This window comes from Pseudomonas sp. MYb193 (assembly GCF_002966775.1).
In the GTDB taxonomy this organism is placed as follows: domain Bacteria; phylum Pseudomonadota; class Gammaproteobacteria; order Pseudomonadales; family Pseudomonadaceae; genus Aquipseudomonas; species Aquipseudomonas paracarnis.
This window is the reverse complement of sequence record NZ_CP023269.1, coordinates 3,850,769-3,908,439: the sequence shown is the minus strand read 5'-3', so window position 1 is coordinate 3,908,439 and position 57,671 is coordinate 3,850,769. Positions and strand designations below refer to the sequence as shown.

At 62.1% G+C, this 57,671-nt stretch carries 45 protein-coding genes and 1 pseudogene (1 of these 46 cut by a window edge); 14 read left to right on the top strand and 32 right to left on the bottom strand.

What is annotated here, in order from left to right; all coding sequences use genetic code 11:
- Position 1: 1 nt before the first annotated feature.
- Positions 2-2,128 carry a type II secretion system secretin GspD gene (gspD, locus tag CLM72_RS17620; RefSeq protein WP_105227299.1) on the top strand — a complete coding sequence of 709 codons (2,127 nt, stop codon included), beginning with the start codon at positions 2-4 and terminating at the stop codon, positions 2,126-2,128.
- A 59-nt stretch (positions 2,129-2,187) separates the two neighbouring features.
- Here gspD and CLM72_RS17615 read toward each other — a convergent pair whose 3' ends face one another.
- From CLM72_RS17615 to CLM72_RS17570, 10 genes are all read right to left on the bottom strand, one after another.
- On the bottom strand, positions 2,188-3,024 hold the full coding sequence (locus tag CLM72_RS17615) for a 5'-nucleotidase, lipoprotein e(P4) family (protein WP_105227298.1): 837 nt from the start codon (positions 3,022-3,024) through the stop codon (positions 2,188-2,190).
- 59 nt (positions 3,025-3,083) lie between these two features.
- Positions 3,084-5,594 carry a fimbria/pilus outer membrane usher protein gene (locus CLM72_RS17610; RefSeq protein WP_105227297.1) on the bottom strand — a complete coding sequence of 837 codons (2,511 nt, stop codon included), beginning with the start codon at positions 5,592-5,594 and terminating at the stop codon, positions 3,084-3,086.
- A gap of 85 nt (positions 5,595-5,679) precedes the next feature.
- A complete protein-coding gene (locus tag CLM72_RS17605) occupies positions 5,680-6,420 on the bottom strand; it encodes a molecular chaperone (RefSeq protein ID WP_105227296.1) in 741 nt (246 codons plus the stop codon).
- 75 nt (positions 6,421-6,495) lie between these two features.
- Entirely contained in the window at positions 6,496-7,098 is a 603-nt protein-coding gene (locus CLM72_RS17600) for a fimbrial protein (RefSeq protein ID WP_014719104.1), read from the bottom strand.
- Positions 7,099-7,296: 198 nt separating this feature from the next.
- Positions 7,297-7,944, bottom strand: coding sequence for a response regulator (locus CLM72_RS17595; RefSeq protein ID WP_054898360.1), 648 nt, complete (start codon positions 7,942-7,944; stop codon positions 7,297-7,299).
- A 23-nt stretch (positions 7,945-7,967) separates the two neighbouring features.
- Complete coding sequence (locus CLM72_RS17590) at positions 7,968-11,141, bottom strand: hybrid sensor histidine kinase/response regulator (protein ID WP_105227295.1); 3,174 nt, start codon at positions 11,139-11,141, stop codon at positions 7,968-7,970.
- 70 nt (positions 11,142-11,211) lie between these two features.
- Positions 11,212-12,405 carry an EAL domain-containing protein gene (locus CLM72_RS17585; protein ID WP_105227294.1) on the bottom strand — a complete coding sequence of 398 codons (1,194 nt, stop codon included), beginning with the start codon at positions 12,403-12,405 and terminating at the stop codon, positions 11,212-11,214.
- Complete coding sequence (locus CLM72_RS17580; protein ID WP_105227293.1) at positions 12,392-15,190, bottom strand: ATP-binding protein; 2,799 nt, start codon at positions 15,188-15,190, stop codon at positions 12,392-12,394. The genes CLM72_RS17585 and CLM72_RS17580 overlap by 14 nt, the downstream gene beginning before the upstream one ends.
- A gap of 57 nt (positions 15,191-15,247) precedes the next feature.
- Positions 15,248-16,231 carry a fimbrial protein gene (locus CLM72_RS17575; protein ID WP_105227292.1) on the bottom strand — a complete coding sequence of 328 codons (984 nt, stop codon included), beginning with the start codon at positions 16,229-16,231 and terminating at the stop codon, positions 15,248-15,250.
- Between the two features lie 23 nt (positions 16,232-16,254).
- Positions 16,255-16,944 (bottom strand): molecular chaperone, encoded by a 690-nt coding sequence (locus CLM72_RS17570; protein ID WP_105227291.1) that lies wholly within the window; start codon positions 16,942-16,944, stop codon positions 16,255-16,257.
- Between the two features lie 198 nt (positions 16,945-17,142).
- Between CLM72_RS17570 and CLM72_RS17565 the strand changes: the two genes are divergently transcribed.
- Positions 17,143-17,664 (top strand): hypothetical protein, encoded by a 522-nt coding sequence (locus CLM72_RS17565; RefSeq protein ID WP_014719098.1) that lies wholly within the window; start codon positions 17,143-17,145, stop codon positions 17,662-17,664.
- A gap of 15 nt (positions 17,665-17,679) precedes the next feature.
- On the opposite strand, the gene CLM72_RS17560 is transcribed toward CLM72_RS17565, so the two are convergent.
- Both CLM72_RS17560 and CLM72_RS17555 read right to left on the bottom strand, forming a co-directional pair.
- Entirely contained in the window at positions 17,680-18,885 is a 1,206-nt protein-coding gene (locus CLM72_RS17560) for a DUF1835 domain-containing protein (protein WP_105227290.1), read from the bottom strand.
- Between the two features lie 355 nt (positions 18,886-19,240).
- Complete coding sequence (locus CLM72_RS17555; protein ID WP_105227289.1) at positions 19,241-20,317, bottom strand: aldo/keto reductase; 1,077 nt, start codon at positions 20,315-20,317, stop codon at positions 19,241-19,243.
- 215 nt (positions 20,318-20,532) lie between these two features.
- Here CLM72_RS17555 and CLM72_RS17550 point away from each other — a divergent pair, with 215 nt between their 5' ends.
- The 4 genes from CLM72_RS17550 (at position 20,533) to CLM72_RS17535 (ending at position 24,151) form a co-directional block, all read left to right on the top strand.
- Positions 20,533-21,165, top strand: a complete 633-nt coding sequence (locus tag CLM72_RS17550; RefSeq protein WP_105227288.1) for a glutathione S-transferase family protein — start codon at positions 20,533-20,535, stop codon at positions 21,163-21,165.
- 169 nt (positions 21,166-21,334) lie between these two features.
- Positions 21,335-22,255: a LysR family transcriptional regulator gene (locus CLM72_RS17545; protein WP_105227287.1), complete on the top strand. Its 921-nt coding sequence runs from the start codon at positions 21,335-21,337 to the stop codon at positions 22,253-22,255.
- A complete protein-coding gene (locus tag CLM72_RS17540; protein ID WP_105227286.1) occupies positions 22,255-23,139 on the top strand; it encodes a LysR family transcriptional regulator in 885 nt (294 codons plus the stop codon). Before CLM72_RS17545 ends, CLM72_RS17540 begins: the two co-directional genes overlap by 1 nt.
- A gap of 79 nt (positions 23,140-23,218) precedes the next feature.
- On the top strand, positions 23,219-24,151 hold the full coding sequence (locus CLM72_RS17535) for a pyridoxamine 5'-phosphate oxidase family protein (RefSeq protein ID WP_105227285.1): 933 nt from the start codon (positions 23,219-23,221) through the stop codon (positions 24,149-24,151).
- 319 nt (positions 24,152-24,470) lie between these two features.
- Here CLM72_RS17535 and CLM72_RS17530 read toward each other — a convergent pair whose 3' ends face one another.
- Positions 24,471-25,958, bottom strand: coding sequence for an aldehyde dehydrogenase family protein (locus CLM72_RS17530; RefSeq protein WP_105227284.1), 1,488 nt, complete (start codon positions 25,956-25,958; stop codon positions 24,471-24,473).
- Positions 25,959-26,193: 235 nt separating this feature from the next.
- On the opposite strand from CLM72_RS17530, the gene CLM72_RS17525 reads away from it, so the two are divergent.
- Positions 26,194-27,363 carry a p-hydroxyphenylacetate 3-hydroxylase oxygenase component gene (locus CLM72_RS17525; RefSeq protein WP_032901980.1) on the top strand — a complete coding sequence of 390 codons (1,170 nt, stop codon included), beginning with the start codon at positions 26,194-26,196 and terminating at the stop codon, positions 27,361-27,363.
- A 56-nt stretch (positions 27,364-27,419) separates the two neighbouring features.
- Positions 27,420-27,893, top strand: a pseudogene (locus tag CLM72_RS17520) (flavin reductase family protein); the annotation flags it as partial.
- Positions 27,894-27,925: 32 nt separating this feature from the next.
- Here CLM72_RS17520 and CLM72_RS17515 read toward each other — a convergent pair.
- Positions 27,926-29,248, bottom strand: coding sequence for a hypothetical protein (locus CLM72_RS17515; RefSeq protein WP_057974997.1), 1,323 nt, complete (start codon positions 29,246-29,248; stop codon positions 27,926-27,928).
- Positions 29,249-29,465: 217 nt separating this feature from the next.
- Between CLM72_RS17515 and CLM72_RS17510 the strand changes: the two genes are divergently transcribed.
- The 3 genes from CLM72_RS17510 (at position 29,466) to feaR (ending at position 32,550) form a co-directional block, all read left to right on the top strand.
- Entirely contained in the window at positions 29,466-30,965 is a 1,500-nt protein-coding gene (locus CLM72_RS17510; RefSeq protein WP_105227283.1) for an APC family permease, read from the top strand.
- Entirely contained in the window at positions 30,928-31,494 is a 567-nt protein-coding gene (locus CLM72_RS17505) for a DUF3156 family protein (RefSeq protein ID WP_105227282.1), read from the top strand. The genes CLM72_RS17510 and CLM72_RS17505 overlap by 38 nt, the downstream gene beginning before the upstream one ends.
- A 114-nt stretch (positions 31,495-31,608) precedes the next feature.
- Positions 31,609-32,550, top strand: coding sequence for a transcriptional regulator FeaR (gene feaR / locus CLM72_RS17500; RefSeq protein ID WP_105227281.1), 942 nt, complete (start codon positions 31,609-31,611; stop codon positions 32,548-32,550).
- 173 nt (positions 32,551-32,723) lie between these two features.
- Here feaR and CLM72_RS17495 read toward each other — a convergent pair whose 3' ends face one another.
- The 5 genes from CLM72_RS17495 to CLM72_RS17475 form a co-directional block, all read right to left on the bottom strand.
- Positions 32,724-33,479, bottom strand: a complete 756-nt coding sequence (locus CLM72_RS17495; RefSeq protein ID WP_105227280.1) for an SDR family oxidoreductase — start codon at positions 33,477-33,479, stop codon at positions 32,724-32,726.
- The gene (locus CLM72_RS17490) at positions 33,469-34,272 is read right to left on the bottom strand and encodes an SDR family NAD(P)-dependent oxidoreductase (protein WP_105227279.1); all 804 of its coding nucleotides are present in this window, start codon (positions 34,270-34,272) and stop codon (positions 33,469-33,471) included. Before CLM72_RS17490 ends, CLM72_RS17495 begins: the two co-directional genes overlap by 11 nt.
- Positions 34,265-35,086: a molybdenum cofactor biosynthesis F family protein gene (locus CLM72_RS17485; RefSeq protein WP_105227278.1), complete on the bottom strand. Its 822-nt coding sequence runs from the start codon at positions 35,084-35,086 to the stop codon at positions 34,265-34,267. Before CLM72_RS17485 ends, CLM72_RS17490 begins: the two co-directional genes overlap by 8 nt.
- A 13-nt stretch (positions 35,087-35,099) precedes the next feature.
- Positions 35,100-35,465, bottom strand: a complete 366-nt coding sequence (locus CLM72_RS17480) for a cupin domain-containing protein (RefSeq protein ID WP_105227277.1) — start codon at positions 35,463-35,465, stop codon at positions 35,100-35,102.
- A 134-nt stretch (positions 35,466-35,599) separates the two neighbouring features.
- Positions 35,600-36,898, bottom strand: a complete 1,299-nt coding sequence (locus tag CLM72_RS17475; protein WP_105227276.1) for an FAD-binding oxidoreductase — start codon at positions 36,896-36,898, stop codon at positions 35,600-35,602.
- A gap of 207 nt (positions 36,899-37,105) precedes the next feature.
- Here CLM72_RS17475 and hpaR point away from each other — a divergent pair, with 207 nt between their 5' ends.
- Positions 37,106-37,528 (top strand): homoprotocatechuate degradation operon regulator HpaR, encoded by a 423-nt coding sequence (hpaR, locus tag CLM72_RS17470; RefSeq protein WP_014719078.1) that lies wholly within the window; start codon positions 37,106-37,108, stop codon positions 37,526-37,528.
- 123 nt (positions 37,529-37,651) lie between these two features.
- Here the strand turns inward: hpaR and hpaI are convergent, their stop codons facing one another.
- The 8 genes from hpaI to CLM72_RS17430 form a co-directional block, all read right to left on the bottom strand.
- Complete coding sequence (gene hpaI, locus CLM72_RS17465; protein ID WP_105227275.1) at positions 37,652-38,452, bottom strand: 4-hydroxy-2-oxoheptanedioate aldolase; 801 nt, start codon at positions 38,450-38,452, stop codon at positions 37,652-37,654.
- Between the two features lie 16 nt (positions 38,453-38,468).
- Complete coding sequence (gene hpaH, locus CLM72_RS17460) at positions 38,469-39,272, bottom strand: 2-oxo-hept-4-ene-1,7-dioate hydratase (protein WP_105227274.1); 804 nt, start codon at positions 39,270-39,272, stop codon at positions 38,469-38,471.
- A gap of 11 nt (positions 39,273-39,283) precedes the next feature.
- Positions 39,284-40,588 carry an MFS transporter gene (locus CLM72_RS17455; RefSeq protein ID WP_105227273.1) on the bottom strand — a complete coding sequence of 435 codons (1,305 nt, stop codon included), beginning with the start codon at positions 40,586-40,588 and terminating at the stop codon, positions 39,284-39,286.
- A 37-nt stretch (positions 40,589-40,625) separates the two neighbouring features.
- Positions 40,626-41,018: a 5-carboxymethyl-2-hydroxymuconate Delta-isomerase gene (locus CLM72_RS17450; RefSeq protein ID WP_105227272.1), complete on the bottom strand. Its 393-nt coding sequence runs from the start codon at positions 41,016-41,018 to the stop codon at positions 40,626-40,628.
- A gap of 15 nt (positions 41,019-41,033) precedes the next feature.
- Positions 41,034-41,891, bottom strand: a complete 858-nt coding sequence (hpaD, locus tag CLM72_RS17445; RefSeq protein ID WP_105227271.1) for a 3,4-dihydroxyphenylacetate 2,3-dioxygenase — start codon at positions 41,889-41,891, stop codon at positions 41,034-41,036.
- A 154-nt stretch (positions 41,892-42,045) separates the two neighbouring features.
- Complete coding sequence (gene hpaE / locus CLM72_RS17440) at positions 42,046-43,506, bottom strand: 5-carboxymethyl-2-hydroxymuconate semialdehyde dehydrogenase (RefSeq protein WP_105227270.1); 1,461 nt, start codon at positions 43,504-43,506, stop codon at positions 42,046-42,048.
- Positions 43,507-43,511: 5 nt separating this feature from the next.
- Positions 43,512-44,282: a fumarylacetoacetate hydrolase family protein gene (locus tag CLM72_RS17435; protein ID WP_105227269.1), complete on the bottom strand. Its 771-nt coding sequence runs from the start codon at positions 44,280-44,282 to the stop codon at positions 43,512-43,514.
- A complete protein-coding gene (locus CLM72_RS17430) occupies positions 44,279-44,944 on the bottom strand; it encodes a fumarylacetoacetate hydrolase family protein (RefSeq protein WP_105227268.1) in 666 nt (221 codons plus the stop codon). Before CLM72_RS17430 ends, CLM72_RS17435 begins: the two co-directional genes overlap by 4 nt.
- A gap of 128 nt (positions 44,945-45,072) precedes the next feature.
- On the opposite strand from CLM72_RS17430, the gene hpaA reads away from it, so the two are divergent.
- Entirely contained in the window at positions 45,073-45,933 is an 861-nt protein-coding gene (gene hpaA / locus CLM72_RS17425; RefSeq protein ID WP_089042196.1) for a 4-hydroxyphenylacetate catabolism regulatory protein HpaA, read from the top strand.
- Here the strand turns inward: hpaA and CLM72_RS17420 are convergent.
- Together CLM72_RS17420 and CLM72_RS17415 are read right to left on the bottom strand one after the other, a co-directional pair.
- Complete coding sequence (locus CLM72_RS17420) at positions 45,860-47,329, bottom strand: efflux transporter outer membrane subunit (RefSeq protein WP_146120426.1); 1,470 nt, start codon at positions 47,327-47,329, stop codon at positions 45,860-45,862. The genes hpaA and CLM72_RS17420 overlap by 74 nt on opposite strands.
- Complete coding sequence (locus tag CLM72_RS17415; RefSeq protein WP_105227266.1) at positions 47,329-48,123, bottom strand: helix-turn-helix transcriptional regulator; 795 nt, start codon at positions 48,121-48,123, stop codon at positions 47,329-47,331. Before CLM72_RS17415 ends, CLM72_RS17420 begins: the two co-directional genes overlap by 1 nt.
- A gap of 490 nt (positions 48,124-48,613) precedes the next feature.
- Here CLM72_RS17415 and CLM72_RS17410 point away from each other — a divergent pair, with 490 nt between their 5' ends.
- A complete protein-coding gene (locus tag CLM72_RS17410; protein ID WP_105227265.1) occupies positions 48,614-54,883 on the top strand; it encodes a non-ribosomal peptide synthetase in 6,270 nt (2,089 codons plus the stop codon).
- A gap of 561 nt (positions 54,884-55,444) precedes the next feature.
- Here CLM72_RS17410 and CLM72_RS29320 read toward each other — a convergent pair.
- The 3 genes in view from CLM72_RS29320 to arnT are tightly spaced (at most 28 nt apart) and all read right to left on the bottom strand, a layout consistent with a single transcriptional unit that may run on beyond the window.
- Positions 55,445-55,573, bottom strand: a complete 129-nt coding sequence (locus tag CLM72_RS29320; protein WP_254989796.1) for a hypothetical protein — start codon at positions 55,571-55,573, stop codon at positions 55,445-55,447.
- A gap of 27 nt (positions 55,574-55,600) precedes the next feature.
- Positions 55,601-57,118 carry a glycosyltransferase family 39 protein gene (locus CLM72_RS17405; RefSeq protein WP_105227264.1) on the bottom strand — a complete coding sequence of 506 codons (1,518 nt, stop codon included), beginning with the start codon at positions 57,116-57,118 and terminating at the stop codon, positions 55,601-55,603.
- Positions 57,119-57,146: 28 nt separating this feature from the next.
- Positions 57,147-57,671: the 3' end of a lipid IV(A) 4-amino-4-deoxy-L-arabinosyltransferase gene (gene arnT, locus CLM72_RS17400; RefSeq protein WP_105227263.1), read on the bottom strand. It continues 1,131 nt past the right edge of the window; 525 of the gene's 1,656 nt are visible here — the last part of the coding sequence; its start codon lies beyond the right edge, outside the window; the stop codon is at positions 57,147-57,149.

Below are 57,671 nucleotides of genomic sequence, written 5' to 3'. Positions count from 1 at the left end.
TATGCGCACTTCGCTGTTTTGCCTGGCTACCGCCGTCTCCCTGGGCGGCTGTGGATCTTTGCCCGACACCCTCGACCCGGACGACGACCTGCTGCACGAGGCCCTGCAGGGCACCGGCGCACAACGCCCGCCGCTTCAGGCGCCTGTGGCCGAAACCGCTCCACCTGCCACCCAGGCTCCGCCGCAGCGCCAGCTCATTCGTGGCAATCAAGCGTTTGTGCGCCAGCCCGCGGCACCCGTAAACGTGCCGGAGCAGGGCGGCGACATCGTGTTCAATTTCGCCGATCAGCCTATCGAGGCCGTGATCAACAGCGTGATGGGCGACCTGTTGCACGAGAACTACAGCATCGCCGAGGGCGTGAAGGGCACGGTCAGCTTCTCCACCTCCAAGCCCGTGGACAAACAGCAAGCGCTGTCGATTCTCGAAACCCTGCTGTCCTGGACCGACAACGCCATGATCACACAGGGCAACCGCTATGTGATCCTGCCGGCCAACCAGGCAGTGGCGGGCAAGCTGGTGCCGCAGATGCGCGTGGCGCAACCGGCCAGCGGCCTCTCGGCACGTCTGTTTTCACTGCGCTATATCTCGGCCACCGAGATGCAGAAACTGCTCAAACCCTTCGCCCGTGAAAACGCTTTTTTGTTGGTGGACCCGGCGCGCAATGTCCTGAGCCTGGCCGGCACGCCCGACGAACTGGCCAACTACCAGGACACCATCGACACCTTCGACGTGGACTGGCTCAAGGGCATGTCGGTGGCGGTGTTCGGCCTGCAACGCGCCTCGGTGGCCGAGCTGATGCCCGAGCTGCAAGCCGTGTTCGGCGCGGACAGTGGCACACCCCTGGCCGGCATGTTGCGGTTCTTGCCGGTCGAGCGCACCAACTCGGTGGTGGCGATTTCTTCCCAGCCCCAGTACCTCAGCGAAGTGGGCGACTGGATCCGCACCATCGACGAGGGCGGCGGTAACGAGCCGCAGATGTATGTGTACGACGTGCGCAATATGAAGGCCGCCGATCTGGCCAAGTACCTGCGGCAGATCTACGGCAATGGCGCGATCAAGGATGACGCCCCGGCGAAAGTAGCGCCGGGCTTGCGTACCACCACCTTGTCCTCATCCACCAGTGCCGGTTTGCAGGCGAGCGCCCCGGTGCCCGCAGCCGAAGAACCTGAATCCGAGCCTGCCGAAAACACCCAGGCATCGCACACCAGCGACCTCGAGGCGGGCACGCGCATCACCGCGCAAAAAAGCAGTAACCAACTGCTGGTGCGCACCCGCCCGGCGCAATGGAAAGAAATCGAAGCAGCGATCAAACGCCTCGACAACCCACCGCTGCAAGTGCAGATCGAGACCCGCATCCTGGAGGTCAAGCTCACCGGTGAACTGGACCTGGGCGTGCAGTGGTACCTGGGCCGCCTGGCCGGTAATTCCACCAGTACCACGGTGGCCAACGCCTCCGGCAGCCAAGGCGCCCTGGGCGGTGGCGGGGCAGGGCTGGGGGCGGCGGACTCGTTGTTCTACTCCTTCGTCAGCTCCAACCTGCAAGTGGCCCTGCACGCCCTGGAAACCAACGGCCGCACCCAGGTGCTGTCGGCGCCATCGCTGGTGGTGATGAACAACCAGCCGGCGCAGATCCAGGTGGGGGACAACATTCCCATCAGCCAGACCACCGTCAATACCGGGGACGCCGACACCACCTTGAGCAGTGTCGAATATGTGCAGACGGGGGTGATTCTGGATGTGGTGCCGCGCATCAATCCGGGTGGGCTGGTGTACATGGATATCCAGCAACAGGTCAGTGATGCCCAGAACCCGACGGGAAACAGTGAGACGCCGGTGAACCCGCGTATCTCCACGCGCTCGGTGTCCACCCAGGTAGCGGTGCAGAGTGGCCAGACGGTGCTGCTCGGCGGGTTGATCAAGCAAGACAACGCTGAGAGCGTCAGTGCCGTGCCTTACCTGGGGAAGATTCCGGGGTTGCGCTGGTTGTTTGGCAATACCAGCAAGTCCAAGGACCGCACGGAGCTGATTGTGCTGATTACGCCGAGGGTGATTACCAGCAGCAGCCAGGCGCGGCAGGTGACGGATGATTATCGCCAGCAGATGCAGCTGTTGCGCCCCAAGCAATGAGCGGCTCTTGATCGTTCCCACGCAGAGCGTGGCAACGATCATCACGGCAGGGCTTTACCCTATTGCTGCAACAGCAATGCCTGCTGCTTGAGCCTGCGTTTCTGCGCAAACGGCAAGCTCTCATCATCCCCATACGGCGCGCTATACCAGTTGCCGTAGCTCGGGTTGGGCAGCAGGAACCAACGCTGGCCTAGCCAGTTCACATAGGGTTCGACGGCCTTGCGTTGTGCATCCAGGGTGTTGTGTTCGGCTTGCACGAAATCTCCCAGCGAGTCACCTGCCATCAACAGCACGCGGGCATGGCTGGCGACCCACTGACGGCGGCACTGCTTGCCGTAGCCCGCGCTTTCGCAGTGGCCGGTGGGGGTGCTGGCCGCCAGGATCTGTGTGTCGCTCTCAATCGGAAAACCGCGCAAACGCAGGTTTTTGGCGGTGGCCGCGACCTGGCTGTGTTCGCGGTTGGTGAGGTAGTACACCTTGACACCTTTTTGTCTGGCCGCTTGCAGGAACGCCACGGAACCCGGCAGCGCCTGAGCCTTGGCCTGCTCGACCCAGGTATTCCAGCGATCGTAGGAATAGACCTGATTGTTGATGATGTCGCGGGCGTTGAGGGGCACGTTGTCCAACAGGGTCTCGTCGATATCCACGATCACCGCCGGCGGCAAACCGGTCAGCTTGCGGGCAGGCAAAGGCAGGGCGTCCCAGCTGGGGTCGGCCAGTGCTACATCGAGTTGGCGGGTGGCATTGGCGAAGAGCTGGCGGTAGATCAGCTCGTGTTCGATGGACGTCTGGGTCCAGAGCACTGCATCGAGTTGGTCGTTGGCCGGGGGTGTTTGCTGGCAGCCTGCCAGAGCGGTGGTCAATAGGCAGGCACTGGCGAAGAACAAGTTACGCATGAGCAAGTCTCGCAGAGGGTAGGCGCGTGGTCAGCACAGTAGCGCAATTACCCGCACAATCAAGGCGTGCACACCAGTGACTGGCGCTCATAGTTCAGCGCCTTGTTCTGCGGTGGTAACGCATAGGTGGCACGACAATGCTGCTCACCCCACTTGATGATCAGCGTGCCCTGATCCTCTTCCACCAGTGCCAGGGCATTACCATTCGGATCGGCAATCGCCAACTGCTTGCCATTGGCGTCTTCCAGTGAGGCACCAAACGACAGCGGTTGATGCTGGGCATCAAACAACTCAAACAATACGCGACGTCCGCTAGTGCCACTGTAATGCGCCACCACGATGGCGCCACGGCGCGGCACCAGTTGCTGGGTGGCGTTGGTGATTTCCACGTCGCCTCCCAGATCGCGAGTGTCCAGGCTGATCCAGTTGACCCGGTAGGGTTGCGCAGTGGGCACCACGGCATAGCCGTTGTACCCGGTCTCCACCCCGCTGTAGCTGCTGATCTTGGCACCAGAGACGCCTGGTACTTCGGCCAGGGCGAAGGTCTCGCTGACCGTCTGCCCCAGGTTGACGCCACCCGCATGAGCCACCACCGAGCCGGCGAGATTGAAGTTCTGTGAGTTGTAGCCCTGGCCCTGGCTGTAACCGAGGCTGACATCTGCCACGGCGGTGCGACTGTTGACGTTCACCGAGCCTGAGTCGCCGCTGGTGTCACTGTGGCCGGCCTGCACCGAATAGAAAGTGTCGCTGGTATCGGCCACGTAGCCATTGATGCCCGCTTGGGTGGTGGTATCGCCACGTTGGTGGCTGGTGGTGACAAACGCCCGTGGCGCGCGGGCCTGGCTGCCCAGCGGGAAAGACACCGACAGGTTCACCTGCGTGTCGCCGCTCGGCTCACCCCAGGTGACGATCTGCTTGGTGCGCGTCACGCCAAGGTTGTAGCTTAGATCGCCCCAGTTGCCGGTGTAGCCCGCGGAAAAGCTCTGGGAGCCGCCGCGATTCCAGTAGCGTTGGTCGCTGGCGTTCACATACAGGCTGCCAAATTCGCTGTTGCGCCCGAGGCTCTGGTTAATGGTCAGATCGGTGCGGGTTTTCGAGTGGCCGGTGCGCACGCGCACGTCTTCGCTGCTGTCTTCCACATGGTCGGTGAGGCTGCGATAGCCCTCGGTGGAGTAGCGATAAGCGGCCAGGGTGAAGTTGGTATCGGTGCCGGCAAAGGTCTTGGCGTACAAGGCGCGTACGCTGCTGCCCTGGGAGGTTCGCCCCTGGGCCTTGCTGGACGAATGGGTGGTATCGAGCGAGAACGCCCCGAACGAGGTGTTCCGCCCGGCACCGATCGACAGCGCGCTGTAGTCTTCACTGGCTTGCAGGCCGACAATCCCGCTGAGGTTGCTGGTCAAACCATAGGCCAGGGTGCCGCTGAGAAAACGTGGGGAGGCCAGGCCATCGGCATTGCTTTTGAACGTGCCCGCCGAGACGCTGTACTTCACCTGGCCTTCGCGCACCATGATCGGCAGGCTGGAGAACGCCTGCATCGTCACCCGCCGCGTACCGTCGGCTTCGATCACGGTGATTTGCAGGTCACCGTTGGAGCCGCTGGGGTAGATATCGTTGATTTCGAACGGGCCTGGCGCGACGTTGGCGGTGTAGAGGATGTAGTCGTTCTGGCGGATTTCCACCGTCGCGTTGGTCTGCGCCACCCCACGGATTACGGGTGCATAGCCGCGCTCGCTGTCGGCGCGCATGCCATCATCAGAGGCGAGCTTGACCCCGCGATAGCGCACGCTGTCGAACAGGTCAGTGTCGGAGAAAATCTCACCGGCGCTGAACTGGCCCTTGATCGCGGTGACGTCATGCTGCAAGTAAGTGCGGTTGCTGGTGAAGGTGTTCGAGCGATCGGTGCCGCCGCTCAGGTTCGACTCGTTGCGCAGGCGCCAGGCCCCCAGGTTGATGCCGTTGCGCAGGCCCAGGTTATTGGCAATGCGGGTTTTATAGTCGCCGGCGGTGCGGCTGCTGTTGAGCTGGTAGTTGATGAAGGCGGCGGGCACACCGTCGTCCCACAACTGTGGGTCGACATACCCGCGCAAGCCACGCTGCATCGCCACCTGCGGGATACTTGCGAGCAGGCGCAGACGGCTGCTGTCGTAGCGCACGCTGGCGTCTTCGATCATGTCGGCAAGGGCGTAGCAGTCCTGCGGCTGCTGCGGGTCAAGTTTGCCCTCGGCCTGCAAACGGTGCAGGTCGATACCCAGTTGCTTGAGCAGGTCGAGGGTCAGGCAGGCTTCTACACGACCGTTTTTCGGGTTGCGCCTGAAATCGATATCGCGTCGGCCCACCAGCATTTCGTTGCTGTACAGGTCGACGCGGTAATTGCCCGGCAGCACGCTGTTGGCCGAAAGCAATTGCTGCAAGTCCACCGGCGACTGCGAGCCTTGCAGGAAGGTGGTGTTGAAGGTTTGCGCAGCGTCATCGGCCATGGTCAGACTGGGCAAGCTGGCAGCAATCGCCAGCGACAGCGTCTTCAACTTCAATACGCCACGTGCGGGCCTGTTGCTGGAAAGAAAAGACATGCGAAGACCTATGACATCCCTGATTGACGGACAGTCGGGCACGCAAACACGCACGCGAAGTGAGCTTGTGAGTTAGCGAAAGTGCTTAGGGGTTAAGTCGCGATTCAGTCGCATACGCCGGTAGCGCGGTGCCGCTAGACAGTGGCGCGCTGTAGTGATTCTGCGCGCCGTAATCATTGATGCTGGAAAACGACAACCGCACCGGCCCGCTGGCAACTGGAGCACTGAGCGCAAACTGTTTTTGTTCGCCGGGCGCAATCATGGTGGAGTCGCTGGCCACTACCGCCTGCACTTTGATGTCGGCCATGGACACGTGGTACAGCGTCGGGTTTTTCACCTGCAACAGGGTTTGGCTGCCGTGTTTGGCCAGCGTCCATTCAAGCTGTGCAGGGGCTTGCAGCGCGCTGCCGGTAAGGCCGGCAGGGCGGTAAAAAATCTTGATGCGTTGGCGGATGGCCAACTGCAAGGTGTTCTCGGATTCGTTGGCTTTTGGGATTTCCTGCACATTGAGCCACACCACCGACTCGCGGTCCGTGGGCATGCCGGTGCCCTCATACAGAATGCGCAGCAGTTGTTGTTCCTTGGCGAATACCCGTGCCAGTGGCGGGGTGACGGCAAACGGTGCACGGCTGGCGCTGGCGTCGTTCATGTCGACCCAGGATTGAATCAATACATCCTGGTTACCGTTACGCACGGTAATGTTGGCTTCCTTGTGGTCACCGTCAAACACGATACGGGTGGCATTCAATGAAATGCTGGCGGCGGCCTGGGTAGCCATGAGCAAGCCCAGCAGCCCCAGACATGCGGCGATAGAACGAGGCGGCATGAGGGTTATCCGGTGTAATCAGAAGACAATGGCGAGGCCGCAAGGCCTCGCGCGTTCGGTGCCCGGGGCGCCGAATTATTCGTATTGCAGGATGAACGGCAGGGTGGCGTCACCGCGACCGGCGGTCGACGAACCCGCCGCTGCGGTAGTGACGTAGGCGGCCGCGAAGCTCAGGGTGGCGTCGCCGCCTTCAGTACCGGCACCGTGCATGGTGCTTTCAATGCGTGCGGTGCTTGGCGAGCTGAGGTCAATCAGACTGCCCTTGCTGTCCAGCAGGGCAATACCGACGTTTTGTGCAGTGGCCGAACCCGGGTTCAGGGCCAGTACTTTTTTGCCGGTGACCAGGCCGGAACCGCCGTTGTTGGCGTCAAAGATCATGGCGACCTTGGTGCCCTGGTTGCAGTTGACGTTCAGGTTGAAGTCTTTGGCGGTCACACGACCTGCGGTTGGGTTTTCCGCGGTGCCCATGTCCTTGATCGAAACGTTGCCCATGTCCACCGAAATGGTGCGGTCGGAGTTGGCGCCGTCCACCGAGCACGCGTCGTTGTTGATCACGCCGGTGAAGGTGATTTTGCCGCTGCCGCCCAGGGTTGGCGCTGCTGCTTCACCTTCGGCGAATGCACTGCCGGAGGCCGCGATAATGGCCGAGGCGATAACAGCCAGGGAAAACTTCTTCATGATGATGTCCGTAAGGTTTAGTTGGAAAAAAGTGCTGTTGTTGAACTGCGAGCAAAGAGTAGGCGACGAGGCGGTAGGAGCGAATAAGACGATTCTTATAAGCGCTGGGGCGGGCAGGTTATTTGCACGGTTGCAGCAGTGAAGAGCCAGAAAACAAAGGGCGAAGCCATTGTCCAGGAATGGCTTGCAAGTTACGCGTTAGTTGAAGATGTTACGTTCCAGGCAATAAGCAAGAAGGTCTTGGTCGCTGCTCACTTCAAGTTTGCGCATGGCCGATACTTTTTGTGCGCTGATGGTCTTTGAGCTTCGGTTCTGGCGGCGCGCAATATCACTCACGCTCATGCCGGAAATAAACAGGCGCAGGATCTCGAACTCTTTGGGTGACAAACTTGTAAAGCGCTCGTCAATTGCCGTGAGGGTCTCTATCACCGAGGTCTTTGGCGGCTCCAGGCTGCGATAGTCGCTGTCTTGGGCGATCGCCTTGAGTGCCAGTTGAATCTCGGTATGCAACTGGCTTTTCTGGATGATGCCGACCACGCCCAGCTCTTGCAGGCGGGTGAGAATCAGGTGATTGGAGATCATGGTCAGGATCAGGATCTGTACCTGCGGGAAGTGCCGTTTGAGGTACTCCACCAGCTTCAGGCCATCGCCATAAGGCGAGTCGCCCGGCATGTTGTAGTCGGTAATCACGATGTCAGCGCCTTGATGCTGCAACAGCTCGATCAGGCCGGCCGAACACACGGCCTCGCCGACGACTTGAAAGCGCATGTCACGCTCTACCAGTTCGCGAACGCCAAGCAACACGATCGGGTGATCGTCCGCGATTACCACGTTGAATTTTTTCATAAAGGGCCGTCCGTAGTGCCAGTTCAAGTGAGTGAAGAGTGCCCGAGCTGGAGAGTCTCCAGAACGGCCGACAGACGCTGCATCACAGTCTTCACCTTGAGCTCAAGCGTTGTGTCGAGGCTGCCGCGGTTAAGTGCGCTTTCCAGTTCGATGCAGGCCTGGGCCAGGCTGAGCGCCTGCACTGCGCCCAAAGCGCCGGCGATCGAGTGCAGCAGTTGGCCGAGGCCACGGGCATCACGCTGGACCAGGGCCGCGCCGATGCGCTGCATATCCTGCTGCACGCTGCTGATGAACAGCGGGCGCATCTTGTCCGACAGTTGCACGCGGTCGTCGAATACCTGGGCGTCAGGCTCAACCGGCGACTTGACCTTGCACAGTTTGATCAACTGATCGCGCAGGGTTTGCAGGCTCAAGGGCTTGACGATCCAGGCGTTCATGCCCACTGCCAGGCAACGTACGCCTTCCTCGCGCATTGCATTGGCGGTCACGCCGATAATCGGCAAGTGTGGATCATGCTCACGCAAGGTTCTGGCCAGTTCATAGCCATTCATCAACGGCATATTCACGTCGGTCAGCACCAGGTCGAAGGCCTTCGGTTGCCATAACTGCAACGCCTGTTCACCGTTGGCGGCCAGGCTCACCGAGCAACCGAGCGCCTCCAGCTGTTCCTTGATAATCGCCTGGTTGACCGGGTTGTCCTCGGCCACCAGGATGCGCAGCTCTAGCCGCCCGGCGCTTTGTGGCCGGGTCGCCGTGGGTTGCTCGTGCCTGCCGTGCTGCGCCAGTGATACGGTGGCGGCGATGGTGCGTATGTCGTGCATATCCACCACCCAGCCTTGCGCTGTGTGCAGCGGCGGGCTGTGCGCACCGGGCAGGCAGAGCACACGTTGGCCGGCCCATGGCTTGGGGGGCTCGCCGGGTAACAGTTCTACCAGTACCGCGTGGTGACTGTCTTTGTCCTGGGTGGTCGCGGCCAGGGCGGCGGTGATTCCCAAGCGGTTGAGCCAGTCACTCATTGCCTGCGCCAGTTCGCGTACCGGTGCCTGCACATACACCGGCGTCGAGCTGGGCTCGATCAGCGGCAGGTTGGTCAGTGCACCACAACACAGTGGCAAGCGCATTTTCAGGGTAAAGCTGCTGCCCAGCCCGGGCTCGCTGACCACGCGGATTTCGCCGTCCATCATCTGCGCCAGCCACCGGCAAATCGGCAGGCCAAGCCCGGTGCCGCCTTCGCTGGCGGTGTCCGGTGCCTGGTAGAACAGATCGAAGAGCTTGGCCTGCTGCGCCTCGGCAATGCCCACGCCGGAATCGGTGACTTGCCATTCCAGGTCGACATTATTGGCGTCGCTGCCCACCACCCTGGCACGAATCACCACGCACCCAAAGTCGGTGAACTTGATGGCGTTGCTCACCAGGTTATTGAGGACCTGGCGGATGCGCATCGGGTCGCCCATCAGGCAGTTCGGCAACTGCGGGTCGATGCAACTGTAAAGCTGCAACCCCTTGCGCCGGGCGAAGGCGGCGTAGGTGTGCAAGGTATCTTCGAGCATGTCCAGCGGGCAGAAATCCACGGCTTCTATCGCCATTTGCCCGGACTCGATCTTCGAGACATCCAACACATCACTGATCAGTTGGAACAGTGTGGCGGACGAACGCTGGATGGTGTGCAGGTAGGTTTTCTGGTGCGGGTCGAGGTCGGTCAGGCCGAGCAATTCGAGGGTGCCGAGCACGCCATACAGCGGCGTGCGGATCTCATGGCTCATGGTTGCCAGGAACAGCGTCTTGGCCTCGCTGGCCGCATCGGCGGCATGACGTGCCTCTTCCAGGGCCTGGGCGTCTTCGATGTGTCGGGTGATATCGTTGAATGCATACAGGCGTACGTCTTGAGCCTGATAACGGGTCGACACAAAGCCGATCTGCAGGTGCCGGCCTTCGATCTCCAAGTGCGTCTCACCGCTCTCGGCGCCATCGTGCTTACCGGCCATTGCCTCCACCAGGCGTGAGGTGCCCGGCCATTGCTGGGCGCGCTGGTTCTCGATCAATACCCTGCCATCGCTGCGTCGCACCACGCATAACCCAGTGGGTGCGGTGTCGATGATCACGCGGCTGAACGCCACGCTTTCGGCGATGCGTTCGTGGGCCAGTTGTGCTGGGGTGATCACCTGGCGTCGATACCATCGGCTGCCAGCCCAACCCAGTGTAATCAGGCTGAACAGCACCAACGCCATGGTGCTCAACGGCCACAATGCGGAGTGAAAGAAGTGCGAGTAGTTCAGGCCATAGACCGCGCTCCAGGGCTGGTCGCCGGCCTCGGTGACCTTGAATTCAAAGCCGTCGGCCGTGAAATGCACACCATCGCTGAGCTGCGCCTGGTTGGCTGGCCCAATCAACCGGTTACCGTCAGGGCCAATCAGGGTAAAGCGATCAAACGCCGAGTGATTCAGCGCGCGCTGTACATCGTCGACCTGCGACACGTCGAGCAGGGTGCCGATCACGGCCTGGCCCTGGGCGTCGAGTGGCAGGCCGATGTAGGCCAGCAAATGTTCGGGTTCGGGGCCGGCCTGCCAATACACCCGATTCTGCTCCAGTGGCTGCGGCGCCTGTGCAAGGATTTGCTGCACGGCGTTGACCCGGGCCACCGGGTTGTCGGTATCCTCGGGGCTTTCGCGGTGCTGATAGCCCATGGACGGAATGGTGATGGCGTAGTCGGCCTGGCGATTGAGCAGGAAGGTTTGCGGCGCCTCGTACGGCGACGAGGACCAGAAGGCGCTGTAGTAGCTGGTCAAGTGCGCACCCAGGGCAAAAATCGGCGGCCTCGCGGCGGTGCTGATCTGCTTTTCATCGAGCTTGACGCTGAAGGGCACCGAAAACGAATACTTCTGGCCTTCGTACAGCGTGCGACGGTTGTCGACCATGCGGCTTTTGAGGCTGACCTGCACGTTGGTGGCGTGCAGCAGTTCGGCCTGGATGCCGGGGTGTGTCAGGCTCTTGAGGTAGGTTTGCTGTTCTGCGAGGTTTTCCATCAGCCGCGCAAAGTGAAAGCGCATCGCGCTGTAGCGAATTTCGACGCCCCGGTGCAGAGACCAGTAATTGGTCAGCATCAGCAGCAACGCGATTCCCATCAACACCATCAAGCCTTTGTTCAGGCGCAATGAGCTGCGGGTAAAGGCTTCGAGAATCGCGTTATTGTGCTTCATCAGGGGTTTCCGCAGGCGCAGGATAAATCGGCACTGGATGGAGCTTACTCCTTATGATCGTGGCCGCCAGCTAGTGAGATGTCGCGGGGCCATCATTGTTCAGTAGTTGCTGAAATTGGTCCGAAGACACTGCGTGAGAAATCAGGAAACCCTGCACCTGATTGCAGTCGATTTTGCGCAGCAGCGCCAATTGCTGCGGGGTCTCCACGCCCTCGGCAACCACCGTCAGACCCAACTTGCGGCCCAGCGCGATAATGCTCGCCAATGCCTGGGCGATGCCTTCGTTGTCGTGGCTGCCCTGCACCAGCGCCTGGTCGATCTTCAGTTCGGTAAATGGCGTGGACACCAGATTGAGGTAGGAGCTGTAACCCTTGCCGAAATCATCCTGGGACAAACCGAACCCCTTGATCCGCAATCGGCAGGCGCCGGCGTAGAAATTGCTGATGTCCTGCGGCACCGAACATTCCATCAACTCGAAGCAGATCATGCCCGGGATACCATCGTGGTGCAGCACGAACTCCAGCAAACGGTCGGCCAGGTCATGGCTGTTGAGCAAGTGGGTCGGCAGGTTGATCGACACTGGAATTTCATAGCCGCGCTGGCGCCAGTGTTCCTGGGCGTGGATCGCTTGCTTGAGCACCAGCCACAACAGCCGCTCTTCCAGTTCGAACGCCTTGATTGCCGGCAGGAACGCGGCAGGCAGCATCACGCCTTGTTCGGGGTGCATCCAGCGCACCAGGGCTTCGGCAGCGACGATACGGCCGTTGGCCAGGGATTTTTTCGGCTGGAACCAGGCCTGGAACTGGCCGCTGCTCATGGCCTGCACCAGCGTGTGACGGTCGATGTCCATGTGCTCGGGCAGTTCGGGGGGAGGCGTGCGCACCCTGTTCCTGAGTTGGTTGACCAGGGTGCGCAAGGCCTCGGCGTTCACGGGCTTGGAAATCAGGCCAAGCACTTCCACATCGAGGTTTTTCGCCACTAGGCTGGCCGCCATCAGCATGCGCCTTGACGCCGCACTCATGATTGCCAGCGCCGGCTTGCAGCGCAGGCTGGCCAGGCACTGGATAAACTGCACGCCGTCCATGCCGGGCATCAGCAGGTCGGTCAGTACCAGGTCGAAGTCCCGCTGGCGCAGGCGCTCCAGCGCTTCTTTGCCATCCTCGGCGGTTTCGAGCAGGAAGTCTCCCAACTCGCTGAGCAAGTTCTGCAGGTAGATATGCTGCAGGGGATGGTCCTCGACAATCAGAATACTAAGGGGCTTCATGGGTGATCCGTGCATAAGGCGCCAGGGAGTTGAATAGAGCCCGCAACGCAAAGGGTTTGACCAGGCAATGGTTCATGCCGGCGGCCAGGCACAGGTCGGCCTCGCCGCGCATGGCGTTGGCGGTGGCCCCGATAATCGGCAACGTGCAGCCTTGGCGCCGCAGTTCACGCGCCAGTTCATAGCCGTTGATATGGGGCATGTTCACATCCGTCAACACCACGTCGAAGTTGCCGGCGGTGTGGAGCTGCAACGCTTGCTGACCGTCGGCCGCCAGCTCCACGGTGCAGCCGAGTTCTTCCAGTTGATCACGCAAAATCAGCTGGTTGATGATGTTGTCCTCGGCCACCAGCAGGTGCAGGTTGAGTTTGTTCAGATCCCGCCGGTGCGTTTGCTCATCGGCACGGGCCACCCATAGCCCTTGCGCCTGGCTCACGGCCTGATGAATAGCCCCCAGGTGGTTGAGGTTGACGTGCCAGGCGCCGGCGTCGGCTTCTACGCCGGGGCAGGCGTTGCTGCTCACGTGAATCACCGGCCCGGGCCACTCGGGCACCAGCAACGGGTCGACACTGCCGGGGTGCACTTGCAACAGCAGATGTGTGTCCGCCAGCGTCGGCAAGCCGGCCTGGGCCCTTGCACCCCAACGGCGCAACCAGCCGGCGACGGCGTTTGCCAGTTCCGGGATCGGCGAGGCTACGTAAATGGTCTCGGCCAGCAACGGTGTCATCGGTGGAACAGATGCTTCTTCCAACGGCAGGATCAGGCTGAAACTGCTGCCCAGGCCGAGTTCGCTGACCATGCGGATATTGCCGTTCATCAACTCCGTCAGACGCTGGCAGATAGGCAGGCCCAGTCCGGTGCCGGCGACCACATTGGTATTGCCCTCACTCTGGTAAAACGGCTCGAAGATCATCGCCTGGTCTTCCTGGGCGATACCTTTGCCGGTGTCCGAGACTTGCCACAACAGACTGGAGCGTTCTCCGTCGCGGCCCAGCACTTTGACCCGCAGCACCACGCGCCCATAGTCGGTAAATTTCACCGCGTTGTTGAGCAGGTTATTGAGAATCTGGCGGATGCGCGTTACGTCGCCGATCAGACGTTCCGGCAGCTTGGGATCAAAGCAGGCATACAACTGCAGGCCCTTGGCGTGGGCCGCTGCGGCGTAGCCCTGGATGATTTCATGCACAAGGTCCAGCGGCGAGAACTCGCCCATCTCCAGTGCCAGTTGCCCGGCCTCGATCTTCGATACGTCCAGCACATCGCAGATCAGTTGCAGCAAGGTCGACGATGAGCCTTCGATCGCCTGCAAGTAGTCCTTTTGTTGTGCATCCAGTTGCGTGCGCGCCAGTAGTTCCAGGGTGCCGAGCACGCCATACAGCGGTGTACGGATTTCATGGCTCATGGTCGCCAGGAACAGGGTTTTTGCCGCGTTGGCTGCGTCCGCCGATTGCCGCGCCTCTTCCAGCGCCGCCTCGACCTGCTTGCGCGCACTGATGTCACTGAAGGCGCAAAACAGCACGTCTTCGCCTTTGTAGCGGGTGGGTGCACTGCTCAGGTACAGGTGACGGCCATCGATGGTTTCAAAGTAGTCACTGCGCTCGGAAGGTCCGTTGGCAAAGGCTTGCTCGATCCAGCCGGCGCGCAGCGCCTCGCGCTCCGGCCCGTTACCCAGCCATTGCTGGGCCAGGGCGTTTTCCAGTACCACCTGGCCGTCGGTGCGGCGCAGCACGCAGAGGGCCACAGGAGCGGTCTGGATCACATCGCGGCCGAAGGCTTCGCTTTCGATCAGCGCCTGGATGCGATGGATCGACGGAATGATGAAACGCTGGTCGACGCGGCGCATCACCAGCCCGATCAGCGTCAGGCTGAACAGGCAAAGCAACAACGAACCGAGCAGCTGTTTCCACAGGCCAGTGACCACTGCACGCAGGTCGATGGAGTACATCAACTGCCACTCAGAGGACTTCAGGTGTTTGCGAATCACCAGGTGGTCGGGTAGCCAGCCGTTGCCGACAAAACCGAAAAAACTGTCTTCGCCGGGCCTCAGCTGTTGCTGGCTCAACTGTGTATCGGTGCTGTTGGTGAACACCAGCATGCCCTGGGAATTGAGCATCATGAATTCGCCGGCGCTCTGGTCGCTGAGTGTCGAGGAGACTTCACGGCTATCCATCTCCAGGCCGAGCCAGCCGGAGTCGGGGTTGCGTTCGTCCAGGCGGATGAAGATGTACAGGTGCGAGTGCTGTTCAGTCCTGTCGCTCAGCCAAAGTTCGTTAAGTGTGGCCGGGTCGGTGTGCTGCAGGGCCTTGAGGCGGTTGAGCATGCATTTGGAAATCGGCAATACCTGCGCGGTGGCGTCGTAAAGGCGCATCACTTGCGGGTTGGGGCCGGCGTTGACATAGAGTAGGTTCAGCTGTTTGGCCTTGAGGTAGTCGCGCATGCGTGCGGTCAGCCAGATGCTCCACTGGTTGCCCGATGTGTCGCCCAATTCCAGGTGCTGTTCTTCGGCCGAGGATGGATAGACCCTGGACTGCTTGCGCACTGCCGACAGGCTCAGGCTTTCGAGCAGGGCTTGGCGGTTGGTGAAAAAGGTATGGGCTTCGGCAATGGCGCTGCTCATGTAGCCGCGGCGCTGGGAGATGTCGTTGTTGAAGGTCGACAGCAAAAAGGTATAGACCCCGCTGAGGATGCCTACCAGCAGCACGCTCGCAAAAATACGAAGCAGCCTTCTGGCTGCTTCGGGTCGGGAGAGGACGGGGTTGATCTGGAGCAGATAACTTTTCAATCGCATCGGCAGACTTTACGTCTGGGCCTTTGCCGGTGGCATAAGACGATCCTTAAAAATCATCTACTTGTAGTACATATCCACCACCACGGCAGCATCGAACGCTCCTGGAATCGGTAGGGTGCGCCACTTGAGGTCGGCGCGGAATTCATCGTGGCTCTGGCCCAGGCCCATCAGTTCTTGCAGCGTGAACCAGTTATTGAAGGGCAGTTGCTGCTGGCTCTCGGCGCGAGATAGCGAGATGCCGACTGAGCTGTTGTTGTCCGGCACCAGCAGGCCATTGTTCACACTGCCGCCGCCCGGCGTGGTGGCGAAGCGTGCGCTGACGGTATAGGGCGTGTCGCAACCCTTGCGCAGGTTCAGGCTGAAGTTTGCGCTGCTGGCGACTTCACCGATCGAGGCTTTGCGCGAAGGTGTGGGGAAGTTGACCACGCTGGGGCTGATGGTCAGTTCGGGAGTGCAAGGCACGAAGCGGATATCGTTCATGCCAGTGACCACATAATTGAAGTTGCTGTTGGGGCGTGAGTTGAGCCCGCGCACGCCGTCCAGTTGGAACACGCGGTAAGAGGTCAGCGTGCTGGCCTGGCCGCTCGGTGGCGTGGGGTCGTACTTCTCGATGAACACGCTGAAATTGAGGGTGAAGCGCGCCTTGTCCCAGCCCACGCAGTTGGACAAATTGCAGCCTCGGTCGGAGAAGAAACCGGTACCGACCTTGCCGGTGCTTTGGGTAATCGGTTGGTTGTTGTAGCGAATGCCCACGCGAATCCCGGTGCCGATACTCACGCTGGCGGGGTTGACGTAGAAATACACTTCCTCACGGCCGTGGAGGTAGTCGTCCTTGCAGATGATATTGGTCGAGCGCGGGCCGGATTCCCAAATGATAGTGCCGTTGGGTGCGTCGGCGGCGACCGCCAGCGCCGTACCCAGCGCTTCCTGGGTGATGATCGAGTTGGTGCCGTCCTCGCGGCAGGCCAGTGCGTGGCTGGTGGCGGGCAAGACCGCGCAGGCCAACACCAGAAGCGGTAAACAGCGTTTGGTCAGTGACATCGGTTCAAATACCCCGTGATTTATCAGTTGAGCGCCGTGCTATGACGGGCTTGCAAACCGATATCGGTGATTTCGGTGAAGTGCAGAGTGGTGCCCTTGGGTACAGCGTCGAGCGCGGTCAGGGTTTTGCGTTCATGAGGCTTGAGCAGCAGGTAATCGCTGAGCGTCTGGCTGTCGGTTCGCAGGTTGACCAGCGATAGGTGGAAGGCGCTGGGGTTGTTGGCCGTCACCGTGCGCCCGTCGCTGCTCCATACCAACTGCTGCACCGCCTCGGCCGAGCCGCCCAGGAGTGCGGGAGGGCGATAGAACAGCTTGAGCCGCTGGCGGATCGCGAATTGCACGCTGTTGGGGTCTTGGGCCTTGAGCGGGATTTCCATGATATTGAGCCAGAACAGCGATTCACGATCGCTGGGCAAGCCCTCACCGGCATACAGTATGCGCAGCTTGTGATGCTCCCCGGCGCCCAGTTGTACCAATGGCTCGGTGGCGGCAAAGGGCACGGTACGGTCGGCTGATTCGTCCTCGCTGGTGATCCAGGTTTGCACCACCACTTCCCGCGAGGCCTGGTTGACCACGCTGATACCGGCGGCCTTGTCCTGGCCGAAATAGATCAGGCGGGTGCCTTCGATCTTCAGCGCCGCATTGGCAGGCGGGGGCGCAAGCACCAGCAGCCCGCAGGCCAGCAGCACCACTCTGAGTAGAAACATGAACACGGCAATTCCATGGTCGGGTGAGGGAACGCAGACCATGGTAGGTAGCGAGTGGCACGAAGGCTTTGAGGCGATTCTTAAAAGTACGGTGTGCCCCTGATTGCCGTTTCAGAATCGCCTTAAAGTCAGGGTTCACCCCTGACGGTTACTTTGTTCAGCGTTGAATGATCGACGCGGATGCCCAACTGTCAGGTTTACCCTATGTCCAATAAAGCGTTACGTCTTCTGATTGCCGATGCAGAGCTTTTGCAAAGGATCAAGATCGAGAAAATGCTCAACCAGCTGGGCTATCACCGCATCGCCCCGTTGAGTTCGTTCGACGAGTTGCAGGCACTGACACGCTCGGGCGTTGTGGCGTTTGACCTGCTGATCATCAACACTGCGCTGGTGCACTCGCGGCAGGTCAACCTGCTCAAGTACTGCCATGACAACCCGTTGATCCGCCACACGCTGATCTATGACGGGCAATGTGCGCAGCGCTCTGTGGTGTCGGTCTCGGTTAGCCAGACCCTGCACCTGTCATTGTCACAGTCGCCCGACTTCACCTCCCTGCGACGCTGCATGGAAATTGTCGATCCGGCACACAGTTCTCCGATCGCTGAGTGGCCCATGCTGCACGCCGTGGACGGCCGAGCGTCCCAGCCTTCGATTAGCCCGCGGGCGGTCTACCAAGGCGACCCGACGGTGGTGGCATGTGCCGTGGGGTTGTTTCCCAAGCGCTGATCGTATCGTGCAGCATCAGTCACGCCAGACGGGCAGATCATCATGGTCCAGTGCCCAATGAGGTTGCCGTGGCCGCAGGCACACACCACCGACCCAGCGCTCATGGCTGGCGTGGTCCAGCCAGCAGGCATTGCCGTCCAGTACCTGCTGCGCCAGTGGCGTCAGCGCCAATACGCGGCGCGGCCACTCCATGTTCGTTTCGGTCTCGATCAGCAGCGGCGCCGTCCCATCAATCAATGGGCGCAGCAGCGCGTGAAACATCATATCGCCCAGGAAAGGCAGTGGCTCGCGCTTGGCCATCAACTCGGCAAACACCCGACCGAAAGGCACAGGCCCGGCCTCAGTAATATATTGCAAGGACAAACGTTCAGTCAGTGACAACCCATCCTCGAGACCCGGCAACTCCTGTAACTGACGCTGTAACGCCGGCGCCAGAAAGGGCAGGGCAGGGTGATTGCCATGGGCCAGTTCCGCGAGCTTGAGCGGTGAGCTGTCGCAGTAAGCCGACCAGGCCCGTTTGGCCAACTGCACTGCGTCGTCGTCGATCAAGCGCCGCTGCGGCCAGAGCCAGGCCAGCACATCGGGGGCCAATTGGCCTATGCCGATAAATCGCTCGACGCCGGGAATTCGGTCTGCCTCAATCAGCTCCAGCTTGCGCGGCGCCCGCTCAAGGCCAGCCAGGGCGCGGACCAGGAACAATTGATCGTAGGCGTCCGCCTCGCACCACAGCACACTGTGATCGGCGTTGTTCAAGGCTTGTAGTTGGTTGTATTCATCGTTGATGCGATGCGCAACTTCAGTGGAGTCAAGGGCAAAGGCCTGACTGATAAAGGTACTGCGCATCGCTCGGAACGCTTCGCTGGGTAGTTCACGCACTGGCCCCATGCACAACGGGTCAGTGAGCATCCGGAACTGTCCCTTGAACCCGGCCAGTTGCAGGCTGTGGGCAATATCATTACCACACCGCCAATGGGTGGTGCGGGATTCATCGCTGGCATCGAAATCAGGGTGGCGGGCGGCAAAGTCGAGGGCGTCGACGTGGGCCTTGAGCTTGGGCCAACTGGCGAAGCCCAGCTGTTTGGCTACCTGCCATTGAGCCTGGGACAAGGTTGCGCTGGGGTCTAGGCTTTTCAGCTGCGACAACAGTTCCTTGGCGCGCTTGCGCTGCTGCTCAAGGTTGAGGCGGCCATGGGTAGTGGAGGCTAAAGGGCGTTGCGACATACGAGCTCCTTGCACAAACCTTTTCCGCTTCAAGGTTGGGAGTCGTAGAAATGAGGTGGAGCTGGGATGTCTTGGGCGCAGCCCTTTCCGCGGAAGGTGGCGTAGAGAGCGCCAGACGGGAAATATAGGCAGCATTGCCGTTCGGTGCAACCCTGAAAATGTGGGCATTGCCCCAATGCCACTCAGTCAAGCGCAGTCCCTGTGTGGCAGCGGGCTTGCTCGCGAAAGCGGTAGGTCAGTCGCTGCATCTGTTACTGCACCACCGCTTTCGCAGGCAAGCCAGCTCCCACATTGGATCTTCGTTGCTTTGAGCATTGCGTTCGCTTAATTCATCGGCATTGGGGCGGGTGCTGTTTTATTTGTCCTGGCGCGCATCCAGGGTTTTTTGATGCTCGGCCAGGAAGGGTTGCTCCGCTGGATCAAAACGATCAATCCCGGCAGTGAAGCGGTGCCAGTAGGGGTACAACGGCTGACGGCGAGTGACGGCTTCGATGCGCGCCGACTGCTCTTCGGTGAGTTTCAGCTCGGTGGCCGCCAGGTTATCGCGCAGGTGTGCTTCCGTACGGGCGCCGACAATCAGCGAGGTGATCCCCGGGCGATCCTTGAGCCAGGCCAGGCAGGTGCGGGCGACCGAGACGCCGTGTTCATCACCGACGGCGGCGAGGGTCTCGATAATGTCCAGTGCACGTTCCTGATCGTGGACGTAGGGTTCCGGCCAACCGCTGCCCTGGCGGGTATTGGCGGGCGGCTTGTGCCCGCGTCGGGTCGTGCCGGTCAGCAAGCCTTCGCCCATCGGGCCCCACACCAAAGTGCCAACCTGCTGGTCCAGGGCCAACGGCAGCAACTCGTACTCGGCCTCGCGGGATTCCGGGGTGTAGTAGATCTGCTGGGTAATTGGCTTGAGCATGCCGTGCAGTTCAGCCTTGCCCAGGGTTTTCATCATCTGCCAGGCGGTGAAGTTGCTGGTGCCGAAGTAGCGGATCTTGCCCGAGCCGACCAACAGGCGCAGGGCTTCCAGGGTCTCTTCGATTGGCGTCATGCCGTCCCAATTGTGCAGTTGGTACAAGTCGATGTGGTCGGTGCCCAAGCGCTTGAGGCTGGCTTCGCAGGCGCGGATCAAGTGGTAGCGCGACGAGCCGGAGTTGTTGGGGTTGTCGTCTACCGGGCTGCGGCCCTTGGTGGCCAGCAGAATGTCGTTGCGCTTGTCGCCCAGCGCCTTGCCCACCACTTCTTCGGCCAGGCCGTGGGAATAGAGGTCGGCGGTGTCGACCATATTCACCCCGGCGTCGAACGCCATATCGAACATGCGCTTGGCCAGGGGCACGTCCACCGCACCGCATTTTTCAAACTCTGCGCGACCGCCAAAGGGCACGGTGCCCAGGATGATTTCCGATACCAGCAGGCCGGAATGACCCAGTTGTCGGTACTGCATGTTGCCTCCTACTTAACGTTGCACGTGAAGGTGTGAACGATGGGGACGGCGATAGTTTGAATTTTTTCAGGAAATCCTCGCGCCAAGATTGGCTATGACGTCAATGAAGATTGTTTCGCTGGATGAAATGCTGGATTGTGAATCCTGGTCATTCCGCCAGACATGGCAGTGGTAGAACATCCCTGGCGTCGATACCCACTCATTTGGAGCCTGTCATGACCCAGCCTGCGATCAAACTCTATGGTTTCCCCCTGTCCGGCCATTCCCACCGGGTCGAGCTGATGTTGTCCCTGCTGGGGCTGGCGAGTGAATTTATCCTGGTGGACCTCAAGCAAGGTGCGCATAAAACGCCTGAGTTCCTCACCACCCTGAACAGCTTTGGCCAGGTGCCGGTGATTGATGACGGCGGCACGGTACTTGCCGACTCCAATGCGATCCTGATTTACCTGGCCAGCACCTATGGCCGCGGCGAATGGCTGCCGAGCGACCCTGTCGGGCAAGCCCGGGTGCAGCGTTGGCTCTCGGCCGCCGCCGGCCCACTCCATGCCGGGCCTGCCACGGCGCGCTTGGCCACGGTGTTTGGCGCCGAGGTGGACACTGTCAGCGCAATCAACCGTGCCCATGCCTTGCTGAGCGTGATGGAACAGCAACTGAGCCAGAGCCGTTTCCTCGCCAGTGAGCAGCCCAGCATTGCCGATATCGCCTTCTACACCTACGTGGCCCATGCGCCGGAAGGCAATGTGTCCCTGGCCGACTACCCTGAGGTACGCGCCTGGCTCGCCAGCATCGAAGCACTGCCGGGTTTTGTCGGCATGCCGCGCACGGCTGTCGGTTTGCAATCGAGTTGAAGCCCAACACTTGTGGCGAGGGAGCTTGCTCCCGCTGGGTTGCGCAGCAGCCCCAACAAGGCTGCCGTATTTATTCAGCCAAACCGCGCTGGCAGGTTTCAGGGCCGCTGCGCGCGCCAGCGGGAGCAAGCTCCCTCGCCACAGGGGCACATAATCAGAAGGCGTAAAGATGGATCGATTTCATGAAATGCAGGTGTTCCTGGCCGTGGCCGAGGAGGAGGGCTTCGCTGCTGCCGCCCGGCGCCTGAACACGTCGCCGCCCAGCGTGACCCGCGCCATTGCCGCCATGGAACAACGCATCGGCACCCAGTTGCTGGCGCGCACCACCCGCAGCCTGCACTTGACCGAAGCCGGCCAGCGTTACCTGGACGATTGCCGACGCATCCTTGCCGAGCTGGACGAAGCCGAGGAAGCGGCGGCGGGCAGCTACTCCATCCCGGGCGGCCAGTTGACGGTGACCGCACCGGTACTGTTTGGCGAGCTGTATGTGGCGCCGGTACTGGGGGATTATCTGGACCGTTTTCCGTTGGTGAGTATCAACGCCTTGCTGGTCGATAGGGTGGTCAATATGACCGACGAAGGTGTTGACGTGGCGGTGCGTATCGGCCACCTGCAGCAACCCGGGCAGCAAGCGATCAAGGTCGGCGAAGTACGACGGGTGGTGTGCGCATCGCCCGCTTATCTTAACCAACACGGGCGCCCCCAGCGGCCCGAGCAGTTGCGTGAGGCCAAGCTCGTCACCTCATCGTCCAGCCAACTGGTCAGTGAGTGGACATTCGTTGACGCCGGCCGGCCGCTGAAGGTACCCATCGAGCCACGCCTGGTTGTCACCGCCAACAATGCCGCGATCAACCTGGCCCGCCTGGGGTGGGGCATGACGCGGGTGCTGTCTTATCAAGTCGCGGCAGCGGTGGCGGCGGGGGAACTGGAACTGGTACTGGAGGATTTCGAACCGGCGCCGCTGCCGATCCACGTGGTGTTCCAGCAAAACGGCCGAGTACCGGCCAAGGTCAATACGTTTGTGGACTTCCTCAGTCATCGCCTCGGGCAGGACCCGGCCCTGAGCGCCGCGACCAAGCAGCGTGCCTGATGGAGCGTTATCGCGATATGCAGCTGTTTGCGGCGCTGGCCGGGCAATCCAGCCTGGCGTCGGCGGCACGCCATGCGCAGGTTTCCGGGCCGACGCTGGTACGTGCAGTTGCGCGCCTGGAGGCACGCCTGCGCGTGGTGCTGCTGCAACGTAGTACACGCGGTGTCAACCTGACCGATGCAGGCCAGGCTTACCTTGCCGACTGCGTGCGCCTGCTGGCAGCGGTGGACGCGGCCGAGGCCTCGGCCAACGGTTTGCATGTGCAGGCCCAGGGCGACCTGCGGATATTCCTGCCGTTGCTGTTCAGCCGCTATGTCATGGCGCCGCTGTTGGCCGGTTATGCGGATCGCTACCCGGCGGTGCGTGTCATCGCTCATTACCACGACTCTTACCCGAACCTGCACGTAGAGGGGTTGGACGTGGCGGTGCTGATCGGTGAGTTGCCCAACTCGTCACTCATTGCGCGGCAAGTCGGGCAGGTGCGCACTGTCCTTTGCGCCAGCCCCGCTTACTTGGCGACCCGGGGCGAACCCCGGCATCCGGCTGAACTCAAGCAGCATCATCTGATTGCCAGCGCCGACCCGGTGCATTGGGATTTTGCGCATTATACCCTCAAGGCTCGCGCCCGGCTGAGTTGCGCCACCGTCCAAGGCGCGATCAATGCGGCGGTGCAGGGGGCGGGCGTGATTCGAGCCTTGAGTTACCCGCTGCACGAACACCTGGCGAGCGGCCAGTTGCAGCGCCTGTTGCCTTCCTTCGAGTTGCCGCCGCAGCCGGTGTATGTGGTTTACCGCGAAGGCCGTCATGCGTCGATGCGCGTGCGCAGCTTTGTCGACTACTGCGTCAGCGCGTTGCGCGAGCATCCGGCGTTTCAGTTGGCGTAATAGTGGATTGCCCTGGGTGGGCATTCTCTCCATTACGGCCTGGGCGCAGCATGCTCGTATCTAACCGGAGGTGAGCGCCATGCACTCGATTGAAGCAACCCCTTGGCATGTCGGCGAACGACACATGCAGGAAAGTGCCGGCGTCTCTGAACGCATGGCCATGATCGGGCCCAAGGTCATTCGTGATCATTTGCCTGAGCAGCACCGCGATTTCTATCCGCTGCTGCCGTACTTGATCGCGGGTGTGGTGGACGAACAAGGCATCCCCTGGGCAACGATGCTGGAAGGCGCTCCAGGGTTTGCGCATTCACCGGACCCACACACGCTGCAGATCGACAGCCTGCCCGCCAAAAGCGATCCCGCCTGGGCTGGGATAGCGGATGGCGCGGCGATCGGCCTGCTGGGCATCGACCTCAACACTCGCCGCCGCAATCGCATGAATGGCCGGATCGGATCGCTTGAGGATGAGGGCTTTGCGGTGGACGTAGTGCACACCTTCGGCAATTGCCCCAAGTACATCCAACTGCGGCCCATCGCTGGCATTGCACGCAAACCCGGCAACCTGGCCCAGCGCAGCAACCGCCTGGACGACGCCGCACAAGCACTGATCCGCCACGCCGACACCTTCTTCGTCGCCAGCTACATCGACCAGCACGGCGAACGCTCGGTGGACGTTTCCCATCGCGGCGGCAACACGGGGTTTGTGCGGGTGGAGGGCAACGTACTGACCATCCCGGATTTTGCCGGCAACCTGTTCTTCAACACCCTCGGCAACCTGCACGCCAACCCGGTGGCGGGGTTGTTGTTTGTTGATTTTGACACGGGTGACGTGCTGCAAGTGGCCGGGCGTACTTCGTTGATCCTGAGCGGGCCGCAAGTGGCCGAGTTCGACGGCGCGCAGCGCCTGTGGACGGTAACGGTGGAACATCTGGTCCGCCGCCCGGCAGCATTGGCGTTGCGGTGGCAATTCGCGGAGTTTTCGCCGCACAGTCTGGCGATGGGCACCTGGTAGCCTGGCGCATTCTCCCAGGCGCAGCCTATCCAGTGTGGGAGCTGTCGAGCCCCAGCGAGGCTGCGATGGCGGCGGCACGGTCAACCTATTCATTGCCTGATCCACCGCCATCGCGGCCTCGCTAAAGCTCGACGGCTCCCACAGGGAAATGTCATTGCCTGTGGGGTTTGCGCGTTTTCATCAGGCCACCGGGCATTCTCGGACCAGCGCTTCATCTACCTTGTGTAAGAGCGGTCCGATAACCACGCCAGTTCGGGTACGCTGAATACCCCATGTAGGAGCGAATGTGGCGCAGGCTTTTCGCAGCCGGTGAATAGGCTCAGTACCGAACTATCACCGATTTAAGCTCGGTGTAATCCTCAATAAACGCACCACCAAACTCCCGCCCTAACCCCGAAGACCGGCTACCCCCAAACGGTACTGCCGGGTCGAGCAAGGTGTGCATGTTCACCCACAGAGTCCCCGCCTTGATGGCCGGGATCATGCGCAGGGCCTTGCCCAGGTCATTGGTCCACAGGCTGGCGCTCAAGCCGAAGGGGCCGTGGTTCATCATGGCGAGCAGTTCGTCTTCATCGTCGTAGGGCAGGAAGGTGGCGATGGGGCCGAAGGTTTCTTCGTTGAGCAGGGTGTCGTGCAGGTGGTTGGCAAGGATTACGGTGGGTTCGACGTAGCAGCCGGGGCGGTCGATAAGGTGGCCGCCGTAGATGATCGTGTTGTTTTCGGCGCGGGCCTGGTTGAAGTAGCCGAGCAGTTTTTGCTGGTGCTGCTGATGGGTCACCGGGCCGAATTCGGTGTGTTCATCCAGGGGCGAGCCGATGGTCAGGCGGCTGAGACGCGCCTTGAGTTTTTCCAGCACGGCGTCGATTTGCGAGCGGTGTACGAAGAAACGTTCGGCCGCCGCGCAGATTTGCCCCGAGTGCAGGAAGCCCGCTTCGATAATGCCATCCACCGCTTTGTCTACATCCATGTCGCGCAGGAAGCCGGCGGCGTTCTTGCCACCCAGTTCCAGGGTCGCGCGGGTCAGCCCGGCGCCCATGGCACTGCGGCCTACTGCAATACCGGTGGGTACTGAGCCGGTGAAGGACACCTTGTGCGTGCCGGGATGTTCCACCAGCCCCTTGCCGACATGGCCGCCGCCGGTCAGCACGTTGAGCACCCCCGCCGGCAACCCGGCGTCGATGGCCAGTTCGGCGATGCGCAGCAGGGTCAGCGGCGTGAATTCGCTGGGCTTGATGATGATGCTGCAGCCGGTCACCAGCGCCGAGGCCAGCTTCCAGATGGCGATCATGGTCGAGAAATTCCACGGCACAATGCCCACCACCACGCCCACCGGTTCGCGCAAGGTGAAGGCGGTGTAACGCTCGCCATTGAACGAAGGCAGGGAGGGCGTGAGGGTCTGGCCGCTGAGCTTGGTGGCCCAGCCTGCGTAGTAGCGCAGGAAGTGCGCGGCCTGGTCGACCTCAAAGGCGCGGGAGATCTGGATGATCTTGCCCGACTGGCAGGTTTCGATCTGCGCCAGTTCTTCGCGATGGTGTTCCAGCAGGTCGGCCAGTTTCAGCAGCACGTTGCCGCGGATGGCGGGCGCAGCCTGGGACCACAGCTGAAAACCACGGTTGGCAGAAGCGACCGCAGCGTCGATATCCGCCAGGTCAGCATCGGCCACTTCGGCGATCACCTGGCCGTTGGCAGGGTTGATTACGTTCAGGGTTTGATCGGCGTGGCTGTGCACGCTGACACCGTCGATAAACAGCCCATGGCGGCGACGCAAAAAGGCTTCCACTTGAGGCAGCAACGGAATATCGCTCATGGCAGGTTCCTGGCAGTTCACAAAGAAACCCCGAGGTTAACCAACGCACTGATAAGCGGCTTGACTGTGCCTGCCAGCTTTTATGCCTGTGCCTGCCGTGCTTGTGAAAAGTACAAGCTTGCCTGCCGAACGTGCATTTCCCGCCTGCACGACCCGTTTGATACTGGCCCTGCATCCCGCGCCGTTCCACGATTCGGAGCGCCTGCCGGACTTCCAATAATAAGCAGGGCCGTCCATGAAAAAGCCAAACCCGCTCCTCGAAGACCTCAAGCCTCTTCTGCCTGCCATTGCCGCGAACGCCAGCCGTGCCGAACAGCTGCGCCAGGTGCCGGATGAGAATATCGCGCTGCTCAAAAGCATCGGCCTGCACCGCGCCTTCCAGCCCAAGGCATTCGGTGGCCTGGAACTGTCGCTGCCCGAATTCGCCGACTGCATCGCCTTGCTCGCCGGCAGTTGCGCCAGCACTGCCTGGGCCATGAGTTTGTTGTGTACCCATAGCCATCAACTGGCGTTGTTCTCGGCGCAGTTGCAGGAGGAGATCTGGGGCGCCAACCCGGATGCCACGGCCAGCAGCAGTATTGCGCCGTTCGGCCGGGTGACCGAGGGCGAGGGCGGCGTGTACTTCAGTGGTGAGATGGGCTGGAGCAGCGGTTGTGATCATGGCGAGTGGGCGATTGTCGGCTGCCGTCGCCAGAATGCCGAAGGCACTCAGGATTACTGCTTTGCCGTGCTGCCGCGCAGTGACTATCAGATCCGCGATGACTGGTTCGCGGCCGGCATGAAAGGCAGCGGCACCAAGACCCTGATCATCGACAACGCCTGGGTGCCTGAGCACCGGATCCAGAAGGCCAAGGACATGATGGAAGGCAAGTCCGCAGGCTTTGGTCTCTACCCAGACAGCCAGATTTTCTACGCGCCGTACCGGCCGTATTTCGCCAGTGGTTTTTCCACCGTCAGCCTCGGCGTGGCCGAGCGCATGCTGGAGGTGTTCCGCGAAAAAACCAAAAACCGTGTGCGCGCCTACACCGGTGCCGCCGTTGGCGCAGCGACCCCGGCGCTGATGCGCCTGGCCGAGTCCACCCACCAGGTGGCCGCTGCTCGGGCGTTTTTGGAGAAAACCTGGCAAGACCACGCCGAACACAGCGCCGCCCACCGCTACCCCGCGCGAGAAACCCTGGCGTTCTGGCGCACCAACCAGGCCTACGCCACCAAGATGTGCATCGAAGCGGTAGACCGGCTGTTCGCCGCCGCCGGTGGCAATGCCTGGTTCGAACACAACGAAATGCAGCGCCTGTTCCGCGATGCCCACATGACGGGCGCGCATGCCTACACCGACTATGACGTGTGCGCGCAGATCCTTGGCCGTGAGCTGATGGGCCTGGAGCCCGACCCGAGCATGGTGTAGCTGCGTGTTCCCTACAACAATCAGGGCGGCCCATAGAGGCCACCCGGGAGTCTTGCATGTCCGACGTATTTGACCCACGAGCCTTTCGTCGCGCCTTGGGCAATTTTGCCACTGGCGTGACCGTGGTCACCGCCGCCACCGCCTCCGGGCGCAAGGTGGGCGTGACGGCCAACAGTTTCAACTCGGTATCCCTCGACCCACCGCTGGTACTGTGGAGCATCGACAAACGCTCCAACAGCCATGCCGTGTTCGAGGAGGCCAGCCACTTTGCCGTGAATGTGTTGGCGGCGGACCAGGTGCACCTGTCGAACAATTTTGCCCGCCCCCGTGAAGACCGCTTCGCCCTGATCGAGTACGAGCCGGGGGAGGGTGGCTCGCCGGTATTCGCCGATTGCTCGGCGCGTTTTCACTGCGAGAAATACCAGCAGGTGGACGGCGGCGACCATTGGATCATGATCGGCAAGGTGGTGGCCTTTGATGACTTTGGCCGTGCGCCGCTGCTCTATCATCAGGGCGCCTATGCCGAGGTCCGGGCGCTGCCTCCCTGCGCGCCCGAAGCGGTTTAGAACGGCACGGCGACCACCAGTTGGCTGTAGACATTGGTGCCGTTGCCGCCGACCTGATTGCCACCGGTATCGGCTGATTTATCGGGTTTGTACAGGCCCAGCAGCGGCGTGATGATCAGGTGCTCGTTGACGGCCCATTCGGCATACAGGTCCAGTTCGCGGCCATCCAGGTTCAATTGGCCGCGCGTACTGACGGTGTTGTAGTCGAAGAACAGCGCCCCCAGGGTGACGTTCTCCAGTGGTTTGACCTTGAGCGCCACGTGCTGCACGGCGGTATTACTGTTGAAGGGGCCGGAATAGTTGCCCGCCACTTCGCCCTGCACCCAGGTGCCGTAGCCACGGTTGAAGCCTGAGAACATGCCGTCCCAGTTCTTCGAATAACGGGCGTAGCGGTAGGTCAGGTCCGGGGACCACGGCAGGTTGGCGAAGGTGTAGCCGGCTTCCGCGTAACCGGCATTTTCCTGGCCATCGCGACGGCTTTGGCGCGCCAGTTCGAAGGCGAAGTGCGCGTTGTCGATACCGGCATTGCCGGTGCCGCGCAGGCTGTAGAGGTTCATGCCTTTGCGCTGGCGCTGCAGGTCGGTGGCGAAGCGCTCATCCACATCGATGCCGTGAATATAGGTCAGCCCCAGGGTGCCCGGCGCGGCACTGTATTCCAGGGTGCCGGCGGCCATTTCAGTGAGGGCCTGGGCGCGGTTGTCGGACTTGATCCACATCAGGCTGCCATGCACACCGTCCTTGCCGCCCAGGCGAATCACCGCCGTCTTATCGAAGGCATGGCGTGCGGCGATGTAGTAGGCGCCGCCGCGATTGAACTCGCCGTCGCCGACGCCATTGCCCAGGTTGGGGCCGTCGTCATTAAGGATAAAACCGTCGCCGAGCATGATGATCTGGCGACCGAACGACAGGTCCAGGCCGTCCTTGCCCAGCGCCGGTAACAACTCGCCAGACCGCCAGCCGGCGAAGGCTTCGTCAAACTTGGTGGTGCGCTCGGTGCCGTTGGTCAACCCGGCCGCATCGCCGTCGCCCCAGGTACCGGAACTCACCAGGTTGGCCGTGCCATACACACCGCCCAGGTTGCCCAGGCGCTGTTCGACGCTCAGACCGTACTTGATGAACGCCTCACGCCAAGTGGCGCCGCCGCTGCGCCCATCGTAGTTCTTCGGGCTGTTGAACATACCGTACACGGCGAGGAAGTTGCCGGTGACCTGGGTGTCGGCGTCCGCATACAACTCGATGGCCTGCGCCTGGCCCACCAACAGTGCCACGCCCAGGCCGACCGTCTGGCGCAGGCAGCGGTTTTTCAGTGTGTGCTCCATTGTTATTGCCCCCATCTTGGTTAAGAGTGAGGGCGCATTAGGGCGAGCGGTGTGAGGCCAAGTCTTTTCCCTGCGTGCCAGGCAATTGACTCTGCCCGCCAGGCAGCAGGCCTTGGCAGGCAGCAACAAAACCGGCGGCAGACAGGGGCAAGACGATCAACGGGAGTGGGGCGCAGAGTGCCGACACATTAAAAAAAACCGCTTCGAGGACCCCTCCATGTCGATCAACGACCGACTCACCGCACACCTCAACCGGGGCACGGTAGGTTTTCCCACTGCGTTGGCCAGCACCATCGGCCTGATCATGGCCAGCCCGGTGATTCTCACCGCCACCATGGGTTTTGGCATCGGTGGCAGCGCGTTTGCCCTGGCGATGCTGATCGCCGTGGTGATGATGCTGGCCCAGGCGACAACCTTTGCCGAGGCCGCCTCGATGTTGCCCACCACCGGTTCGGTGTACGACTACATCAACTGCGGCATGGGCCGGTTCTTTGCGATCACCGGGACCTTGTCGGCCTACCTGATCGTGCATGTGTTCGCCGGCACCGCCGAAACCATCCTCGCCGGCGTCATGGCCCTGGTGAACTTCGAACACCTCAATACCCTGGCAGAGTCGGCCGGCGGCTCGTGGTTGCTGGGCGTCGGTTTCGTGCTGGTGTTCGGCGTGCTGAACGCCTTTGGCGTCAGCGCATTTGGCCGGGCGGAGATCATCCTGACCTTCGGCATGTGGACCACCCTGATGGTGTTTGGCGTACTGGGCCTGATCGCCGCGCCGGCGGTGCAGTTGGATGGCTGGTTCGGTGAGTCGCTGGTGGGCACCGACCTGGTCACCGTGCTGTCGCTGGTGGGCATGGCGATGTTCATGTTCGTGGGTTGCGAGTTCGTCACCCCGCTGGCGCCGGACCTGCGCCAATCGGCCAAGGTGATGCCACGGGCGATGATGCTCGGGCTGATGGGCGTGGCGACGTGCATGTTCATCTATGGCGCGGCGATGAAGCGCCAGGTGGAAAACGTCGTGCTCGACGCCGCGTCCGGCGTGCACCTGCTGGACACACCCATGGCCATCCCCCGATTTGCCGAACAGGTGATGGGGCAGATCGGCCCGTTGTGGCTGGGTATCGGCTTTCTGTTCGCTGGCGCTGCGACCATCAATACCCTGATGGCCGGCGTGCCGCGCATCCTCTACGGCATGGCGGTGGATGGCGCCTTGCCCAAGGTGTTCACCTACCTGCACCCGCGTTTCAAGACGCCGCTGTTGTGCATCCTGGTGGCCATGTTGATTCCGTGCCTGCATGCGCTGTACCTGGGCGGCAACACCGACAACATCATGCACCTGGTGCTGGCGGCGGTGTGCGCGTGGAGTTTCGCTTACCTGTTGGTGACGCTGTCGGTGGTGATCCTGCGCGTTCGCCGTCCGGACTTGCCTCGGGCCTATCGTTCGCCGTGGTTCCCGCTGCCGCAGATCGTCTCCAGCCTCGGCATCCTGCTGGGCATGTGGTTTATCACTCCGCCAGGCATGAACCCGGCTGACATTTATGTGCCGTTTGGCGTGATGCTCGGCGTGACGGCCACCTATGCGCTGTTCTGGACCCTGGTGGTGCAGAAGGTCAACCCCTTCAAGCCCGCCTGTGTGGAAGAGGTGTTGGCCAAGGAATTCAATCACGAACCGGGGCACGCCCATGAGGGTTATAGCGACCTTGCGGCAAAAACTGTTTGAGCTGTTTCGTGCTGACCGCGCACCCAGCGGGTATCGGCCGGGGGTGACCCTGGCCCACCTGCGGCGTGACCTGGGCCTGGCAAGCCTTGAAGTGGGCGGTGTCGCCTTCGAGATTGTCGAGCGCACCGAGTCGCAGTTGTTGATGCACCTGGTGCTGACCGAATGTGTCCTGCGGGTTCCTGCTGCAGCGGGTGGCGCTGGCAGCTTCGAGGTGCACCATGGCGGCGCGATCCGGCGCAGCGGTATTCATGTGCGGCGCCGCGCTGGCAACCAGGCACTGGGCCGTGAGTTGCAGGCGCGTTTGCAGGCTGACAGCGCGTTGTTCCAGGCGTTGATGCCGCTGGATTTCAAGCGCCTGCGCATCGAGCTGCAAGACCAGCAATGGTGCGTGCGCCTGGAGCATATGGGCGGCAGCGAGGTGGTCAACCGCATGCCGGCGTTCCGGCGCTACATTGCGTTGAGCCCCGAGCAACGCGGGTATCTCTTGGCCGTACTGGCCGGGTTGCGGCGGGTATTGTCGGACCTCTGATTGGCACCATTAGTGCTTCTGCAAAGGGCAAACAGGTTGTTGTTGCGTGCATATAGATAACATGTTAACTATTGCACCAGAACAACAAGAATAACGCCACTGCGGAGACACCCCATGAGCATCCCACAGCATGCACCCGACGGGCTCGACAGCTGGAACCGCGAACTGCGCGACGCGTGCGGCCACTTCGATACCGAACTGGCTTTCAACCGTTCGCTGTTTATCGGCGAGATCCATAACCTGCCGCGTGGCCTGGCCATCCTGCGCACCAATGCCGGGCTGATCAAGCGCTCGACGCACCACGCCGACCATGACAACGACCAGGAATGTTTCCTGGTCAGCCAACGCAGCGGCTACTCGCAAATCACCCAGAACGACCAGACGGTGCAACTGGCCCCCGGCGAAATGCTGTTGATGGATTCGGTGGGCTCCATCGAAATCACGCCCTTTGGTTTGATCGAACATGCTTCGCTGTCTTTGTCGCGTACCGAAGTGTGCAAGCATCTGGGCGGTCAGACGCGGGCGTTCGGCAAGATATCCTCGACCAAAGCCTGCGGGCGCATGTTGCATGTGCTGATGGATCAACTGTGCAAGGACGACACTGACGACGATGCCACGCAAGTGGACGCACTGCAGGCGGCCTTTGTGTCGCTGCTGGGCTCGGCGCTGGAGCAGAGCGATGAGCGCTGTGAAGGCGTCGCCTCGTTGCAGGGCAATAACCTGCGCAGCTACGTGCAAAAGGTCATTGATGAGTCGCTGGGCCAGCCTGGCCTGAGCCCGATTGGCTTGGCCAACCGCCTGAATATCTCGGTACGGCACCTGTACCGCTTGTTCGAGGAACAGGACGACAGCGTCTGCCGCTACATCCAGCGCGCACGGCTCAAGCGCAGCGCAGACGACTTGACCAACCCCTTCCTGCGCAGCGAGTCGATCACCTCGATTGCGTACAAATGGGGCTTTACCGACTCGGCGCATTTCAGCCGCTCGTTCAAGAAGCAGTTCGAAGTGTCGCCCAAGGATTTTCGTTCCAGCCGGTTGCAGGCGGTGGGGGCATAAACAGGTCCTTCAGTCTGCATAAGATCAAATGTGGGAGCTGGCTTGCCTGCGATGGCGGTGTAGCAGTTACAGATTAGTTGACTGACTCACCGCCATCGCAGGCAAGCCAGCTCCCACAGGGGATTGCGCTTAGCTGACTGGCATTGTGACAAGCCTTACATTCAGTTCCGGTTTCAGATTTCGGGCAGCGTCGCGCCACCATCCACCACCAGCGTCTGCCCGGTGATATAGCCCGCCAGGTCAGAGGCCAGAAACACCATCGCCCCGGCAATATCCGCCGCTGCGCCCAGGCGCCCCAGCGGCACACGGCGGGCGATGCTGTCGTTCACGGCCGCATCGCCCAGGTTATCCATCGCCGGGGTGGCGATCATGCCGGGCTCCACGCCGTTGACCCGCACATTCAACGGCGCCAGCTCCAGCGCTGCATTGCGGATAAACCCATTCACCCCGGCCTTGGACGCCGCATAGTGGCTCAGCCCCGGATAACCGACCCGGTTGCCGGTGACCGAAGACGTCACCAGCACGCAGCCCCGGCCTTGTTCGCGAAACATCGGCAACGCCGCCTGGGTCAGCCAGAACAGCGCCGACAGGTTCACCGCCAGGGTGCGCTCCAGGATCGTTGGGGTGATGTCGGCAAAGGCGGTCAGCGGAAAGTACCCGGCGTTGTGCACCAGCACATCCAGTTGCGCCAAGCCTTGGACGCAGGCGAACACCGCTTCGGCATCCGCCAGGTCAACGCCAACGGCTTCAACGTGATGCCCTTGCGCGCACAACTCGGCAGCCGCGGCTTCAGCCTTTTCAACCCTACGGTCGGCAATCACCACCCGCGCACCGCGTTGGGCAAAGGCCTGGACGATGCCCAGGCCAATGCCCTGGGCGCCGCCGGTGACCAGCACGACCTGGCCGCTGAAATCCAGGTCATTCGTCATGGGCAGGCTCCAGGCGCGTAAACGCCAGCGTCGGCACGTCGACGATGCTGGAGCCACCGTCCGCCACCAACGTGGCGCCGGTAATGATCGAGGCGTCGTCGCTGGCCAGGAAGCGGCACACCTTGGCGATCTCGTCGGCACGGGCGGCACGCCGCAGCGGTACATCGGCACACACACGCGCATAGGCCTGCTGCAAGGTTTCGGCGTACGCCTCCATCAACGGCTGCATCTCCGCGTCGGCCATCGGCGTGTGCACCCAGCCTGGGCACACCGCGTTCACCCGCACGCCGTGGGGCCCGTAGTCGCGGGCCAGCGAACGATTGAGCCCGAGCAACGCATGTTTGGCGGTGGTGTAGCCACACACCTCGGGGCCTGCTGCCAATGAAGCGATGGAGCCAATCAGCACGATGTTCCCGGCGCTTTCCTGCAACAGCGGCAGGCAGGCGCGGGCGCTGTAAAACGCACTGTCGAGGTTGCTGCGCAGCGCGCCTTCCCAGGTGGCCGGGCTGGTCTGGGTCGCACTGCCCAGCCCGTGGCCACCGGCACAGGCCAGCAGCACATCGAGGCGCCCGAAGTGGCTGCGGATTTGTTGGATGAAGCCGTCCCAGGTGTCCGGGCAGGCGGCATCGCCCACCAGGATCAGCCCGCCGGTGTCCTGCGCCACCTGTTCCAGTGGCTCACGACGCCGACCGATCAGCACCAGATGCGCGCCTTCCTGTGCGTACAAGCGTGCGCAGGCAGCGCCGATGCCGGTGCCGGCCCCGGTGATCACCACCGTGCGCGGCTCAGTCACGGGGATACTCCGTGCGGTTGAGCACCTGACAATAGGAACTGATCGGGAAGTTCGACAGCGCGTCGAAGGACGCCCCGGCATAGCCGAAGATCTTGCCGTCGCTGCGGTGCTGTTGCAGGTCGATCAGCACCAGGCCGAGGGTCGGCACAATCTTCTCCTGCCAGACGAACAGGTACAGCTGTTCGGCGATCTTGTAGTAATGGCAGCGGTCGGTGTCGCACAAGCCTTTTTCCACGCCCTCAAGGCATTGCCAGGCGTAGAACCGAGGGTTGAGGTAGATGTGTTCGTAGACCTCGCTGGGGCTGTAGCGGTAGTGGTTGCGCAGGCCGACCAACTCGTCGGTGGGGGCGTGCAGGCAGTGGCCTTCCTGCCACGGCCGGTCGAGGCTGCCATGGAGGAAGTCAACCTGTACCGAGGTCAGCGGTTTGCCGGCCAGGGCGCGGTGGTAAAGGCCTTCGTGGGTCTGTGCCGGTTCTGGCATACGGCCAATCACCGCGGTAAAGGAGGCCGTTGGCGTGTCCAGCACCAGGCTGATCGACCAGCTTTGCCCCGCCTCGTGCTTGATAAAGTCCACCAGGTACAGGCCCGGGCGAATCGAGCTGGCGCGGTAGGCGGCGCTGCCGCTGGAGTGGCCATCGGCGGCGTGCCAGGCCAGGCGCTCCTGTTCGAAGCGGTGTTCGATCTGCCAGCCATTGGCAAAGTACAGGGTGAAGGTCTGGCCGGCCAGGTCGGCCAGGTTCGGCAGGATGAACGCCTCGGGTGCAAAACCGTCGGCGAGGGCGCCCACGGTGATCCAGTCAGATGAATTCGACATGGCAACGCCTCCCTTACACGACGGCGAAGTAGTGTTTGACGAAACTCTCGCTGACCACTTCCCACAGCACCGGCGTGCCCTTGGTCACGAACCAGCTGTCACCGACCTTGTAGCGGGTGGATTGGCCGGTGGACTCGTCGGTCAGCACCACTTCGCCGGTGACCACCGTGGCTTGCTCGGCGAAAGGGTAGACCATGCGGAACTTGCCCTGGGTCGTGCCGAAGTACGCACTGCTGACCGCATCGGTGGGCGCGCCAAAGGTCATCTTGCCGAAAGCGCGCACGTCGCCTTCAAGGATTTGCGAGCCGAGGTCGGCCACGGTGCCCCAGGCGTCGAGTTCCGACAGCTGGACGTTGTGTTTGAGGGGGGTGAGTGTCATGGCAGATGCTCCGATAAGTACGAGATTTTTGTAGGAGCGAGCTTGCTCGCGAAAAACTCACAGGCGCGGTGTCCAATCAGGAAGCACGCGTTATCGTTAAGGTTTTTCGCGGGCAAGCCCGCTCCTACAGGGGGTTAGCGGCGACCGTTCCAGTAGCCGGAAAGTTGGTGCCAGGATTTGCCCGCCGTCAGCAGCAGCGGGCGAATCGTGTCCTTGCCGATGATGGTGGGGCGGTGGATCGAGCTGACCAGGTCATAGCGCGCCGAGCCTTCGCTCATGCCTTCGGCCAGCACCTTGCAGATGATGTGGCTGGGGGTGACGCCGAAGCCGGAATAGCCCTGCACGAAAAACGCGTTGCTGCGCCCCGGCAAGGTGCCCACCTGCGGGAACAGGTTCGGGCTGCACGCCATCGGGCCGCCCCAGGCCAGGTCGATTTTCACGTCCTTGAGGTAGGGGAAAATCTTCAGCATCAGGTGGCGGTTCCAGGCTTTCAGGTCGCCGGGAATGTGCTCCACCAAAGGCGTGGCGGCGCCGAACAACAGGCGGTTCTCGTTGGTGACGCGGTAGTAGTCGATCACCGGGCGGATGTCGCTGTAGGCCCCACGGATCGGGCTGATGCGCTGGATCAACTCCTCGGACAACGGCTCGGTCATCATCTGGAATGCGTAGGTGTTGATGGTCGAGCGGTGCAGTTCTGGCTCCAGCTTGTTGAGAAAGCTGTCACAGGCCCACAGCAACTTGCTGGCGCGTACCGAACCGCGCCCGGTGCGCACGGTGATGCGCTCGCCGTAGCTGACGTCCAGGGCCGGGCTGTTCTCAAAGATCTTCACACCATGGCTGGCCAGCGCACTGGCTTCGCCCAGCAGCAGGTTCAGCGAATGCACATGCCCGCCGCCCATGTGCAGCAGGGCGCTGGTGTAGGCGGTGGAGCCGATGATCTGCTGCACGTCGGAGCCGCCGAGAAAGCGGATTTCGTGCTGGCTGTTGATCGACTTGAAGTCCTTCTCCCAGGCGCGCAGGGTTTTTTCCTGGCGGGCGTTGAAGCCCATGTAGCCGTAGCCGTGGCAAAAGTCCGCGTCGATGTTGTACTTGGCGATGCGGTTCTTGATGATGTCGGCGCCCAGGTCGCTGATCTCGAACACTTGGCGCAGGCCGTCTTCGCCCACGTCCTTCTTGATCTTCTCCAGGTCATGGCCGATGCCTGCCATGATCTGCCCACCGTTGCGGCCCGTGCCGCCAAAGCCCAGGTAGCGCGCTTCAAGCACCACAATGTTGGTGATGCCTTTTTCCGCCAGCTCAAGGGCCGTGTTGATCCCGGAAAAGCCGCCGCCGATGACCACAACGTCTGCCTCGATATCCTGTTCCAGGGTGGGGAAGCTGAGGTTGTATTTCTTGGTGGCGGTGTAGTATGTGGGGGTTTCGATGTTGATCATGGCGCAGCCTGAAAAAGTGAAGGAAGGCGCTAAAGCGGATGCCTCCATTAGGGCCCCTGGCGGGCGGGAAGTCTTGATCCTGCGTGCCCGGGTTTTTGATTCAGCGCGCCACGGGCGAGGGCACCTACAAGTTATAGCGCGCTCGCCGGCCGGGAATGTTAGAGTTTCGTTAAACTATTAACTAAATACTTCGTGACCCTGAGCCCTATGTCCACACCTCGACAATCCCTGACCCTGGCCTTGCTGCAAGCGCGCGAGGCCGCGATGAGTTTTTTCCGTCCTTCCCTGAATGAACACGGCCTGACCGAACAGCAATGGCGCATCATCCGCATCCTTGAACAGCACGGTGAGTTGGAGATCTACCAACTGGCGGAGCTGGCCTGCATCCTCAAGCCGAGCATGACCGGCGTGCTGGTGCGCATGGAAGCGGCCGGCATGGTGCACCGGCGCAAGGCCGAACAAGACCAGCGCCGGGTGCTGATTACCCTGGCGGACAAGGGCAAGGCGAGTTTCGAGTCCATGAGCCAGTGCATGGAGGCCAACTACCAGCGCTTGCAGGATCAGTTTGGAGAAGAGAAATTCCAGACCTTGTTGGGGTTGCTGGATGACTTGAAGAACATCAAGCGCTGACTCAATGACCTAACCACCACCGGTCAACTGTGGGAGCTGGCTTGCCTGCGATAGCGGTGCGTCAGCGACAAATAAGCCAGCTGACCCAGCGCTATCGCAGGCAAGCCAGCTCCCACATGGATTTCAGTAGACACCACCGGTATTGGCAGCCATCGGTAAGTCTTTGAACTTCCCGGCCAGGCTTTGCAGCCCCCGCATCAACACCGTGGTATCCACCCCCACCGCCACGAACGTCGCCCCCAACGCGATATAGCGTCGTGCGAGATTTTCATCCGCACTGAGAATCCCTGCCGCCTTACCCGCCTTGACGATACGCACGATGGCGTCCTCAATCGCCGCCTGTACCTGCGGATGCCCCGGGTTACCCCGATGGCCCATGGACGCGCTCAAATCTGCCGGGCCGATAAACACCCCGTCCACGCCTTCGACGGCGGCGATGGCGTCCAGATTGGCCAGGCCCTCGGCATTCTCAATCTGCACCAGCAGGCACATCTGCGCATCGGCCTGGTCGAGGTAATCGGCGATGCTGTTCCAGCGCGAGGCGCGGGCCAGGGCGCTGCCGACCCCGCGAATACCCTGGGGCGGGTAGCGCAGGGCGCGCACCAGTTCCCGGGCCTGGGCGGCGCTTTCGACCATGGGCACCAGCAGCGTCTGGGCGCCGATATCCAGCAGTTGTTTGATCAGCGCCGTGTCGCCGATCACCGGGCGAATCAGCGCTTGGCTGGGGTAGGGCGCGATGGCCTGTAATTGCGCGAGCATGTCCCCCAGCTGGTTGGGCGCATGTTCGCCGTCGATCAGCAGCCAGTCGAAACCGGCGTTGGCGGCCAGTTCCGCGCAGTAGGCGTTGGCAAGGCCGAGCCACAGGCCGATCTGTACCTCGCGGTTGTGCAGGCGTTGCTTGAAGCGGTTGACAGGCATGTCCATGAAAGCACTCCTGGGTTCAGACGAAGCGGCAGGCAATCGAGCCGAGCAGGTCGTAGTCGACGTGGAAGGTATCGCCAGGGCGGGCTGCCACGGGGCGGGTAAACGAGCCGCCGAGAATCACCTGGCCGGGCAGCAGGGTGACGTCATAGGGCGCCAGCTTGTTGGCCAGCCACGCCACGCCTTTGGCCGGGTGGTTGAGCACCGCCGCCGACACCCCGGACTCTTCGATCACGCCGTTGCGATACAGCACCGCCGGCACCTTGCGCAGGTCGATCTCGGTGGGGCGCACGGCGCGCCCACCGAGGACCACACCGGCATTGGCGGCGTTGTCGGAGATGGTGTCGAACACCTTGCGGGTGGCGTTGGTATGCGGGTCGACCTGCTGGATGCGGGCGTCGATGATTTCCAGCGCCGGGATCACCCATTCGGTGGCGTCGAGCACGTCGAACACCGTGCAGTTGGGGCCCTTGAGCGGCTTGCCGAGGATGAAAGCCAGTTCCACCTCCACCCGTGGCACGATGAAACGCTCGAAGGGAATGTCGCTGCCTTCGTCGAAAAACATGTCGTCGAGCAGGGCGCCGTAATCGGGTTCGGTGATATTCGACGACACCTGCATGGCCCGTGACGTGAGGCCGATCTTGTGGCCCTTGAGCGTGCGCCCGTGCTTGATCTTCTGCGCGACCCATTCACGCTGGATGGCGTAGGCGTCCTCGATCGTCATATCGGGGTAGTCGAGGGAAAACTGGCGCACCTGTTCGCGGCTGCGTTCGGCGCGGTCCAGGTGGGCGGCAGCTGCGAGGATTTGCTGGGAGTCGAGCATGGCAACGGTCTCTAGTGTGGGTTGACGATGGCGGCCTGGGTGCGCAGCACCAGCAAGCCACCGAGGGCGATAAACAGGGCGAGTACGTACAGCGCCAGGCTGGCGCTCTGGGTGGCGTCGCGCATCCAGCCGATCAGGTAGGGCGCGAGGAACGCGGCGATGCTGCCGAACGAGCTGATCATGGCGATGCCCGCCGCCTGGGTGGTGTGGGAGAGAAACGCCGGTGGCAGTTGCCAGAACATCGGCAGCGCGGCACTGGCGCCCATGCCGGCGACCACCAGCCCGCCCATCACCAGCAGCGCATTGCCGGGCGCCAGGCCCGCGACGGCGATACCGAGTGCCGCCATCAGCAACGGCACGCACAGGTGCCAGCGGCGTTCGCGGTGGCGGTCGGACGAGCGCCCGCAGCCGAGCATGAAGAAGCAGCCGGCCAGGTACGGCACGGCGCTGAGCAAGCCGACCTGGCTGTCACGGCCGATGCCGGCGCCGTGGATCAGGGTGGGCATCCAGAACGCCAGGGTGTTGACCGCCAGCATCACCGCAAAGTACACGGCCACCAGCAGCCACACCTGCGGGTCACGCAGGATGCCGCCGAACGAGGTGATGGTCTTGCGCTGTTCCTCGTTGCTCAATTGGGTGCGCAGTTGCTGCTTTTGCTCGGCAGTCAGCCAGTGCACCGACTCGAAACTGTCCGGCAGCCACTTGAGTACCACCAGCCCCAGCAGCACCACGGGGGCGCCTTCGATCAGGAACATCCACTGCCAGCCGCGCAGGCTGCCGACGTCGTGGAAGTTCTCCAGGATCGCCCCGGAAATCGGCCCGCCCAGCACTCCGGCCATGGGCACCGCAATGGCAAACAAGGCAGTGACCTGGGCGCGACGGCGTGCCGGGTACCAACGGTTGAGGAATACCAGGATCCCCGGGAAAAACCCGGCCTCGGCCACACCCAGCAGAAAGCGCAGCACGTAGAACCCGCGCGCGCTCTCCACCCACAACATGCCGGTGGAGAGCAGACCCCACACCACCATCAGGCAGGCGATCCAGCGCCGTGGCCCGACGCGGTCCAGGGCAATGTTGCTGGGCACGCCGAACAGTGCGTAGGCGATGAAGAACAGGCCGGCGCCGAAGCCATACACGGTGTCGCTGAAGTGCAGGTCGCTGCTCATCTGCATCTTGGCAAAACCGATGTTGATACGGTCCAGATGGGCGAACAGGTAACACACCAGCAACAATGGCATCAGGCGCCAGGTCACCAAACGATGGGTACGGTCGTGCTCGGCAAGCCGCAGGCTTGCAGTGGAATGGGCTGTGCTCATGATGTTGTTCTTTTTGTTGTAGGTGTGAGGGGCCGTTTCAGTTCGCCGGGTTGTTCAGAAACGCATGCACATTGTTCTGCTTGAAGTTGAGCTGCGGGTGCAGCTCGATCATCTCGAACGACAGCGCCAACAACCGTTGCGCCTGCAGCTCGGCGAAGTGTGCGGTGATCACCGCGAACACCGCTTGGGCGACTGCTTCGCGCGTCGCCAGGTCGCGGCCATGGCCGACCTTGAGGGTCATGTGCACAAAGGCATAGTCGTGCTTGCCATCGGCCATGCGCCAGGTGTCCAGGCGCACGCCGCGACTGCGAATGCCGCCCAATGGAAACACACCGCTGTCACCCAGCACGCGGTGGACTTTTTCAAACAGGCCGGGCAAATCGGCCTGCTGTTCGAGGTTGTCGGTGTACTCAGCGATAAAGTGCGGCATGGGGCTCTCCCAGGGTTAAAGCGGGAAAATCGCGTTGATCTGGCCGGTGCCCGAACTGCCGAACGGCGGCGTGATGATCTCGGCCGGCTTGGCATAATCCGGCCCACCCAGCAGGCCCAGGAGCATGGCGGTGTCGTGCATCTTGCCTTCGCCAAAACAATGTTCGGCGTAGTCGGGCAACATGGAGCAGAACTCTTTGAAGCGACCTTGCTTCCACATTTCCACGACATGCAGGTCCACCTGCTTGTCGAATTCGCGGGTCCAGTTGTGGATATTCGCCTCAGCCTGGCGGTCGTCCGAGAACCGATGGGACAGCGAGCCGGACGCCAGCACCAGCACCTTGCGGTCGCTCTTTTCGATCGCCCGGCGCACGGCGGCGCCGAAGGCGAAGCTGTCTTCCAGGCGATGCCAGGCGCACCAGGCAGCGATGGAAATGACCTTGAATTTCTGTGCGTCGGGCACGCCCATATGCATGTACCGCATGGGCACCAGGGTGCCGTATTCAAGTTCCAGGCTCGGGATGTTGTGGGCCATGCTGCGCACGCCAGCCAGGTTGGCTTCGGCGGCGATCAGCTCGCCCAGCTCTGGGCAACCGGGGTAGGCGTAGTCCATGTTCTTGATGAAGTGCGGCAGTTCGTTGCTGGTGTAGGTGCCCTGGAACTGCTCGCCGCAATTGACGTGGTAGCCGCTGTTGACCAGCCAGTGCACGTCGAACACCACCGCAGTGTCTGCCCCCAGTTCGCGGGCACGCCGGCCGATCTCCTTGTGCCCGGCAATCGCCGCTTCGCGACAGCCGTGATGTTTGCCGGGCAGTTCCGACAGGTACATCGACGGTACGTGGCAGATCTTCGCTGCCAGAACCACTTCGCCCATGATGACTCTCCTGAATAATTATTCTTGTATGGCCTGTGAGGTCCCTGTGGGAGCTGGCTTGCCTGCGATGGCATCGACTCGGTACGGCTGAAGGACCGCGGTGTCTGCATCGCGGGCAAGCCCGGCTCCCACAGGAGGCTTGCTTGATCCTGGGCTACACGCCCCAGCGCGGAATGTGATGACTGCCCATGGAAATACACACGTTCTTGATCTCGGCAAACACTTCGAAGCTGTACTGGCCGCCTTCACGCCCGGTGCCCGAGCCTTTGACCCCGCCAAACGGCTGGCGCAAATCCCGTACGTTCTGGCTGTTGATAAATACCATGCCCGCTTCGATACCGCGCGCCAGGCGGTGGGCCTTGCCGATGTCCTGGGTCCAGATGTAGGAGGCCAGCCCGTATTCGGTGTCGTTGGCCAGTTGCAATGCCTCGGCTTCATCCTTGAACGGAATCAGGCACACCACCGGGCCGAAGATTTCTTCCTGGGCGATGCGCATCCGGTTGTTCACGTCGGCAAACACCGTCGGCTGGATAAACTGGCCGCGGCTGAGGTGCGCCGGCAGGTTGGCCGGGCGTTCCAGGCCGCCAGCCAGCAGCGTGGCGCCTTCCTCCAGGCCGATCTTGATGTAGCCGGTGACCTTGTCGTAGTGGGCCTGGGTGATCATCGAGCCGACCTGAGTCTTCGGGTCCTGGGGGTCGCCGACGATCAAGCGCTTGGCGCGCGCCGCGAACTCGGCGACAAATTGCGGGTAGACGCTTTCCTGGATGAAGATGCGGCTGCCGGCGGTGCAGCGCTCGCCGTTGAGGGAAAAGATCGTGAACAACGCGGCGTCGAGGGCGCGTTCCAGGTCGGCGTCTTCAAAAATCAGCACCGGCGACTTGCCGCCCAGTTCCATGGAGTACTTTTTCAGGCCGGCGCTCTGCATGATTTTCTTACCGGTGGCGGTGCCGCCGGTAAAGGAAATCGCCCGTACATCCGGGTGGCGCACCAGTGCATCACCGGCGGTGGCGCCGTAGCCCTGGATGACATTGAGCACGCCGTCGGGAATCCCGGCTTCCACCGCCAGGCGCCCCAGTTCATTGGCGGTCAGCGGCGACAGCTCCGACATCTTCAACACCGCCGTATTGCCCAGCGCCAGGCACGGCGCGGTCTTCCAGGTGGCGGTCATGAACGGCACGTTCCACGGCGACACCAGCCCGCACACGCCTACCGGCTGGTACAGGGTGTAGTTGAGCATCTGGTCATCCACCGGGTAGGTGTGGCCGTCCATGCGGGTGCAGACTTCTGCGAAGAAATCGAAGTTGTGCGAGGCACGCGGGATCAACACGTTCTTGGTCTGGTGGATCGGCAGGCCGGTGTCCAGGGTTTCCAGCTCGGCCAGGTGTGGCACGTTCTGTTCGATCAACTCACCCAGTTTGCGCATCAAGCGCGCGCGCTCCTTGGCCGGCGTATTGGCCCACTTGGGGAACGCGGCCTTCGCCGCCGCTACGGCTTGCGCGACTTCTTCGGCGCCGCCGCTGGCGACTTCGCCGATGGCCTCGCCGGTGGCCGGGTTGTAGTTGATAAAGGTGTCTTTGCTTTCGACCTCACGGCCGTTGATCCAGTGTTTGATCATGGTGCTCAAGCCTCTTTGCGCGCGGAGAAAAACTCCGTTTCACTGACAATACGGTTGACCAGGCGGCCCACGCCTTCGACTTCCACCACTACCTCATCCCCCGGCACCACATCGGCCAGCCCCTCGGGCGTGCCGGTGGCGATCATGTCGCCCGGTTGCAGGGTCATGAAGCTGGACAGGTATTCGATGAGGTAGGGGATATCGAAAATCATGTCTTTCGTGCTGCCTTCCTGGCGCAGTTCGCCGTTGATCCAGGTGCGCAATTTCAGGTTGCCTGGGTCGGGCACATCCGCCACGTCGACAATCCACGGGCCGACCGGGGTGGTGGCGTCGCGGTTTTTCACGCGCAGGTTGGGGCGGTAGTAGTTTTCCAGGTAGTCGCGGATCGCGTAGTCGTTGCACACCGTGTAACCGGCCAGGTAGTCCAGGGCGTCGGCGCGCTTGACGTTGCGCGCGGTCTTGCCGATCACCGCCACCAGCTCGCACTCGTAGTGCATGTAGGCGACGTTGTCCGGGCGCCAGGTGACTTGGCGGTGACCGGTGTAGGTGCCCACCGACTTGATGAATGCCAGCGGTTCGGTCGGCGGCGTAAAGGCCAGTTCGGCGGCGTGGTCGGCGTAGTTCAAACCCAGGGCGAACATGTTGCCGGTGGCGGGTGGCAGCCATTGCACCTGGTCTTCGGCCAGCAACCGCCCATCCTCAAGGCGCACGCTGCAGTCGGCTTGCACCCATACGTTGTGGGTTGCACCTTCAAAGTGGATACGTGCGCGTTTCATGCCGATGCCTCCGCTGCAATGGTGTTGCTCAGGCGGCCAATGCCGGTGATATCGACTTCAACCTGGTCGCCTGGCTGCACATCCACGCGGCCTTGCGGGGTGCCGGTGATCAGCACATCGCCGGGGTACAGGGTCATGAACTCGCTGATCTCGGCGATCAATTGCGGGATGTCGCGCACCCAATCGGCGGTAGAGCTTTCCTGGCGCAGCTCGCCATTGACGAACAGCTTGAGGCTCAATTGATTGGGGTTGGCCACTTGATCCCGCGCCACCAACTGCGGGCCCAGGGCGCAAAACCCATCGCGGCATTTGGCTTTGACGGCGGGGCGGTAGTAGCTGTCTTCCGGCAGGCTGAATTCATTCATCACCACATACCCGGCCACATGCGCCATGGCGTTCTCCAGGCTGACACGGCTGGCGCGCTGGCCGATCACCACACCCAGCGCCGGGCCCGGCTGCAGGCGCTCGCCCGCAGGCTGCAGCACTACGCCGCCATGGGCATTGCGGGTGTTGGGGGTTTTGATAAACAGCACCGGCTTGGTCGGTGGCTGCTGGTAGGGCGGCTGTTGGAAGGCGGCGAGATATTGGTCCAGCAGGCCCTGGTAGTTCAGCGCAACGCCAAACAGGGTGCCGCTGGCAACATCATGCAGGGTACGGCTCATGCGTTTCTCCTGGCGGTGACGACGGCTGCACAGGCCGTTCGTTAAGTTGTTAACGTTATAATTAATATGTTAACTACCGTCAAGCGTGGCACACTGCGCTGGCCTCACAACAACAAGAAGAGAACCCCGTGAAGCCGATTCCCAACATCAACATCGGGCAGGTCTACGACCAGCGCTACAGCGACGCCGAGGTGCATTACGACAAGCTCGGCAACCTGGCGGGGTTTTTCGGGCGCAATATGGCGGTGCATCGCCATGACCGGTTTTTCCAGGTGCATTACGTCAAGAGTGGTGCAGTGCGGGTGTATCTGGATGACCGCCAGTACGTTGAATCGGGGCCGATGTTTTTTCTCACGCCGCCCACGGTGGCCCACGCGTTTGTCACCGAAGCCGATGCCGACGGGCATGTGCTGACGGTGCGCCAGCAGCTTGTATGGGGATTGATCGACGCCGACCCCAGCCTCGCCTCCGGTGCGGCATGTGTGGCCTTGACTGGCGACGCTGAGGGGTTGGAACAACTCTTCGAGGCGCTGTGCAGTGAGATCAACGCCGAACGGGCAGGGCGTGCCGCCGCCCTCGACAGCCTGACGCGGTTGATCATGATCCGCCTGCTGCGCCTGTGCGCCCACGCCCAGCCGGCACGCCCGACAGCCCATGAAGACCTGCGCATCTTCCATCGTTTCAACGAGCTGATCGAAGCCCACTACCTGGAACATTGGCCGTTGGCGCGTTATGCCGAGGGCATTGGCGTGACCCAGGCGCGGCTCAATGAAGTGTGCCGACGCATTGCCGACCTGCCGTCCAAGCGCTTGATCCTTGAACGGCTGATGCAGGAGGCCAAGCGCCTGCTGTTGTTTACCGGCAGTTCCGCGAATGAAATCTGCTACCAGCTGGGGTTCAAGGACCCTGCGTATTTCAGCCGGTTTTTTTTGCGGTATGCACAGATGACACCGGGGGAGTACCGGCTGCGGCAGTCGGGGTTGCGCTGATATCCCAGGCGCCACCCAGTGCGGTATACAAATTCACCTCGGCGACCAACTGCGCCAGCCGGTCCACAATCAGCGCCTGTTGCGCGCTGAACAGCGAACGCTGCGCATCGAGGAATGTCAGGTTGCTGTCCACGCCGCTGCGGTAACGGTGTTCGGCCAGGTCATAGTAGTTCTGGTTGGCGGCGACGAAATCCCGTTGCGCCGCCAGTTGGTCGTTGAAGGTCTGGCGTGCGGCGAGGCCGTCGGCAACTTCCTGGAAGGCGCCCTGGATGGATTTTTCGTACTGGGCCACCGTGATGTCCTTCTGCAGCCTGGCGTAATCGAGGCTGGCGCGCAGGCTGCCGGCGTTGAAGATCGGCAGGTTGATCTGCGGCTGAAAGGTCCAGCTGCCCGAGCCGCCCTTGAACAGCCCCGACAGCTCCTTGCTGGTGCTGCCTGCGTTTGCAGTCAGGGTCACGGAAGGAAAGAACGCTGCACGTGCCGCACCGATATTGGCGTTGGCCGCCTGCAGTTGGTATTCGGCCTGGAGGATATCCGGGCGGCGTTGCAGCAGGTCCGAGGGCAAGCCGGCGGGCACGCGGGCGACCAGATCGTCGGCCAGCGGTCGCGCAGGCAGGTGTTCATCCACCGGGCCACCCACCAGCAGCGTGAGGTTGTTGAGGTCCTGGGCCACCTGGCGTTCATAGCGGGCTACGCTGGCGCGGGTACTTTCCACTGCTGTGCGCGCTTGCACCAGGTCCAGCGCCGAGGCTTTGCCTGCGCTTTTACTGCGGCTGGTCAATTGCCAGCTATGGTCGTTGGCGACCAGAGTTTGCTCGGCCAGGGCCAGCAGTTCCTGATCGGCGCGCCAGGTCAGGTAGGCATTGGCGACGTTGGCCACCAGGCTCAATTGCGTACTGCGCCGCGCTTGTTCGGTGCCCAGGTAAGTGAGCAGCGCTTGTTCGCTGAGGCTGCGCACGCGGCCGAACAGATCCAGCTCATAGGCACTCAGGCCCAAGGTGGCGGAATAGCTGGAGGTTATCGCTGACTTGCCGGTGCCGGTCACGCTCCCTGGCAGCTTCTGGCGCTTGCCGGCGCCTGTGGCAGAGAGTGCCGGGAAGAGGTCCGCGCGCTGGATACGGTACTGCGCCTGGAACGCCTGCACATTCAGGGCCGCCACTCGCAGGTCGCGGTTGTTGAGCAGTGCATCATTAATCAGCTGCTGCAGCGCCGGGTCGTAGAACAGCTGCTGCCAGTCCGGGTTTTGCGCCAGGGGGCCGGCCTGCGCCAGGCGGTAGACGCCGCCTTGGGGGTACTGCGCAGGCGTCGGCGCGGCTGGTCGCTGGTACTCGGGAATCAGCGAGCAACCGCCGAGCATCCAGGCCATGCCGACGGTGCACAGTGCTCGTGTGTTCATCAGGCGCCCACCATCCATTTGGCCAGGCCATGCCGGCCGCTTACGCCCAGCTTGGCGGCGGCACGTTTGAGGTAGGTCTCGATCGAGCTGTTTTTGACACTGAGTTTCTCCGCGATTTGCGGCACGGTACCGCCGGTCAGCAGGCCCAGGCACACCTCCTGTTCCCGCGCCGAAAGGGTGATGTCGCTCAAAGACAAGCGTTTGTAGAACTCACGCTGCAACTGCGATTGTTCCAACAGGGTATGGGCCGGCTCAGTCTCGGCGTGCGGCGCCTGGCGCAGGCTCTGGGCGTGCCGTTCCATCAACGGCAACAGCGTGTCCGACAAGCACTTGAGAAACGACAACTCAGCCAGGGAGAACCCCTGCTGGGTCGGCGGGCGGTAGAGCGAAATCACACAGCGTCGATTGCCCTGGCGCGATACCAGATTGCACTGGTGCGAAGTACCGCGCGGATGCGCGCTGTTGGCCTTGGCGTTCATCTGGATCAGCAGCGGGTCTTGCATGTGCAGCATCTGCCGCAACAGCGGGTGGTCGTTCAGCGCATGCAAGGTCTGGGGCACCGACAAATCCTTTTTCACCCCGGCGCTGCCCAGTAACTTGATGTCCAGCACGCGGTCGCGCAGTTCATCCAGGGTCCATTCGCTGAGGTCTACCAGGTGAATCGGTACCCACTTGCCCACCAGCTGCAACATCGTGGCGGCGAAATGTTCGTCGCCGCTGTTTGAAATCAACTCGCCCATTTCGGCATAAAAATGCGGGCCGCAGGTGTCGCCAATACTTGGGGTCAGACTCATAGCCATCTCATCCTTGATGTCGAAAACCGTCAACGGTTGCCCAGGGCCTGTGCAGGGCGCTCCGTACTGCTTGAACGTAACTCGGCGTTCGAAATTTTATTTAGCCATAGGGATTTGTCCTACGTATGTAGCGGAAACGAGGGACACAAGCTGCCATAAAAGCTGCGCCATTAATCCGACGTTTCTCGTGAATTAAGCCGGCTACGTACAGGTGTAAGTTATTTTTAGTCTTAGTTAAGTTATTGATGTAAATGATGAATTATTAAAATAAAGGGGTTATCCAGAGGCTCGGCATGGATGAGCTGTAGCCAATCTCCTACAACGCTTTAATCGTTTCAGCCATGAACCTTCGACCAAGGCCTATCCATCCATTTGAATGTCCGGGTTTCGGGTGTCAGACACCCCTCGGCGCCCATGCTCCAATCCGGCAACTTTGGCGTAATGGGCCACCTCTGCGCGGCCAGTGCCTGACCCCCATGAGAAGGATCTTATGCAGTATTCCTCCAGCCAGCCGGCCCGCTTCCCCCTCACTGGCGCCCAACAAGACATTTGGCTCGACCAACTGCGCGTGGGCGATTCGCCGCTGTACAACATTGGCGGCTATCTGGATTTTGCTGGCACCGTCGAGCCCGAACGCATGCAGCATGCTGTCGCACTGCTGGTGGCCCGTCACGATGCACTACGCACCCAACTGCACACCGACGCCAATGGCCTGCCTGGGCAAACATTCGCCCCGCAGTTGAAGGTGGAAATGGCGCTGCATGATTTCTCCGCGCTGCCCGACCCATCCGCGGCAAGCCAAACCTTGATGCAGGCGCAAATGGCTCGGCCCTACGCCCTGAGCGGCGAGCCACTGTGCCGTTTTTTCCTGGTCAAACTTGATGATGATCACTACCGCCTCGGTACCCAGGCTCATCACCTGATCCTCGACGGCTGGGGCTTCGGCCAGATGCTGCAATCCCTCGCGCAGCTCTACAGCGCCCTGGAGCAGGGGCGCGCCACCGAGCCACTGGCACCGTCCTACATCGACTTTATCGACACCGACCAACGCTACCTGCAATCGGCCCGCTACGCCCGCGACCGTGATTATTGGCTGGGCAAATACCAGGTGTTGCCCGAGCCGCTGCTCAGCCCCAGGCACAACGCCAAGACGTCGAGCAACACCTGGGTGCAAGGCTTCCCGGTGCAGTTGCTCGACCGTATGGAGCGGGTTGCCAACCACTACCAGGCGTCGGCCTTTCATGTGTTGCTGGCGGCGATGTATGTGTATTTCACCCGCACCAGCCAACGGCAGGAATGGGGAGTGGGCCTGCCGATTCTCAACCGCTCCAACGCGCGGTTTCGCGCCACTGTGGGCCTGTTCACCCAGGTCAGCGCGGTACGTTTTGCGTTCAGCGAGGGCGTGTCTTTCGGTGCTCTGGTACGGGGCATCCGTGATCAGCTCAAGCAGGATTTTCGTCATCAGCGCTTCCCGTTGAGTGAGATGAACCGCGAGCTGGGCTTGCGCCGAACAGATCGCGGGCAACTTTTCGACGTGTCGGTATCGTTCGAGCAGGACGACCACGACCTGCGCTTCGGTCAGGTCCAGGCCCGCGCGATCAAGGTCTCCAATCACCATGAAGCGCTACCGCTGGCCATTCACTTGCGCAGCAACCGTTACCAGGACAATGCGTGGCTGCATTGCGTCTACAACGAGGCGTATTTCCAGGCGCACGATGTGCAGGCGTTGGCCCAGCGTTTCATCGGGCTGCTGGAGCAGGGGTTGGAGGACACTGCGCTGCCCATCGGCGAGTTTTGCATGCTGCTGCCCGAGGAGCAGGCCCGACTGCTGCACTGGAACGCCACCGCGCAGCCCAACGCCGCGCCGCAAACCCTGCACCAGCGCATTGAAGCCCAGGCCGCACGCACGCCCCACGCGATTGCGGCGGTGTATCAGGACCGCTCACTGAGCTACACCCAACTCAACCGCCAGGCTAATGCACTGGCCCATCAATTGGTGGCATTCGGCGTACAGCCCGATGACCGTGTGGCGATCCTGGCCCGGCGTGGCCTTGACACCCTGGCGGGGCTGTTGGCGATCCTCAAGGCCGGCGCTTGCTACGTGCCGCTGGACCCGGCCCATCCCGGCGAACGCCTGGAGTACCTGCTGCACGACAGCGCGCCCGTGGCCATCCTGACTCAGCGCGATTTACGCCAGCGTCTGCCCGTCTCGACGGTACCGGTGATCGCGCTGGAGCCTGGCAGCGCATCCATCGAGAGTAACCCTCGGGTTGCCGTCACGCCGTCGAACCTGGCTTATGTGATTTACACCTCGGGTTCCACCGGGTTGCCCAAGGGTGTGATGGTCGAACATCACAGCGTGTCGAACCTGGTGGACTGGCATTGCCAGGCATTCGACCTGCACGCGGGCAGCCACACTGCCAGCGTCGCCGGCTTCGGTTTTGATGCCATGGCCTGGGAAGTCTGGCCGGCGTTGTGCGTGGGGGCGACCTTGCACCTGCCACCGGCCCATGAAGGCGCGGAAGATATCGACGCGTTGCTCGGCTGGTGGCGCTCGCAACCATTGGATGTGTGTTTCCTGCCCACGCCTGTGGCTGAATATGCCTTCAGCCAGGGGCTGGGGCATCCCACCTTGCGCACCTTGCTGATCGGCGGCGATCGCCTGCGCACCTTCACCCAGGCACAGACGTTCGCGGTGGTGAACAACTATGGCCCCACCGAAGCCACCGTTGTGGCGACCTCGGGGCGCGTTGAGGTGGGCCAGCCGTTGCATATCGGCGCGCCGGTCGCCAATGCCCGCGTCTACCTGCTGGACGGGCAGCAACGCCCAGTACCGATTGGCGTGGCGGGGGAGTTGTATGTCGGCGGCAAGGGCGTGGCGCGGGGGTACCTGAACCGTGCTGAGTTGAGTGCCGAACGGTTTATCGACGACCCATTCAGTGGCGGTCGCATGTACCGCACCGGCGACCTGGCGCGCTGGCTGCCAGACGGCAATCTCGACTACCTGGGGCGCAATGACGACCAGGTAAAAATCCGTGGCGTGCGCATCGAACTGGGGGAAATCGAGTCGGCCCTGGCCAGCCATCCGGCGCTTCAGGACGCGGTGGTGCAATTTCGCGACGGGCAATTATGGGCGTGGTTTGTGCCACGTCAGCCTGTGGAAATCGAAGTACTGCGCACTCACCTGCAGGCCTCGCTGCCGGACTACATGCTGCCGGCGGCTTACGTGTGCCTCGACGCGTTGCCCCTCACCGCCAACGGCAAGCTCGACCGCCGAGCCTTGCCGTCACCGACCCAGGAAGCCTTTATCACCCGCCGCTTCGAAGCGCCACAGGAGGGCGTGGAAACCACACTGGCGCAGATCTGGGCCGAGTTGCTGCACGTGCAGCCAGTGGGCCGCCATGACCATTTCTTCGAGCTGGGCGGGCATTCGCTGTTGGCGGTGCAACTGGTGCAGCGCATGCGCCAGGCCGGCCTGCGCGCCGATGTGCAAGTGCTGTTCGGCCAGCCGACCCTGGCGGCGCTGGCGGCGGCGTGTGTCGGTCACGAACAGGCGGTGCCGGCCAATCGAATCCCGACCGGTTGCACCCATATCACCCAGGATTTGCTCGTCCTGGCCGAACTTGACCAAACCAGCCTCGACCGCATCGTCGCCGGCATCCCTGGCGGCGCCGCCAACGTGCAGGATATCTATCCGCTGGCGCCGTTGCAGGAAGGGTTGCTCTACCACCACCTCACCGACGCGCACGACCCGTACCAGCAACAAGCGCTGTTCAGCTTCGCGCGCCGCGAGCAGTTGGATGCCTTCGCCAGTGCCCTGCAACAGGTGATCGATCGCCACGATATTTTGCGCACCAGCCTGGTGTGGGATGCCCTGGAACAACCGATGCAGGTGGTGTGGCGCCAGGCGCAGCTGCGGGTTGACGCGTTGCGCGAACCGGCGCAACCCCTGGACTTGCGCCAGGCGCCGCTGATGGCCCTGGATTACGCCGAGGAGCCCCAGCACCAGCGCTGGGTCGCCAGGCTGCGCTTTCATCATCTGGTCAACGACGCCACGTCGACCACGCTGCTGGTAGACGAGATTCGTGCCCATCTGCTGGGTCAGCAGGCGCAACTGCCTGTGCCCGTGCCTTATCGCAACATGGTCGCGCAGGCCCGCTCAACGGCTCGCCAGGCGGCGCACGAGGCGTTCTTTCGAGAGCGTCTGGCGGATGTCGATGAGCCGACCTTGGCGTTCGGTCTACAGAAGCGTCAGGCCCTGCGTGCCGAGACCGAAGAGGCGCAGCGCTCGCTCAGCGACGCACTCAATCTGCGCCTGCGCAGCCAGGCCCGAGCCCTGGGGGTCAGTGCCGCGAGCCTTTTCCACCTGGCCTGGGCTCAGGTGCTCAGCCGTGTCGCCGGCCGCGAAGATGTGGTGTTCGGTACCGTGCTGCTCGGCCGCTTGCAAGCCGGCGAGGGGGCCGAGCGGGCCTTGGGCATGTTTATCAACACCTTGCCGCTGCGCCTGCGCCTGGCCGGGAAAAACGTGGCGGATGCGCTGCACGACACCCACGCGCAACTGAGCGCTTTGCTCGCCCATGAACAGGCGTCCCTGGCGTTGGCCCAGCGCCGCAGCGGCGTGCCGGAACTGTTCAACAGTTTGCTCAACTATCGTCACACCTCGGCGGACCCTGGACTGAACCTTGTGCCGGGCATTGCCTTGCTTAGCAGTGAAGACATCCTCAGTTACCCGTTGATGCTCACGGTGGACGACACGGCCAGCGGCTTCCGGCTCAAGGTCATGGCCCCGGACACCGTGGGCGCTGAACCTGTCTTGAGCTACTTCGACACCGCGCTGAACGGCCTGCTGGACGCATTGGAAAGCACGCCGGATATGCCGCTGCGCGGTGTGCAGGTGCTGCCCGCGAGCCAATTGCGTACTCTGTTGGTGGACCTCAACGCAACCTCCATCGACTACCCAAAAACGCTGACCGTGCAAGCGCTGTTTGAAGCCCATGCGCGGCGAAACCCCGATGCCATTGCGGTGCAGGCGGGTCAGCACGCATTGACCTACCGCCAACTCAACGAACGTGCCAACCAACTGGCTTTTCACTTGCGTGAGCACGGCGTACAACCGGACTCGCGGGTGGCGTTGTGCGTGGAGCGTGGGTTGGACTTGGTGGTGGGCTTATTGGGAATTCTCAAGGCGGGCGGCGCCTACGTGCCGCTCGACCCAGGTTACCCACGCGAGCGCCTGGCCTACATGCTCACAGACAGCCAGCCAGTGGCACTGTTGGTACAAGCTGCCACTCGCGAAGGGGTGGGCGATGTCTCGATCCCGCTGATCGACTTCGACCACTGCACCTGGAATCAGGCGCCGATCGACAATCCAAGCGTGCCAGGCTTGAGCGTCGCCAATCTCGCCTACGTGATGTACACCTCGGGCTCCACCGGCACGCCCAAGGGTGTGATGATCGAGCACCGTGGCCTGGGCAACCTGTTGCATTGGGGCTCGCAACTGTGCCCGAACGCCGAAGGCGGCGCCTTGTTGCAGCGCGCGCCGTTCAGCTTCGATGGTTCTGTGTGGGAGCTGTTCTGGCCGTTGAGCAACGGCATGCGCCTGGTGTTGGCGCGGCCCGATGGGCACCGTGAACCGGCGTACCTGGCCCAGGTGATTCGTGAGCAGCAGATCAGGGTGATCCAGTTCGTGCCCGCCATGTTGCAGCAGTTTCTGGACCTGGACGAATCGGCCCTGTGCACCAGCCTCACCGATATAGTGTGCGGCGGCGGCGAACTCACCGCCGCCTTGGCCCGTGGCGTGCAGGCGCGCTTGCCCACGGTGCGCTTGCATAACGTGTACGGCCCCACCGAAGCCACGGTGGACAGCTGCGCCTGGACGCTCGAACTCGGCGCGCCGGTGCCCGCCTTGCAACTGCCGATTGGCCGCGCCATCAACAACACCCGCCTGTATGTCCTGGACGCTCATGATGCGCCGGTGCCCATGGGTATCAGCGGCCAACTGCACATCGGCGGCGTCGGCGTTGCCCGTGGTTACCTGGGCTTGGAACAGCTGACCGCCGATCGTTTCATCGAAAGCCCCTTCGTGCCCGGCGACCGCCTGTATCGCACCGGCGACCTGGTGCGCTACCTGCCTGACGGCAATCTTGAATTCCTTGGGCGTAACGACTTCCAAGTGAAACTTCGCGGTGTGCGCCTGGAGCTGGGAGAGATCGAAGCACGCCTGGCCGCCCACCCGGCATTGCACGAGGTGGCGGTATTGATTCGCGATGAGCGCCTGGTGGCCTACTTCACCCTGCGCGGCCAGGCGCCGGGCCTGCAAGCCTTGCGTGACCATGTGCTGGAGCACCTGCCGGAATACATGGTGCCGGCCGCCTTCGTGCAACTCGACGCACTGCCCCTCAATCCCGCCGGCAAACTCGACCGCAAGGCCCTGCCGGCGCCAGGGCTGGAGGCCGTGCTTAGCCGAACCTACGAAGCGCCAGTGGGCGAGGTGGAAACCCTGATGGCCGGGATCTGGGCTGACGTGTTGAAACTCGAACGGGTAGGGCGCCATGACCACTTCTTTGAACTGGGCGGGCACTCCCTGTTGGCAGTGAACCTGGTAGCCCGCCTGCGCAAGGCCGGGCTGGACGTGGACGCCCGCACCCTGTTCAGCCAGCCCACGCTGGCGCAACTGGCCGCGAAAACAGCGGTACAGGCCCCGTGCGTGGAAGCTCCCCAAACCGCCATCCCCCAACTCAACCGCCGTCGACGGATTTAGCTGACTTGTGGTGAGGGGAGCTTGCGGTGGAAGCGGCTTGCTCGCGAAAGCGGCCTGACAGCCGGCATTGATCCAACTGATGCCCTGCGAACCCATGTGGGAGCTGGCTTGCCTGCGATGGCCATAGGTATCTACACAACTTTGTAGTCTGTAGCCGCCGACGGTAACCACGATGCGAAGCGGGCCGCTCTTGATCTTGATCTGCTTTTGATCTTAGGCGCCCCGTTAAACCACGCTGTCGGATTACGGGCACACCGAGACTAGGCGAGGTGCCGAGTGGTGGGGCAAGAGCCTTTTGGTTACTTTGGCTGGGCCGGCATTCCGGCTCTTTTCAACAGTGACCCGCTGTAAAAGCGGAACCAATAGCAGCCATTACCGCAGGAACCGATATGTACGCGGTCTGACCCGAGATACTGGTCGGATTTAAGGCCGCCTTCGCAGGCAAGCCAGCTCCCACATTGGATCGCGGGGCATCAGTTATATCAGCGTCGGCTGTCAGGCCGTCGCGGGAGCAAGCTCTCTCGCCACAGGTCCGGCGTCGCATTAAAGTTGTGTAGATATCTATGCTGCGATGGCATCGACCCGGTTCGCCTGAACTACCAAGGTATTTGCATCAATACCAAGGTAGGAGCGATCCACCGTCGTCTTGGCAATCGCCAACAAATGCCACACCGCCAGAATCTTCGCCATGAAAAAAGGCCAGCAAGCAACAGTATCTCAGCGTATCCCCGGAACAAACGCCACACTCCCTCCCTCCCGCGCCTTGAACAACCGCTCCCCATTATCCGGTTGCGTCGTCACCACTTGATGATCCACCCCCAGGAACGCCAACGGCGCGGGCTCGTCCTTGGAATACTGCGCGACGATTATCGTACGTTGCGGATCAAACCCCTGGCCGCTGGTTTTCTCCAGCCAGGCCATGAACGCGGCGCTGTCGCCCTGGCGCGGGAAGTCCTGGCTTTCGCTGACGTAGTAGAAAGGTTTGCCGTGGTTTTGCAGGTACATGGGCAGTTTGTTGTCGACCTCTACCAGCACCAGTTGCCATTGGTTCCAGGGTGCGCTTTTTTCTGCCTGGGCTTGCAGGTCGGCGGCGAAGCGGGTGACGCCGCCGTTGCCGTTGGTCCAGGGGTAGATCACGCCCAGCACCAGCAAGAGCAGGCCTGCGCTGAGGCCAAAGCCTGTTTGCCAGCGCGGCCAGCTCGAAGGTTTTTTGTGCAGGCGTTCACTCAGCCACCAGGCGGCGAGCAGTTGGGCGAAGGGCACCAGCGGCAACACGTAGTAGCTGCGGCGGCTGCCGCTGGCGGTGAAGAATACAAACAACAGGCCCAGGCCCCACACCAGCCAGCGTACGTTGGGCGGCGCCTTGCGCCAGTTGCGCACGGCCAGCCACAGGCCAAGTATCCAGCAGGGTGCCCAGGGTAGGGTGTAGACCGGCAGGTAGATCAGGTAGGTGTAGATCGGCCCCATATGGTCGAAGGGGTTGAAGAAGCGCACCACGTTTTCGCGGAACACCAGCTCCAGGCCGCTCTCGCCGTAAGTAGGGGCACCGTAGCGGTGGGACAGTACAAAGGGAATCGCGTACACGATGCCTGCGATGAGCAGGGCCAGCACCAGGCGCAGGTTGAGGTGGCGTTTGTAGCGGTGTTCGCTGAGCAAGTGTGGCAACAGCACCAGGCCCGGCAGCACCACACCGATCAAACCCTTGAACAGTGAGGTGGCGGCCAGCAACAGGAAAAACACCGTGTAGCGCCCCAGCCGCGTGTCGTCCGGCCCACGCCAATACCACCACACCGCTGCCAGTACGCCACACACGGTGAGGACATCGGCGGTGGCCACGCGGGCCCAGAACAGGAAGTAAAAGGTGGTGGCAAGCATCCACCCGGCGATCAGCCCGGTGCCTTTGCGAAACAGGCGTTCACCGATCAGGTACACCAGCCAGATGCTCAACCACGCGGCAATCACCGATGACAGGCGCAGCGACCACGGGCCGAGGCCGCCGAGCAGATGGGCAAACCCGGTGATCAGCCAGTAGGAGGGCAGGGGTTTGTCGTAATACGGCGTGCCTTTGAGGTATGGGTCGAAATAGTCACCGCTTTGCAGCATCTGCAAGGCGATATTCGCCCAGCGCGTTTCCGGCCCCCACAGGTCGCGGCTGCCTAGGCCCAGCAAGAGCAGCAAGGCCGAGGTGCCCAGCAGTAACACCAGGGCGCCGCGTTCGGTTTTCCAGAAACTCATGGGATGTTCCCCGTGGCAGGCGCTGCATTCAAGGTTGTTGGGGGTAAATCGTCAGTACCAGGTTGCCCTTGCGATAGCGTTTGCCGCCGGGGGGCAACTGCCCTTCTTCGCGGTGTTCGCTGGTGCTCTTGACCTGCATCAGCACGCCGACCGACCCGTGTTGGCGGGCCTCGGCCAACCAGGCCTGGACACTGTCCGGCGTGACCTTGCGCTGTGCCGCGTCTTCGTAGTTCAAGCCATAGCGCAGCTCGCCCTGGGTGTTATAAAACGCCACATCGGGCCGGCGCAGGCGCCAGGTCAAGGCCGATGCCAGGCCCAGGTCATTGCTCAGCAAAGCACGGGTAGGTTGCAGTTCGTCCAGATGTTCCAGCACGAACTGGTCGGGCATCTCGTTATCTTCGATCAGGGCCGGCATGCCCGCCGGCAGCAGTGCCACCAGCAAACCAATGCCCAGGGCGGGCATCGCCCACAACGTCAGCGGGCGCACCGCTTGCAGCAGGTTGGCGAGGATCCAGCCCAGCAGCACGATAAACGTCAGGGACAGGTTGAACAT

Coding starts and splice junctions, on each gene's coding strand:
- gspD (WP_105227299.1), top strand. CDS start 2: ATGCGCACTTCGCTGTTTTGCCTGGCTACCGCCGTCTCCCTGGGCGGC.
- CLM72_RS17615 (WP_105227298.1), bottom strand. CDS start 3,024: ATGCGTAACTTGTTCTTCGCCAGTGCCTGCCTATTGACCACCGCTCTG.
- CLM72_RS17610 (WP_105227297.1), bottom strand. CDS start 5,594: ATGTCTTTTCTTTCCAGCAACAGGCCCGCACGTGGCGTATTGAAGTTG.
- CLM72_RS17605 (WP_105227296.1), bottom strand. CDS start 6,420: ATGCCGCCTCGTTCTATCGCCGCATGTCTGGGGCTGCTGGGCTTGCTC.
- CLM72_RS17600 (WP_014719104.1), bottom strand. CDS start 7,098: ATGAAGAAGTTTTCCCTGGCTGTTATCGCCTCGGCCATTATCGCGGCC.
- CLM72_RS17595 (WP_054898360.1), bottom strand. CDS start 7,944: ATGAAAAAATTCAACGTGGTAATCGCGGACGATCACCCGATCGTGTTG.
- CLM72_RS17590 (WP_105227295.1), bottom strand. CDS start 11,141: ATGAAGCACAATAACGCGATTCTCGAAGCCTTTACCCGCAGCTCATTG.
- CLM72_RS17585 (WP_105227294.1), bottom strand. CDS start 12,405: ATGAAGCCCCTTAGTATTCTGATTGTCGAGGACCATCCCCTGCAGCAT.
- CLM72_RS17580 (WP_105227293.1), bottom strand. CDS start 15,190: ATGCGATTGAAAAGTTATCTGCTCCAGATCAACCCCGTCCTCTCCCGA.
- CLM72_RS17575 (WP_105227292.1), bottom strand. CDS start 16,231: ATGTCACTGACCAAACGCTGTTTACCGCTTCTGGTGTTGGCCTGCGCG.
- CLM72_RS17565 (WP_014719098.1), top strand. CDS start 17,143: ATGTCCAATAAAGCGTTACGTCTTCTGATTGCCGATGCAGAGCTTTTG.
- CLM72_RS17560 (WP_105227290.1), bottom strand. CDS start 18,885: ATGTCGCAACGCCCTTTAGCCTCCACTACCCATGGCCGCCTCAACCTT.
- CLM72_RS17555 (WP_105227289.1), bottom strand. CDS start 20,317: ATGCAGTACCGACAACTGGGTCATTCCGGCCTGCTGGTATCGGAAATC.
- CLM72_RS17550 (WP_105227288.1), top strand. CDS start 20,533: ATGACCCAGCCTGCGATCAAACTCTATGGTTTCCCCCTGTCCGGCCAT.
- CLM72_RS17545 (WP_105227287.1), top strand. CDS start 21,335: ATGGATCGATTTCATGAAATGCAGGTGTTCCTGGCCGTGGCCGAGGAG.
- CLM72_RS17540 (WP_105227286.1), top strand. CDS start 22,255: ATGGAGCGTTATCGCGATATGCAGCTGTTTGCGGCGCTGGCCGGGCAA.
- CLM72_RS17535 (WP_105227285.1), top strand. CDS start 23,219: ATGCACTCGATTGAAGCAACCCCTTGGCATGTCGGCGAACGACACATG.
- CLM72_RS17530 (WP_105227284.1), bottom strand. CDS start 25,958: ATGAGCGATATTCCGTTGCTGCCTCAAGTGGAAGCCTTTTTGCGTCGC.
- CLM72_RS17525 (WP_032901980.1), top strand. CDS start 26,194: ATGAAAAAGCCAAACCCGCTCCTCGAAGACCTCAAGCCTCTTCTGCCT.
- CLM72_RS17515 (WP_057974997.1), bottom strand. CDS start 29,248: ATGGAGCACACACTGAAAAACCGCTGCCTGCGCCAGACGGTCGGCCTG.
- CLM72_RS17510 (WP_105227283.1), top strand. CDS start 29,466: ATGTCGATCAACGACCGACTCACCGCACACCTCAACCGGGGCACGGTA.
- CLM72_RS17505 (WP_105227282.1), top strand. CDS start 30,928: ATGAGGGTTATAGCGACCTTGCGGCAAAAACTGTTTGAGCTGTTTCGT.
- feaR (WP_105227281.1), top strand. CDS start 31,609: ATGAGCATCCCACAGCATGCACCCGACGGGCTCGACAGCTGGAACCGC.
- CLM72_RS17495 (WP_105227280.1), bottom strand. CDS start 33,479: ATGACGAATGACCTGGATTTCAGCGGCCAGGTCGTGCTGGTCACCGGC.
- CLM72_RS17485 (WP_105227278.1), bottom strand. CDS start 35,086: ATGTCGAATTCATCTGACTGGATCACCGTGGGCGCCCTCGCCGACGGT.
- CLM72_RS17480 (WP_105227277.1), bottom strand. CDS start 35,465: ATGACACTCACCCCCCTCAAACACAACGTCCAGCTGTCGGAACTCGAC.
- CLM72_RS17475 (WP_105227276.1), bottom strand. CDS start 36,898: ATGATCAACATCGAAACCCCCACATACTACACCGCCACCAAGAAATAC.
- hpaR (WP_014719078.1), top strand. CDS start 37,106: ATGTCCACACCTCGACAATCCCTGACCCTGGCCTTGCTGCAAGCGCGC.
- hpaI (WP_105227275.1), bottom strand. CDS start 38,452: ATGGACATGCCTGTCAACCGCTTCAAGCAACGCCTGCACAACCGCGAG.
- hpaH (WP_105227274.1), bottom strand. CDS start 39,272: ATGCTCGACTCCCAGCAAATCCTCGCAGCTGCCGCCCACCTGGACCGC.
- CLM72_RS17455 (WP_105227273.1), bottom strand. CDS start 40,588: ATGAGCACAGCCCATTCCACTGCAAGCCTGCGGCTTGCCGAGCACGAC.
- CLM72_RS17450 (WP_105227272.1), bottom strand. CDS start 41,018: ATGCCGCACTTTATCGCTGAGTACACCGACAACCTCGAACAGCAGGCC.
- hpaD (WP_105227271.1), bottom strand. CDS start 41,891: ATGGGCGAAGTGGTTCTGGCAGCGAAGATCTGCCACGTACCGTCGATG.
- hpaE (WP_105227270.1), bottom strand. CDS start 43,506: ATGATCAAACACTGGATCAACGGCCGTGAGGTCGAAAGCAAAGACACC.
- CLM72_RS17435 (WP_105227269.1), bottom strand. CDS start 44,282: ATGAAACGCGCACGTATCCACTTTGAAGGTGCAACCCACAACGTATGG.
- CLM72_RS17430 (WP_105227268.1), bottom strand. CDS start 44,944: ATGAGCCGTACCCTGCATGATGTTGCCAGCGGCACCCTGTTTGGCGTT.
- CLM72_RS17420 (WP_146120426.1), bottom strand. CDS start 47,329: ATGAACACACGAGCACTGTGCACCGTCGGCATGGCCTGGATGCTCGGC.
- CLM72_RS17415 (WP_105227266.1), bottom strand. CDS start 48,123: ATGAGTCTGACCCCAAGTATTGGCGACACCTGCGGCCCGCATTTTTAT.
- CLM72_RS17410 (WP_105227265.1), top strand. CDS start 48,614: ATGCAGTATTCCTCCAGCCAGCCGGCCCGCTTCCCCCTCACTGGCGCC.
- CLM72_RS29320 (WP_254989796.1), bottom strand. CDS start 55,573: ATGGCGAAGATTCTGGCGGTGTGGCATTTGTTGGCGATTGCCAAGACG.
- CLM72_RS17405 (WP_105227264.1), bottom strand. CDS start 57,118: ATGAGTTTCTGGAAAACCGAACGCGGCGCCCTGGTGTTACTGCTGGGC.